Here is a 56598-nt window from a genome sequence, read left to right on the forward strand (position 1 = left end):
TCTGGGCCTGCGCAAGCTGAACAGCACCAGCGTGTTGGAAGACACGCCGGCCGTGCGCGGCATGATCAACAAGATCGCCTATCTCGTGCAGGTGCTGTAAGCACCGTCACGAACCGAGGACTACACATGCAACTCAATACCATTCAGCCCGCAGCTGGCGCCAAGCACGCCAAGCGTCGCGTGGGCCGTGGCATCGGCTCCGGTCTGGGCAAGACCGCTGGCCGTGGTCACAAGGGTCAGAAGTCGCGCGCAGGCGGCTACCACAAGGTGGGTTTCGAAGGCGGTCAAATGCCTCTGCAACGTCGCCTGCCCAAGCGTGGTTTCAAGTCGGCTTCGTTGAAGTTCAACGCCGAAGTGAACCTGGACGATCTGCAAGCCCTGGTGGCCGACGAGATCGATCTGATGACGCTGAAGGCTGTGGGCCTGGTGCCTGAGCTGACCAAGAACGCCAAGGTCATCCTGTCGGGTTCGATCAGCCGCAAGATCACGCTGAAGGGCGTGGGCGCGACGGCTGGCGCCAAGGCTGCCATCGAGGCTGCCGGCGGCTCGGTCGCTTAAAGCTTTAGGAACAAGGCACAGTGGCTACCAACGCAAACCAACTGGCCAAGAGCGGCAAGTTCGGCGACCTGCGTCGTCGACTTGTGTTTCTGTTGCTGGCCCTGGTCGTGTATCGCATCGGGGGTCATATCCCCGTGCCTGGTATCGATCCGGCTCAGCTGCAGCAGTTCTTCAAGGGTCAGGAGGGTGGCATCCTGAGCCTGTTCAATATGTTCTCGGGCGGTGCGCTGTCGCGCTTCACCGTCTTCGCGCTGGGCATCACGCCCTACATCTCGGCCTCGATCGTGATTCAGTTGATGGGTTATGTCGTGCCGTCGTTGGAAGCGCTGAAGAAGGAAGGAGAGGCTGGCCGCCGCAAGATCACGCAGTACACGCGCTATGGCACTCTGGGCCTGGCCTTGTTCCAGTCGCTGAGCATCGCTCTGGCGCTGGAAAGCTCGGCTGGCTTGGTGGTCAATCCGGGCTTCGGCTTCCGCTTGACGGCGGTCTCCAGCCTGGTGGCCGGCACGATGTTCCTGATGTGGTTGGGTGAGCAGATCACGGAGCGTGGTCTGGGCAACGGGATTTCGATCCTGATCTTCGGCGGTATCGCTGCAGGCTTGCCTGGTGCCATCGGTGGTTTGTTGGAGCTGGTTCGCACAGGTGCCATGGGCCCGGTGTCCTTCCTGTTCCTGGCTGCAGTCGTCGTGGCTGTGACCTATCTGGTGGTGTTCGTCGAGCGCGGTCAGCGCAAGATCTTGGTGAACTACGCCAAGCGCCAGGTTGGTAACAAAGTCTACGGTGGCCAGTCTTCTCATCTGCCGCTGAAGCTGAACATGTCGGGCGTGATCCCGCCGATCTTCGCGTCGTCCATCATCCTGCTGCCGACCACGATCGTGAGTTGGTTTGCGACCGGTGACGGCCTGCGCTGGTTGAAAGATCTCGCTGGCATGGTGGCGCCTGGACAGCCGATTTACGTGCTGCTCTACGCCGCTGCCATCGTGTTCTTCTGCTTCTTCTACACGGCTCTGGTGTTCAACAGCCGCGAGACTGCAGACAACCTGAAGAAGAGTGGTGCGTTCATTCCGGGTATCCGCCCGGGTGATCAGACTGCCAAGCATATTGACAAGATCTTGTCGCGTTTGACCCTGGCTGGCGCCATCTACATCACCGGTGTGTGCTTGCTGCCAGAGTTCTTGACCTTGAAGTACAACGTGCCTTTCTATTTTGGCGGCACATCCTTGTTGATCATCGTTGTGGTCACCATGGACTTCTGGGCTCAGGTGCAGTCTTACGTGATGAGCCAGCAGTATGAATCGCTGCTGAAGAAGGCAAATTTCAAGGCCAGCTGAAAAGCTGAGTCCACGTTTAATCAATTTCCATCAGAACAGAAACGAAGGCATGGCGAAAGACGACGTCATTCAGATGCAAGGCGAGATTCTTGAGAATCTTCCTAATGCCACGTTTCGTGTGAAGCTGGAGAACGGGCATGTCGTTCTCGGCCACATCTCCGGCAAGATGCGGATGCATTACATCCGCATCCTGCCCGGCGACAAAGTCACCGTAGAACTGACCCCGTACGATTTGAGTCGTGCTCGCATCGTATTCCGGGCGAAGTGAGCTTTTCTTTTCCCCGGTTACGCGCTGTGAGCGCATTTGAGTAGGTCAAGGAGCAGACCATGAAAGTTTCGGCATCCGTCAAGCAGATGTGCCGCAATTGCAAGATCATCCGTCGCAAGGGCGTGGTGCGTGTGATCTGTACCGATCCGCGCCACAAACAGCGTCAAGGCTGATTGCTGCACGACACGAGCGAATTAGAGGACGCACATGGCACGTATTGCTGGTATCAACATTCCGCCGCATAAGCACACTGAGATTGGTCTGACTTCGATCTACGGCGTTGGCCGTACGACGGCTCAGAAGATCTGCACGTCTTGCGGTATTCCTTTCGACAAGAAGGTCAAGGACCTCACCGACGCTGATCTGGAAAAGATCCGTGATGAAGTGGGCCGCATGACCATCGAAGGCGACCTGCGTCGCGAGATGTCGATCAACATCAAGCGCCTGATGGACCTCGGTTGCTACCGTGGTTTCCGTCACCGCCGTGGTCTGCCGATGCGCGGTCAGCGTACTCGCACGAACGCTCGCACTCGTAAAGGCCCGCGCAAGTCGGCCGCTACGGGCAAGAAGTGATCTGCGCAAAGCATTGAAAGAAGGTCAAGATGGCAAAAGCACCCAATAACTCGGCTGCGCAACGCGTTCGCAAGAAGGTTCGCAAGAACGTTGCCGATGGCATTGCACACGTTCACGCGTCGTTCAATAACACGATCATCACGATCACCGACCGTCAAGGCGGCGCTCTGTCCTGGGCTTCCAGCGGCGGCCAAGGCTTCAAGGGTTCGCGCAAGTCGACCCCCTTCGCAGCCCAGGTGGCAGCTGAAGTGGCCGGCCGTGCTGCTCAAGACCAAGGCATCAAGAACCTGGACGTCAAGATCAAGGGCCCCGGCCCGGGTCGTGAGTCGTCGGTTCGTGCCCTGGGTGCTCTGGGCATCCGGATCAACTCGATCTCCGATGTGACCCCGGTGCCACACAACGGCTGCCGTCCGCAGAAGCGTCGTCGCATCTAAGTTTCCACGGATGCTCGCTTTTCTGCGATAATCTGCGGTTACTCATCGCCGGCGGGCACGCAAGTGCCGCGCCGGCGGTTCTGTTGAAGCCTTCGGGCTTGTTTGTGGCTTGTTGACAGCGCATCGTCGCTGCCCAGGCTGAATGTTGAAGACCACCGTCTGAGCCGATAAAAACACTGGCCGGACTCGCGCAGGGTGCCACCGTTCGAGGGTGGGCTGGCGTCAGATTGATCAAGGACACGCAAAGTGGCACGTTACCTCGGCCCCAAGGCCAAACTTTCCCGCCGTGAAGGCACCGACCTGTTCCTGAAGAGCGCCCGCCGCCCGATCAGTGACAAGGCCAAGTTCGACTCCAAGCCGGGTCAACACGGTCGCACTTCCGGCCAACGCACCTCTGACTTCGGTCTGCAGCTGCGCGAGAAGCAAAAGGTCAAGCGCATGTACGGTGTGCTGGAGCGTCAGTTCCGCCGCTACTTCGCCGAAGCCGAGCGCCGCAAGGGCTCGACCGGCGTCAACCTGCTGACCCTGCTGGAATCGCGCCTGGACAACGTCGTCTACCGCATGGGCTTCGGCTCCACCCGCGCAGAAGCCCGTCAGCTGGTTTCGCACAAGGGCATCACCGTGAACGGTGAAGTCGTGAACATCGCTTCCTACCTGGTAAAGGCCGGTGACGTGGTCGCCGTGCGTGAAAAGGCCAAGAAGCAGCTGCGCATCATCGACGCGCTGAAGCTGGCCGAGTCCATCGGTCTGCCGGCCTGGGTGACTGTGGATGCCACCAAGCTGGAAGGCGTCTTCAAGAAGGCCCCCGATCGCGACGAGTTCGGTGCTGAGATCAATGAATCGCTGATCGTTGAGTTGTACTCGCGTTAATCGATCTTCTTTTGCCGACGATGCCCGCAAGGGCATGGTCGGCGTTTCCTCGTCTGGGCTACGCGCAGACGCGCAAGGCCCGGCTGGTCCCTCAGCCTTATCGGTGTAACGAACCGAGGGTATTGAAAGAAAGACCTCATGCAAACAAACCTGCTCAAACCCAAATCCATCAATGTGGAGCCCCTGGGCGGTCATCGCGCCAAGGTGACTCTGGAGCCGTTCGAACGCGGCTATGGCCACACCCTGGGCAATGCCCTGCGCCGTGTGCTGTTGTCTTCGATGGTGGGGTATGCGCCGACTGAAGTCACGATCGCTGGGGTGCTCCACGAGTACTCGGCCATCGACGGTGTGCAGGAAGACGTCGTTCATATCATGCTCAACCTGAAGGGCGTGGTGTTCCGTCTGCACAACCGCGAGGAAGTGACGCTGGTTCTGCGCAAGGAAGGTGAAGGCCCGGTCACGGCCGCCGACATCCAGACTCCGCACGACGTGGAAATCGTCAACCCCGAGCATGTCATCGCCCACCTGTCGCAAGGCGGCAAGCTGGACATGCAGATCAAGGTCGAGAAGGGCCGTGGCTATGTGCCGGGTTCCATGCGTCGCTACGGCGATGAGCCGACCAAGACCATCGGTCGCATCGTGCTGGATGCGTCGTTCGCACCCGTCCGCCGCGTCAGCTACGCCGTTGAGAGCGCCCGTGTGGAGCAGCGCACCGACCTCGACAAGCTGGTCATGGAGATCGAAACCAACGGCGCCATTTCGCCCGAGGAAGCGATCCGCGCATCGGCCAAGATCCTGGTGGAACAACTGGCCGTCTTCGCTCAGCTGCAAGGCAGCGAAGTGCCTGATTTCGACCAGCCTGCACAGCGCAGCTCGTCGTTCGACCCAATCCTGCTCCGCCCTGTGGACGAGCTGGAATTGACGGTGCGTTCGGCCAACTGCCTGAAGGCCGAAAACATCTACTACATCGGCGACCTGATCCAGCGTACCGAGACCGAGCTGCTGAAGACCCCGAATCTGGGTCGCAAGTCGCTCAACGAAATCAAGGAAGTGCTGGCTTCGCGCGGTCTGACTCTGGGCGCCCGCCTGGAAAACTGGCCGCCGCAAGGTCTGGACAAGCGCTGATCGGCGTATCCCGCAGCGTTGGCTTTGGCCGAATCGGCGGCAGCCTCAGGCTCTGAAGTTTTTTTGAAAGTGGGTGGCCGTGTCGGCCACCCGGTGCACCCGGGCAGTACCTGATACGGCTGCTGGGATTAATCGAGAAAGGAATAGCACCATGCGTCACCGTAACGGCCTCCGTAAGCTGAACCGTACCTCCGAACACCGCAAGGCGATGCTGCGCAATATGTGCAACTCGCTGCTGCAACACGAAGCCATCAAGACCACGGTCCCCAAGGCCAAGGAACTGCGCCGCGTTGTCGAGCCCCTGATCACCCTGGCCAAGGTCCCGACCGTGGCCAACCGCCGTCTGGCTTTCGACCGTCTGCGTGACCGCGACATGGTCGTCAAGCTGTTCGACGTGCTGGGCCCGCGTTTCGCGGCTCGTCCGGGCGGCTACACCCGCATCCTGAAGATGGGTTTCCGCGTCGGCGACAACGCGCCCATGGCGTATGTGGAACTGGTGGATCGCGCTGAAGGCGAAACCGCTGGCGAAGCGGCTGAGTAATTCAAGCCCTTGCGCACAGCCAGGGCAGGCGGACTGAAGTTTCGGTTTGCTCTGTTCGGTAATGAAGGCCAGCCATCGTGCTGGCCTTTTTTTTTGCGCGCAGCGCGAACAAGCCCGGTGGCAGCGACTGCTTGTGAACCACCGGGCGAGCGCCACCTTGAGCTTTCGGCGTACAGTTCGGCGCCTTGCATGGCACTTCGGGCGGCGCAGTTCGGCCCCGTGCTTTTGAAACCCTTTTTGACCTTTGGAGCACCCATGGCCACGGCGCCGGGTGTCGCTTGCTCATGATGCGTCTGTCTTCCTTCACGTCCTTGTGGCGTCCCCTCGCTGGGCTGCTGCTGATGCTGGGCCTTTGGGTGTTGCCGGGCCTGGTGCGCGCGGACGATTTCCTGGATCCCGAGCAGGCCTTCAAGCTGTCGGTGAAGCCGCTGGATGAACGCAGCGTCGAAGTGCGCTTCGACATCGCGCCGGGGTACTACATGTACCGCGAGCAGTTCAAGGCCGAGTCCGCAGAAGCGAAGCTGGCAGCGCTGGACATCCCGAAAGGCAAGGTCAAGTTCGACGAGACCTTTCAAAAGGAAGTCGAGATCTACCGTGAGGCCTTGGTCGTCAAGGTGCCGGTGGAACAGGCGACAGGTGCTTTCAAGTTGCTGGTGGGCGGGCAAGGTTGCGCCGACAAGGGGCTGTGCTATCCGCCCATGAGCTCGGAGTTCCAGGTGCGCCTGGCCGCTTTTGGCGGTGGCAGCAATGAAGTCAAGCCTGCCGCAGGTGAGGGCGCACTGGCGACGGGCGCGCAAAGCAGCCCGGTGGCAGACGTGGTTCCGGCCGCGCCGGCCAGCGCTGTCAATGCGGCACCGGTGTCCGAGTCCAACCGGCTGGATGCAGCCCTGCAGTCGGGCAAGTTCTGGACGGTGGTGGGGGTGTTCTTTGTGGCCGGCTTGCTGCTGTCGCTCACGCCTTGCGTGCTGCCCATGCTGCCGATTCTGTCCTCCATCATTGTCGGTGAAGCGCAGGGCGGCAAAGCCACGCGCGGCCGCGGCCTCTTGCTGGCGGCCAGCTATTCCCTGGGCATGGCCTTGATTTACACGGCGCTCGGCGTTGCGGCCGGTCTGGCCGGCGAGGGGCTGGCTGCCACCTTGCAAAAGCCCTGGGTGCTGGCTGCCTTCGCCGGCGCGCTGGTGCTGTTCTCGCTGTCCATGTTCGGCGCCTACGAGATCAGCCTGCCCAGCAGCCTCAGCGGCGGTCTTTCGCAGGCCTCGCAGCGCCTGCCTGCCGGCCACATCTTTGGCGTTTTCGTGATGGGCGGCGTCTCGGCCCTGATCGTCAGCCCCTGCGTGGCTGCACCTCTGGCCGGCGCTTTGCTTTACCTGAGCCAGACGCGCGATGTGGTGCTGGGCGGCAGCGCCCTGTTCGCCCTGGCCAGCGGCATGAGCGTGCCCTTGCTGCTGCTCGGCGCTTCGGCCGGCAGTTTGCTGCCGCGCGCCGGCGCCTGGATGGACGGCGTCAAGCATTTCTTCGGCATGCTCTTGCTGGCCGTGGCCTTGTGGACCGTGCAGCCGGTGCTGCCGGCGGCGCTGGCACAGGCGCTGTGGGGCGCGTTGCTGATTGGCAGCGCCTCGATGCTGGGCTTGTTCGAACCGGCGCACGCCGTGCACCGCCCGCGCACCTGGCTGCGCAAAACGGCTGCCGTGCTGGCGTTTGCCTACGGCCTGCTGCAGGTGGTGGGCGCGGCCAATGGCGGCACCGACCCGCTCAAGCCCTTGGCGGGCGTGGGTCTGGCTGAGGCCAAGGCCGGCGGTGCCACACCGGCGGTCGGCGGCTTGAACTTCCAGAAGGTTCACAGCGTGGCCGAGCTCGATGCCGCCTTGGCCACGGCCGGCCGTCCGGTCATGCTGGACTTCTATGCCGACTGGTGCGTGTCCTGCAAGGAGATGGAGCGCTTCACCTTCTCCGACCCGGCCGTGCGCCAGCGTCTGGCGGGTGCCTTGCTGCTGAAGGCCGATGTCACGGCCAACACAGCGGCCGATCGCGAACTGCTCAAGCGCTTCAAGCTCTTCGGCCCGCCGGGTTCGATCTTCTTCGACGCGCAAGGCCAGGAGCTGACCGGGGTGCGCGTGATCGGCTTCCAGAACGCCGAGCGCTTTCTTTCTTCGCTTTCTGCCGCTGGACTTTGACGCCAGGGCAGAAACTGCGCTATACTGCTAGCTTCAGTCGCGGGGTGGAGCAGTCTGGTAGCTCGTTGGGCTCATAACCCAAAGGTCGTAGGTTCAAATCCTGCCCCCGCAACCAAATACCAGTGCAGTGCGGCCCGCTTTGAGTGGCGCCCGTGTTGACAGCAAGATCCATGAAACACGCAAGGCTGCCGAATTCGGTGGCCTTTGTTTTCATCACCCATCAGTCGCGGGGTGGAGCAGTCTGGTAGCTCGTTGGGCTCATAACCCAAAGGTCGTAGGTTCAAATCCTGCCCCCGCAACCACCATCAAGTCGCAGCGCCAACCGTGAGGTTGGCGTTTTGCTTTGTGCCTTCGTTTTGCTGGCTGATGCACTGGGATTCGGACGCACTTCCGCGGGTGCCGCGGCGCCCGCTGCTCGCCCAACAGCCGTGCTTTTCTTTGCGCTGTCACACAAGCCCAAGGATGCCCAGGGGCTACGATGCGAGCTTCGCCGTCAGCAGGCGCAGCCGGGTTGTTTAGAGGCTTGCACCTAGAATGCCGGCCCGCGCTGATTTCGCAGCTCCGATCCCTCCACCGACCCTGATTGATGACCCGGCCCTCGAATCTTCTCCTCCGTCTGCTGCCGGCGCCTGTGCGCGGCCTGCTTGCCAGCGTCTTGCTGGCTCTGAACACCGTGATCGGCGTGGCCTTGATGATGCCGCCGGCCCTGTTCAAGCTCATCCTGCCTCTGCTGCCGGTGCGCCGCCTGTGTGACCGCACCCTGAACGCCATCGCGGCCGGCTGGGTGGCTTTCAACAATGGCTGGATTGCCGCCTTGAATCCGCAGGTCTGGGATGTCCAGGGCATGGACGGCCTGCACGAGCGCGGCTGGTACCTGGTCTCGCCCAACCACCAGACCTGGGTGGACATCCTGGTGTTGCAGCGCGTGTTCCATGGCCGCATTCCCTTTTTGAAGTTCTTCCTCAAGCGCGAGCTGATGTGGGTGCCGGTGATCGGCCTGGCCTGGTGGGCGCTCGACTTCCCCTTCATGAAGCGCGGCCGCAACGCCAGCTCCCAGGCGGACGATTTGGAGACCACGCGCAAGGCTTGCGAGCGCTTCAAGACCATCCCGACCACGGTGATCAATTTCGTCGAAGGCACACGTTTCAGCGCTGCCAAGCAGCAGGAGCAGAACAGCCCGTACGAGCATTTGCTCAAACCCAAGGTCGGTGCGCTCAGCATGGCCCTGGCCACCATGGGCGATCAGTTCGAAGCCATGCTCGATGTGACCTTGGCCTACCCCGAGGGAACGCCCAGCTTCTGGGATCTGCTCTGCGGCCGCTGCGGCTCCGTGGTCGTGCGGGTGCAGCAACGCCCGATTCCGGCCGAGCTGGTGGGAGGCAACCCCATGGCCGACAAGCGCCTGCGTGCCGGCATCTCGATGTGGATCAAGCGTCAATGGACCGACAAGGACGAGGTCTTGAAGGGCTTGCTGCCGCCGCGCTGATGCGGCATGTCACTGAACGTCCGAGGGGACGCTGACCCACCGTCCCACCGGCAAGCGGTGGCTCAGAGTTCTTTGATGTGGTTGTTGGAGCCCACACCGTCCACCTGGGTCTTGAAGCCCTTGGGTACAAAGACGGTGTTCTTGCTGCCCGTGAACTCGATCCGTTCGACCTTGGCGCTGGCCGGGATGCGAACGGTGTTGCCCACGCCGGTGATCAGCAGGCGCTGGATGGTGTTGCCTTCACCGATGGTGACATCGCAGTCGATGCCGTTGATGTCCACGTCATACAGGCCCGGCCGGTCGATGGTGGACTTGACGCGCACCCCGTCCACCTCGGTCAGAGAGCCGCTGCTGCTGGTGCCGCCACAGCCGCCAAGCGCCAGGGCGACGGCGCTCCCCAAGGCCATGAGCAAGGTCAATGCAGTGCGCCGGGACTGCGGGGTTTGCGTGGTAGGCAAGGCGTGATTCAGGTGAAGAGGATTCATGCTGGATGGCTCCGAAATCAATGGGCGGGTGGCGCCGGGACAGCGGCCACAACGAGCGTCCGCCCGGCAGGGCTTAGGACGGGCCGCAGTCTGGCCCCTGACGCATGAACACGGGATGAAGGCGCGAGACCTTCGCGCGTCCAGGAAGGCGCTGCGGTCTCGGTCGAAGGGGGGGGGCTCAGGCTGGCCATGGGCGTTGGATCGTCTTTGGCAGATGCATTGAAGGCTGGGAATGGCCTAGGAAACCCGGCTACTCCGGGCTGGCGCGGGTGCGCTGAATCTCTACACTAGGCACAGCTCGTGCCCCGCGCCGCTTGCGCGTCCATCACCCGAACTTGCCCTCATGCCCGGCCTGCGTCCGCTCTCAGGTGCAGCCCTTGCCGCCGCCTTGCGACGGCAGCTGCGTCATGGCGGGCCGCGTGCCAGTTTGGCGGCGCTGGGCTTGCTGCTGGCTGGCTTGGCCTTGACGGCCGTGCTCAGCATGGGCAGTGCGGAGCAGGCCGAGCGCGATGCGCTGGCGCAATTCGACCGCCTCGCCGGCCGCATCGAGCGAGAGATTGAGCGCCGCCTGCTTCAGCCCATCTATGGGCTCAAGGGCGCGCGCGGTGTTTACGCCGCCAGCGACGAGGTGTCGCGCATCGACTTCCGCAACTATGTGGATTCGCGCCAGCTGGCGCAGGAGTTTCCGGGCATTCGTGGCTTCGGTTTCATCGAGCGTGTGCCGCGCCCGCATCTGGATCGCTTTCTGGTCCAGGCGCGTGCCGACGGCATGCCGGATTTCCAGGTGAGAACCTCGGGTCAATGGGCCGATCTCTACGTCATCAAGTACCTCGAACCTTTGAGTGACAACCTGGCGGCCCTGGGCTATGACCTGGGCCAGGAGCCGCTGCGGCGCGAAGCCATCGAGCGTGCCGTGCTGACGGGCGAGGACACCATGAGCGGCCGCATCAGCCTGTTGCAGGACGAGGCCAAGCGCCCCGGCTTCATGCTCATGGTGCCGGTCTACCGGCGTGGGGCCGACCCACAGACCGAGGGGCAGCGCCTGCGTGCACTGGTGGGCGTGGTCTATGCCCCGGTGGTGGCGGATGAGCTGTTGGGCCGGGTTGCCGAGGTCGGAGAGCAATTGCTGGATTTCCGCCTGCTGGCCGACGATGGCCCGCAAGCCCAGGATCTGTTGTTTGCATCGGCCACCGGCGCTGCGAATGAGGCCCGCGCAGCGAGACCGTCTCTTGAGCAAGAGCGCCGCATCGATTTCGCCGGCAAGCGTCTGCGCTTGCAACTGGTCAGCACGCCGGCTTTTGAACAGCGCGTGCATCGCGGCGCGCCCTTGTGGATCGCTGTCAGTGGCGCCGGGCTCAGCCTGAGCCTCGCGTTTGCCACCTGGCTGCTGATCTCCGGGCGTCTGCGTGCTGAAGCCCTGGCGGCGGCGCGAACCGCCGATCTGGCCCGGGCGCTGGGCGAGAACCGCTCGTTGCTGGAGACGGTGCACCAGCATTCCATCGTCTCCGTGACCGATGTGGCGGGCACCATCATCGATGTCAACGAAGCCTTCTGCCGCATCAGCGGCTACAGCCGGGAGGAGCTGCTGGGCGCCAACCACCGCCTGATCAACTCGGGCCAACATGGCCCGGAGTTCTGGCGCGGCGTCTGGGCCGAGCTGCTGGCCGGGCGCAGCTGGCGCGGCGAGCTCTGCAATATGGCCAAGAGCGGCCAGCTCTACTGGGTGGACAGCATCATCGCGCCCATTTTTGACGCCCAGGGCCGCATCGAAAAATACATCTCCATCCGCAGCGACATCAGCGCAGCCAAGCGTGCGGCGCTGCGCCTGCTCAACAATCAGGTGGTGCTGGACCGGGCCGAACGCCTGGCCGGATTGGGGGCCTGGGAGCTGGCGGTGGACACGCAAAAGCTCAGTTGGTCCGACCAGACCTACCGCCTGCACGATGTACCTCTGGGCACGGAAGTGACACTGGATTTGGCCTTGTCCCATTTGTCGGACAGTGGCCGTCGCGCCTTGCAAGACGCGGTCCACCAGGCCGCGTCGGGCCGAGCCTGGGATCTGGAGTTGAGCCTGCGAACAGGAACGGGGCGCGAACTGTGGGTGCGCTCGGTCGGCGAGGCGTCTTTTGATGACCAGGGCGCGCTGCGCATCTTCGGCACCTACCAGGACATCACCCAGCGCCGCGCCCTCGAGGCGCAGACGCGGCAAGCCAACCAGGTGCTGCGCAGCGTGCTGGAGAACCTGCCTTGTGCGCTCAGCGTCTTCGACGCCGACCTCAATCTCCTGGCTCACAACGGTCAATTCAGGCGTCTTCTGGAATTCCCGGATGAGCTGTTCGCAGGTCCGAACACCACCTTCGAGCAGATCATTCGCTTCAATGCCGCGCGTGGCGAGTACGGTGAGGCCGAGGATGTCGAGGCAACCGTGCAGCAGATCATCGAGCGCGCGCGCCATCCCAGCCTGCATCAGTTCGAACGCACGCGACCCAATGGCCGCACCCTGGAGGTGCGCGGCGCGCCCATGCCCGATGGCGGCTTTGTCACCACCTATGTGGACATCAGCGAGCGCAAGCGTGCCGAGGCCGAGGTGCGCCGCGCCGAGGCTTTGTTGCGCGGCTCCATCGACGCGGTCAACGAGGGCTTTGTGCTCTACGACCCCGAGGATCGCCTGGTCTTTTGCAACGAAAAATACCGCCAGATGTACCCCCGCTCGGCCGATCTGATCGTGCCCGGCGCCAGCTTCGAATCCATCGTGCGGGGCGGAGCCGAGCGCGGCCAGTATGTCGAGGCCATCGGCCGCGTCGAAGAATGGGTGGCCGAGCGTATGGCGGCACATCGAGTCGCCCAGGCCACCTTGGTGCAGAAGCTCGATGACGAGCGCTGGGTGCGCGTGATCGAGCGGCGCATGGACGATGGCCATCTGGTCGGCTTCCGCATCGACATCACCGATCTGATGCGCGCCACCGAAGAAGCGCAAAGCGCCTCACGCGCAAAGAGCCAGTTCCTGGCCAATATGAGCCATGAGATCCGCACGCCCATGAACGCCATCCTGGGCATGCTCAAGCTGCTGCAGAAGACGCCTCTGAGCGAGCGCCAGCAGGACTACGCCAGCAAGACCGAAGGGGCTGCCCGCTCCTTGCTGGGTCTGCTCAACGACATCCTGGACTTCTCCAAGGTCGAGGCGGGCAAGATGACGCTGGACCCGCAGCCTTTCCGCCTGGAGCCCCTGTTCCGCGAGCTCTCGGTCATCCTTTCGGCCAATCTGGGCGCCAAGCCGGTGGAGTTGCTGTTCGATCTGGACCCCGGGCTGCCCGCCCAACTGCTCGGCGATGCCCTGCGCCTGCAGCAGGTGCTGATCAATCTGGGCGGCAATGCGCTCAAGTTCACCCCCCAGGGCGAGGTGGTGCTGGGCTTGCGCCTGCAGGCTTTGACGCAGGACCGTGCGAAGCTGGAGTTCTCGGTGCGCGACAGCGGCATCGGCATCGCGCCCGAGCACCAGGCACAGATCTTTTCCGGCTTCACCCAGGCCGAGGCTTCGACGACGCGGCGATTCGGTGGCACGGGCCTGGGCCTGGCCATCAGCCAGCGCCTGGTGCAGCTGATGGGCGGCGAATTGCGCCTGGACAGCGCCCCGGGACGCGGCAGTCACTTCAGCTTCAACTTGCAGCTGCCCGTTCTGCCGCCGGATGCCGAAGCTGCCGGTGGGCCAGCGGCAGCCCGCGTCTTGCGGGCCTTGATCGTGGACGACCACGAAGAGGCCCGGGCGGTCCTGGCCCGCATGGCCACCGCACTCGGCTGGACCGTGCTTCAGGCCGACCGCGGTGAGGCGGCCCTGCTGCAGCTGCAGCAAGCGGCGGCGCAAGGCCAGGCGCTGGACCTGGTCTTGCTGGATGGGCAGATGCCTGGCCAGGATGCGCTGGCCTGCGCGCGCCGGATGCGCGAGTTGCAGCAGGGCTTGCGCGTGCTGCTCATGGTCAGCGCCCATGGCCGCGAGCAACTGGGCCAGCGCAGCGCCGCCGACGCGGAGCTGCTGGAGGACTGCCTGGTCAAGCCCCTGACCCCCGGCATGCTGGCGGATGCCGGGCATGGCGCCGACGCGGCGCCGCGAGCCGGGGCTGCGCCGCAGGCAACGGCTGCGCTGCCCCTGCTGCCACGGTCCGACCCGCCATCGCAGGCCTTGCAGGGCTTGCGCTTGCTGGTGGTCGAAGACAACCTCAACAACCAGCAAGTGGCACAGGAGCTGCTCGAGGACGCCGGTGCGCGGGTGAGCCTGGCCGAGCATGGCCAGCGCGCCGTCGAGCTTTTGCGCGAGCGGCCGCGGGATTTCGATCTGGTGCTGATGGATGTGCAGATGCCGGTGATGGATGGCTACACCGCCACCCGCTGGATTCGCGAGCAGTTGGGCCTGCGCGAGCTGCCCATCGTGGCCATGACGGCCAATGCCATGGCCTCGGACCGGGCCGAATGCCTGGCCGCCGGCATGAACGAACATGTGGGCAAACCTTTCGATCTCGAGCCGCTGACGCGCTTGATCCTGCAGCTGTGCGCGCCGGCCCGTGCGCCCGGGGCTCAGGCCGACGCGCCCGTGTCGGCGGCAGACCCGGTTGCTGCGGCCGAGCCCGTTGCGGCCTCCAGGAAGCCCCGCAGCTTTCCGACCCTGGCCGTGCCTGCCGAGCTGCGCCAGCGCGCCTTGGCTCAAGGCATCGAGCTGCAGTCGGCCATGGACCGATTCATGGGCAAGATCTCCCTGTTCCAGCGCATGGCCCAGACCTTCGGGCCCTCGGCCGAGGACTTGCAAGCGCAGCTGCGGCAGGCCTTGAGCGACGGTGACGCCGCCGCCGCGGGCATGGCCTTGCACAGCCTCAAAGGCCTGGCGGCCACCCTGGGGGCGCAAGCTCTGGCTGCGCTGGGTGCCGAAGGTGAGGAGCGACTCAAGCGCGGCGAATCGCTGGACCCCGACTGGCTGCAGGGTCTGGCGCAGCAGCTGGAGCGGGGCAGTGCCGATCTGCGCCAGCTGGCCGATGAACTGGCGCGTCACGCTCAGGCCGCGGCCGCGCCGGGCGCGGCGGCTGTTGCCCCCGAGGCGGTGGCTGTTGATGGCGCAACCGTCCCCCCGGCCGCGGCCGAGGCAGCGTTTGCGGCGGAGCTGGCGCAGCTGCGCCAGATGCTGCGAGACTTCGACATGGCCGCCACCGACACCTTGAACCAGATGCTGCAAACCCATGCCTCCCGATTCGCTGCGGTTCGTGATCCGCTTGAAGCGGCCGTCATGGCCCTGGACTTTGAGCGTGCGCTGGCGCTGACCGACGGGCTGCTGCCCGCACCGGGTCTGGCGGAAGGGGCCGCCCGGTGAGTTGGCCCAGTCCTGCCTCGGGCAGCCCTGGCGCCTCGCCCGAGCCCTTCAATCTGCAGCAGCAGCTGGGCCGGCGACCGCGCCTGCTCGTCGTCGACGACCAGCCGGCCAATATCCAGGCGCTCTACCAGGTGTTCGCGCAGGACCATCAGGTCTTCATGGCCACCTCGGGTGCCCAGGCCCTGCAGCTCTGCCGTGACAAGCAGCCCGATCTGCTGCTGCTGGACATCCAGATGCCGGGCATGGATGGCTACGAGGTCTGTCGCCAAATCAAGGCCGACCCGGAGCTGGCGGCGCTGCCGGTGGTTTTTGTCACCGCCCACAGCGATGCCGAGACCGAAACCCGCGGCCTGGACATGGGCGCCGTCGATTTCATCAGCAAGCCTTTCAGCCCGGCCGTGGTGCGTGCGCGCGTGCGCGCCCATCTGACGCTCAAGGTGCAGAGCGATCTGCTGCGCGAGCTGGTCTTTGTCGACGGCCTCACCGGTGTCTACAACCGCCGGCATTTTGATGAACGCCTGGCACGCGAGTTCCAGCGCGCGCGGCGCCAGGGCAGCAGCTTGGCGTTGATGATGATCGACGTCGATTACTTCAAGCGCTTCAACGACCGCTACGGCCACCTGGCCGGCGACGATGGTTTGCGCCGCGTGGCCGCGACGCTCAAGGCCCAGCTCAAGCGCCCGGCCGATTTGCTCAGCCGTTTTGGTGGCGAAGAGTTCGCCTGTGTGCTGCCCGATACCGAGCTGCCCGGCGCGCTGGCGCTGGCTGACGAGATGGGCGCCGCGGTGCAGGCCCTGGGCATCGCCCATGCCGATTCCGATGTCGCGCCTTGCCTCACCATCAGCATCGGGGTGGCCGCGCTGCGGCCGCATGGCACGCTCGGGCCCTCCGAGCTGGTGGTGGCGGCCGATGAGCAGCTCTACCTGGCCAAATCGGGCGGGCGCCGCCGCGCCAGCGGCATCACGCTGTAGCCAGGCCGGCCTCGCGGCTGGCTTCCGTCCCGCTGCTCAGGCGCTTGTAGTAGAGCGCCGAGCCATGCAGCCGGCCTTCGGCACAGGCCTCGTGGTCGGGGATCTCGCCGGCGCGCTGCCAACCCAGGTGCACGAACACCGCCTCGGCCTGCGACGCCGCCGGCGCTTCCAGCACCAGCAAGCTTCGGCCTTGGGCTTGGGCCGTGCACTCGAGTCGGCACATCAGGCGGCTGGCAATGCCTCGGCCGCGCGCCTGGCTGTGCACCATCAGGCGCTGCACCTCACCGCGGTGGTGCGCGTTGCCGTGGGGCGCCAGCGAGAGCTGCACCGCGCCTTGCAGCGGGCCGCAGGGCTCGTGGCCGTCCTGGTCGCCATGCTCGCTGTCGCAGGCGATCCAGAGGCTGTGCTGGGGGCCGAGGCGGGCGAACACGCCGTGCCAGTAGGTCAGGGCGGCATAGCGCGACAGCGGGGCCAGGAAGCCCAGGCTGGCGCCGCGGTGCACGCCGTCGATCAGCAGGTCGCACAGAGCGGGCAGCCACTGCAGGTCTTGCGGGCCGATCTTGCGCACGGTCAGTGCCTGCTGGCCGGCCAGGCTTTGGCGGGCGTGGGCGGTCAGGGATTTGCGCGCCGGCTCGGCGGCCGTGAAGGCGCTGCGCGAGGTGTAGGCGCTGGCGGCGGGTTTGGCAGAGAGCGTGGTGGAAAACATGGCCTGGCCTCCTTGACTTGCATGCGATCGGGTCGGGAACTCGGAGAACGACGCTCCGGGTTTGCCCGAGTTGCATGCAAGCGGCGTGCCAGGCTCAGTCGGCCACCCCGGGTTCGGCCTCCAGGCGGGCGCGGCCACCGCGTTTGGCCTCGTAGAGCGCGGTTTCGGCACGGCGTTTAAGGTCTTCGATGTCGCGGTCGCCATGCCTCAGCTTGGCCCAGCCGCCGCTGTAATCGAGCTCAAAGCCGAGCTCTGCTGGTGCACGCTGCGCCAGGGCGGTGCGCAGGCGGCCGTCCAGGGCCTCGGGGCCTTGGGCGTCGCAACGCGCCATCAGCACCGCAAACTCCTCGGGGCCGATGCGGCCGGCCAGGTCGCCCAGGCGCATCTGCGATTGGATGCAGCTGCCGAACAGGGCCAGGGCGCGGTCGCCGGCCTCCTGGCCGTGGCAGAGGTTGATGCTCTTGAGGTGGTCCAGATCCAGCAGCACCAGGGCCAGCGGCTCCTGGTGGCGGCGCGCCATCGAGATCAGGTCCACCGAGCGGCTGGCAAAGGCCCGCGCATCGACCAGCCCGGTCAGCGGGTCGCTCTGGGCCAGGCGTGCGAGTTCGGCTTCCACCTCGCCGCGCCAGGCCAGCACCAGGCCGAGCAGGGCGGCCGTCAGGCTCCAGTGCACCGCCAGGCCGAGCAGGCTGTTGGCGGCGCTGGCGCCGTGCAGGCCGGCCAGGCTGCCGGCATCAATCAGGCCGGCGCTGGCCAGGCCGGCGCGGCCCAGGCAGATCAGGCCGATGGGCAACACCGCTGCCAGCAGCAGGGCGCGCCAGCGCAGGTTCTGGCTGGCCGGCTGCGCCTCCAGCGGGGCGCGGGCCAGGGCCGGGTGCAGCTCGGCCGCTGGCCTCGGCAGGGCCAGGCTCAGCGTCAGCATCAGGCACTGCAGGCCCAGCCAGCCCTGGCTCCAGGCCAGGCGGAAGGGCACGCTGTCGTGAAAATGGATGGCATAACCCAGGCTCAGTAGCACGGGCGCCGCCAGCATCAACCAACGCCCGGGCCGCGGCGTGAGCCACAGGCGCAGCACCCACCAGAGCAGGCTCAGGCTGGCGCTGAAGGCCAGCATGGCCAGGCTGTGCAGGCCGCGCGCCAGCTCGGGCAGGCTGGCGCTGGCCTCGATCAGCAGCCAACCCAGGGCCTGGGCCACGGCAAAGCCCTGGGCCCAGCGGGTGGCCGGGCTGGGCCGCCAGCCGGTCAGCAGCAGCAGGATCAGCGCGGCAGCCAGGGCTTGCACCAGAAGCAGATTGAACAGCGTGGGGTTGTCAAACAGCATGGTGCTTTCGAGGCTGGTGGTGTTCTTGTGGAGGGGGTGTTGCCTGCAGGCAGCTGGCCTGATTCTCTACTGGAAGGCCACCTCGGCAAAGCTGCGCAGCTTGCGGCTGTGCAGCTGCGCCGCCGAGCCCTGACGCAGCAGTTCGACGGCACGCAGGCCGATCTGCAGATGCTGGTCGACGCGGGCGCGGTAGAACTGGTCGGCCATGCCGGGCAGCTTGATTTCGCCGTGCAGGGGCTTGTCGCTGACGCAGAGCAGGGTGCCGTAGGGCACGCGCAGGCGCAGGCCGTTGGCGGCGATGGTGGCGCTCTCCATGTCCAGAGCCACGGCCCGGCTCTGGCTGAAGCGGCGCTCGGGGCCGCCGTGGCGGGTCTTGGGCAGCAGCTCCCAGTTGCGGTTGTCGGTGGAGGCCACCGTGCCGGTGCGCAGCAGGCGCTTGAGCTCCAGGCCGCTGAGCTGGGTGATGTCGGCCACGGCGGTTTCCAGCGCCACCTGCACCTCGGCCAGGGGCGGGATGGGCACCCACAGCGGCAGGTCTTCATCCAGCACATGGTCCTCGCGCACGTAGGCATGGGCCAGCACATAGTCGCCCAGTTGCTGGCTGTTGCGCAGGCCGGCGCAGTGGCCCAGCATCAGCCAGGCATGGGGGCGCAGCACGGCCACATGGTCGGTGATGGTCTTGGCATTGGCCGGGCCGACGCCAATATTGATCAGGCTGATGCCGCTGCGGTCGCGCCGGATCAGGTGGTAGGCCGGCATCTGCGGCAGACGCGGTGGCAGCTGGCCCAGGGCGTCGGCGTCCTCGGCGCTGAGGCCCACGCGGCGAGTGACGCGGTTGCCTGGCTCGACCAGGGCGATGCAGTCGTCCAGCTCATGCGGGCGGGCCGGGTCAGGCCGCTCGCGCATCAGCGCCTGGCCCAGTTTGACGAACTCGTCGATGTAGAACTGGTAGTTGGTGAAGAGCACGAAGTTCTGGAAGTGCTCGGGGCTGGTGCCGGTGTAGTGGCGCAGGCGGTGCAGGGAGTAATCCACCCGCGGCGCGGTGAACAGGGCCAGGGGCTGGGGTGCGCCCGGTGGCAGCTCTTGCGTGCCGTTGGCGATGCCGTCGTCCATATCGGCCAGCTCGGGGAAGTCGAACAGGCTGCGCAGCAGGCGGCGGCGCTCGGGCGCCAGATGGCTGTCCAGGCTGGCCTGCTCGTCGAGCGCGAAGTGCAAGGGGATGGGCTGTTTGCTGCTGCAGACCTCCAGCTCCACGCCGTGGTTCTGCAGCAGCAGCTCGAACTGCTCCAGGTAGTAACGCGCAAACAGCTCGGGGCGGGTCAGCGTCGTTTCAAACACGCCGGGGCCGGCCACAAAGCCGTAGGCCAGGCGCGAGACCTGGCGCTGCTCGCGGGCACTGCTGCCCACGCGCAGGCGCAGCAAGGGGTAGCAGGCGCGCACCGGGGCGATGTCTTTCCCGGCGAGAAAGTCCTGCAGCGCGCGGCGCAGCTGCTGCAGGCCGGCCTGGTAGATCTGCTGCACATAGGCCAGGGCCGGGGCGGCCTGATCAAAGGTCTGGGGCGCGAAGAACAGTGAGTCCATGGGCTTGGGTCGGGCGGGCTGGGCGCGGCCGAGGCGCTGCGCCATCGGCCTTGATTGTGGCCCCGGCCAGCACGGCCTCAACCTCTCCGCGACCCAGGGCCAGATCGTTCAGCGCCCGGCCATCCATCTCGCGCAGCTCGGCCCTTGCGCGGCAGGCTTGGCGGCGGGCTTGCCGGCCTTGCGCCAGTAGGCGCAGCAGAGCATGTAGGAGCTGGGCGTGTAGGCGCTGGGATATGGGCTTGGGGTTCATGGCGTTCACCGTGTGGCTTGGGAGTGGTCGCCATCTTGGGTTTTGAGGTATGGTTTGAAAAGTTGAATGAACTGATTGAAAAGATCAGGAAACCTGATGCGATGCCTGAGCCTGGACCAGATCCGTACCCTGGTGGCGATTGCCGACCTGGGTAGCTTTGCCGCCGCCGCCCAGGCCCTGCATCTGGCGCCGCCGACGGTGAGCCTGCACATCAGCGAGCTGGAGTCGCGCCTTGACGCCACCCTGCTGCTGCGACGCAAAGGCGCTCCACGCGCCGATGCGCGGGCCGCCGGCCTGAGCCTGACCCCGGCCGGCCAGGAACTGGTGCAGCGCGGCCGCCAGCTTTTGCGCGATGCCGAGGACGCCGAGGCCCAGGTGCGCCGCCATGCGCGCGGCCTGGTCGGCCGGGTGCGCCTGGGCACGGCCACCGGCGTGGTCGTGCATCTCTTGCCGCAGGTGCTGGAGGCGCTGGCGCAGCAGCATCCGGGTATCGATGTGGAGCTCAGCGTGCTGGGTTCGGCCGACACCTTGGCGCGGCTCGATGCCGGGCGCCTGGACATCGGCCTCGTGACCTTGCCCCTGCCCGGCGGCACCGGCCTGCGTTGCACGCCCTGGCGGCGCGATCCCATGGTGGCATTCCTGCCGGCCGACTGGCAGGCGCCGGCGCAGCTGGACCCGGCCTGGCTGGCCGACAAGCCTCTGATCTTCAACGACAGCAGCACCCAGATGTACCGCATGACCATGGCCTGGTTCGGCCAGGCTGGCTTCAACCCCAGCGCCCGCATCGAGCTCAATTTCACCGAGGCGATGAAGAGCCTGGTGGCGGCCGGCTACGGCGCGGCCCTGCTGCCGCTGGAGAGCGAGCAGGAGGCGCAGCGGCTGATCGGCCACGAGCGAATGCAGCTGCGCCCTCTGAACCCGCCGCTGAGCCGCGAGCTGGCCCTGGTCCATGCCGACGAGGCCCTGCTGCCGCCTGGCGCGGCACCGGTGCTGGAGGTGCTGCGGGCTTTTGCTCAGGCTTGAGGGGCGAGGCCTTCGTCAGGTCTTTACACAGTCTTTAGGCGCATGGCTTGTGGCCCGAGCTCCGGGCCGCGATAGTGCGGGCGCATCTGTTCGCCATGAACAGGCCCACCTCCCTTGTTTGCCCATGAGCTCATCCTCGACCTCCTCGCGACCCCATGCCCAGTCCATGACGTCTCAGCCTGCGGCCTGGCCGGCCTTGCGCAGCGGCCGCATCCTGGCCATCGACATCTTCCGGGCGCTGACCGTGCTGGTGATGATCACGGTCAACACCTGGGGCGGGGTGGCCGGACTGCCGGCCTGGATGCGCCACATGCCGGCGAATGCCGACGCCATGAGCTTTGTCGATGCAGTGTTCCCGGCCTTTCTCTTCATCGTCGGCATGTCCATTCCTTTCGCCCTGCAGCAGCGCCAGCGCCTGGGCGACAGCACCTTGCAGCTGCAACTGCATGTGCTGCAAAGAGCGCTGGGCCTGGTTCTGATCGGCGTCTTCATGGTCAATGCGGAGGGCGGCTTTCATGCGGCGTCCATGCCGCTGCCTGTCGCGGCCTGGACGCTTCTGATCTACCTGGCGGCCTTTCTGGTGTGGGGCTCGCTGCGTGGAGGGGCGCCATTCGGGCGCGCCTGGCGCTGGGCCGGCCTGGGCCTGTTCGCGGGGCTGGCCTGGCTGTACCGTGGTGGTTCCGAAGGGCAGAGCGGCATGAGCCCGCAGTGGTGGGGCATTCTGGGTCTGATCGGCTGGGCCTACCTGATCGGCTGTGCGGTCTACCTGCTCGCGCGCGGGCGCCTGGCTGGCGTCTTGCTCGGTCTGCTGCTCAGCGTGGCTTACGCCACCCTGCACTGGCTGCCTGCGGTTCAGGCCTCACCGGGCCTGGCCCTCGTGTTCAGCCAGAACGGCCACTTCGCGCATGCAGTGCTGGTGCTCAGCGGCTGTGCCACGGCCTTGCTGTTCTACGGTGCGCAGCGTGATTCACAACGCGCCCGCCTCTGGCGCTGGGCCTTGATCTTTGCGGCCGTGCTGGCGCTGGCGGCGGCCTTGCTGCGGCCGGAGTTCAAGGTGTCCAAGATCCTGGCCACGCCGAGCTGGGCCTTGTACTGTGCGGCGGCCTGCGTGCTGATCTTTGCCGCGCTGGCGCAGTGGGTCGATGGCTGGGGGCGTTCGCTCTGGCCGGCGCTGCTGGAGCCGGTGGCGGCCCATCCCTTGCTGGCCTATCTGATTCCTTTTGTCATCGGCGCGGCCATGAGCTGGGGCCAGCTGGGCTGGCCCAGCCTGCTGCGCAGCGGGGCGCCGGGGGTGCTGGCGGGCGTGGCCTATGCCTTGCTGGTGGCCGGCCTGGTCAAGTGGCTGGCGGCGCGCGGCGTGCGCCTGCGCATCTGAGCGGGCGCTTGGCGCGACCGATTCAGCGCAGCGCCTGGGGCGCAGGCCGGTGCACCGGCGCGTGAACCAAGGCAATGCTCATCCAGACCGCGACGCTGAAGTAGGCCGACATCCAGAGCATCTCGCCCTGCCAGTCTTCCTGGCGGTGTGACACCACCCAGCGGCCGGCCACATCGATCCAGCCCTGGCTGAGGCTCAGATAAGTGCGACCGGCCAGCTCGTCGGCCAGCCAGCGGGTCCAGTACATGGGCACATCGACCATGAACATGAAGGCCACGTAGACCACACCGGCCGCACACCAGGCCGCCAGCAGGGGGCGCTGGCGCGGGCTGCAGCGCGGCCAGATGGCCACCAAGCTGAGCACCAGCAGGCCCGCGCACAGGCCCCAGATCGACTCTTCCAGCACATGGCCGATATTGGCCGTGGTCAGCACCGAGTACCAGGAGCAGGTCTCCGCCACCGCGATCAGGGGCACGATCCAGAAGGAGGTGATGTGCCCGACCCGGCTGCCAGTGGCCCGGGACACCTCGCGCAGCATCAGCGCCCACTGCGCCACAAAGCAGAGCTCGGCGAGGGTGGCCACCGAGCGGCCCATCAGCACGCTGGACATCCAGCTGTCCACCAGCACCAGGCGCGGCACATCGAAGACCGGCAGAAAGGAGCGGTAGGCACAGCCGAAGACATAGCCGGCCGAGAGCAGCAACTGCCAGCGCCGCATCAGGAAGAGCTCGTCGCCAAGTGCCGCTCGGCGCCGCTGCAGCAGCGCCGTGGCCAGCAGCCAGGCCAGGATGTTGAAGACGGCGACCGTGCTCAGCAGGGTGCGCCATTCGGCGACGGTCAATGTCATCATTTCGTCATGGTGTCACTCCAGGCCCGCGTGGGCAAGCCCGAAACAGGCCGGGAGAGCGCTGGCTCATGAGCCCTTGACGGCAGCCGCGGCCGGCCGATGATGGCGCTTCCCTTCCTGCTCACGCCCCGCCATGCCCGCTTCGGACCCCCATGCCGTCAGCCCGCGCGTGCAGCGCCTGCATCAGATCCTGCTCTGGCCGCTGCGCCTGATGCCGCTGGGCGATGCGCCCGGTGCACCGCGCCGCCCCTGGGAGCGTCTGGCCGCCGTGGCCGACAGCCCCTGGCGCGAAGTCGCCGACGAGTACACCGGCGGGCCGCAGAACTTCCACGAGCGCCACTACCAGGAGTTCGTCACCTTTCTGCCCTATGTGCAGCGCTTTCTCTACGGCGAGGGCGCCGAGGGCGGCGCCGGCTCGGGCATGAAGGTGTTCCGCCGCCACGACGTCAAACAGCTGCGCGTGCAGACGCGGCCGCAGGACGCGCCGCTGCTGCTGGAGGTGGTCCATGTCGACCTCTACTTCTTCTTCGATGTCGATGTGGTGCTGCTGAATGTCGAGGTCAGCAGCGCCGACCTGAGCTTGTCCCAGGCGCAGGAGCTGATGTACCGCCTGGGCCGCGCCTACCCGCCGGGCTGGGACGCCCAAGGCCTGCCCCTGCATTGCCTGGCCCAGGCCGAATGGCTGGACGGCGAGGGTCAGGTCTTGTCCAGCTCGGACAGCCGCGAGCGCGAGCGCTTCATCGAACATGTGCACCGCCACCGCGCGCCGCGCCTGGCCCGGCACTGGGACTGGCTGCTGCGCCCCCTGGTCAACCATGCCGGGGAGCCGAGCCCCGGGGCGCTCAGCTACCGCCAGATCGAGTACTACCGCATGCCCATGATGGCCTACCTGGCGGTGGACGATCCACGCGCGCTGACGCGCAGCGATTTCGTGCGCCTGGGCCTGGTCACCGGCTCCGGCCCGGTGGCGCAGGAGGGCAGCCTGCCTTACGGCGAGGACCATCTGAGCGACTTTGAGCGGCGCTATTGCTACGACCGATTCTGGAGCGACGTCGGCGCGGCGCCGCAGACGCGCTATCTGTGCAGCGGCCATGCCCTGGTGGTGGTGGGGCGGGCCGATGCGGATTTCTTCGCCTGTCGCGACCGCGGCGTGCTGGCCCAGTTCCGGCACCAGCATTTCCTGATCTTCCTGATTGCGCATTTCCAGAAGGCGGCCCTGCTGATGTTCTCGGACCGCCTGGTCGAGGCGCTGCGCCGGCTCAATGTGCAAGACCCCGAAAACGTGCGCCGCTTCAAGCGCGCCATCCGCTCGGCTTTCGAGGGCTTTCTGCGCTTCACCCACCGCTACTGGTTTCACGATGTGGCCGAACAGGCGCAGTCACGCGCCTTGTTCCGCATGTGCGCCGAGCATCTGGGCCTGGATGCCCTGCATGCCGAGGTCAAGCAACGCGTCACCGACATGAGCGATTACCTGGAGACCGACAGCATCCGTCGTCAGGCCAACACCGTGGTGCGCCTGACCGTGGTCACCATCTTCGGCCTGGTGGGCACCATCACCACCGGTTTCCTGGGCATGAACTTGCTGGCCGCGGCCGATGCGCCCTGGACCGAACGCCTGGCCTATTTCGTCGGTGTGCTGGTGGTGACCTCGGCTTTGACCGTGTACACCATGGTCAAGTCCAAGCGCCTGTCCGATTTTCTCGATGCCTTGTCGGACGAGCGCCTCGGCGCCTGGGACAAGTTGCGGGCCTTTGCGGCGGTCTGGCGGAGTGGCCCGGGCTGATACACGCTGCGCTGGATTTGGCCCGGCCGGCGCGGTGAATTCGCGAGCCTTTATGCTCGCGCGATGAATCGAAATTCCGCTGCCCCGTTTCGCTTGCCGCCGGCCTTGCCCGCCTGGTGTTTGGTTTCGCCTGTGCTGGCCTTGCTGGGCCTGTGGGGCATCAGCCATCTGGGCCAAGACGTGGCCGGTTGGTGGATGTTGCCCCTGGCCTTGCTGCTGATGGCAGCGGTCTTGTCAGCCGTCCACCATGCCGAGGTGGTGGCCCACCGCGTGGGTGAACCGTTCGGTTCCCTGGTGCTGGCCGTGGCGGTGACGGTGATCGAGGTGGCGCTGATCGTGTCCCTGATGCTGGCTGGCGGCGAGAGCTCCAACGCCCTGGCCCGTGACACGGTGTTCTCGGCCCTGATGATTGTCTGCAACGGCGTGGTCGGCTTGTGCCTGCTGCTGGGCGGCCTGCGTCACAAGGTGCTGGCCTTCCGCGTCGAGGCCACCAGCCCGACCCTGGCCGTGCTGGTGGCCCTGGCCACCCTGACCTTGGTGCTGCCCAGCTTCACCACCAGCACACCGGGCCCGACTTTTTCCACCGCCCAGCTGATGTTTGCCGGCCTGGTGTCCCTGGTGCTTTACGGCGCCTTCGTCTTTGTGCAGACGGTGCGGCACCGCGAGTACTTCCTGCCGATTGAAACCGAAGAGGGTGAGCAGGCGGCCGAGCGCCCCTCGGCCGGCGTGGCGGCCTGGAGCGTGGTGCTGCTGCTGGCCTGCCTGGTCGGCGTGGTGGGCCTGGCCAAGCTGCTGGCGCCGGGCATCGAGGCCGGCGTGCGTGCGGCCGGCGCGCCGCCGTCCGTGGTCGGCGTGATCGTGGCCTTGCTGGTGCTGCTGCCCGAGACCGTGGCCGCCGTGCGCGCGGCCCTGCGCAAGCGCCTGCAGACCAGCCTCAACCTGGCCCTGGGCTCGGGTGTGGCCAGCATCGGCCTGACCATCCCGGCCGTGGCCCTGCTGTCCCTGTTCTTCCCCTATCCCCTGGTGCTTGGGCTGTCCAACACCAGCATGGTGCTGTTCCTGCTGACGGTGGTGGTGGCCACCCTGACCCTGGGCAGCGGCCGCGCCACCGTGCTGCAAGGCGCCGTGCATCTGGTGCTGTTTGCCGTCTTCTGTTTCCTGGCCGTGGTGCCCTGATCGATGGGCGCGTGCTCGCGCCTGCCGAGTGATTTGTGTGGTTGGTTCTTTCCCTGATTGATGCAGCAAACCCGACTTCTTCTCGAAGGCGCCGCCGGCGCGCCCCTGCCTGACTGGGCTTTGCTGGAGCCCGGCTACCGCCTGGGCCACTACGCCCGCGGCGACGATGTGTTCAGCATCGGCCAGTGGCAGCCTTTTGTGTATGTGCTGCGCCAGGGCATGGTCAAGCTCAGCTACAGCAATGAGGCGGGCGAGGAGTGGATCAAGTCCTTCATCGGCGAGGGCGACTTTTTCGCCTGCCCCAATGTGCTGGTGGCCGGAGGCAAGACCGACTATGCCGCCGTGGCCCTGGAGGATTGCCAGATCGAGCAGGTGGACTTTGCCGCCATGCATGCGCTGACCGAGCGCCACCCGGCCTGGCAGCGCGCCATCCGTCAGCTCTTGGCCTGGCACATCGTGCGCAAGGAGCAGCGCGAACGCGAGCTGCTGACCCTGCGCCCCGACGAGCGCTACCAGGCCTTTCTGCGCAGCCAGCCGGCCTTGGCCGAGCGGGTGCAGCAGCGCGACTTGGCCCACTACCTGGGCGTGACGCCCGAGGCCTTGAGCCGCATCCGCAAGCGCCTGCGAAGCTGAGGTTTCCTGCTGCGCCCTCGCCATGCGTCGTTGGCCCTCGCTTCAGGATCCTCACGTACAGGAAGTACGTTCCGGTCCTTCAGCTCCTGCCGCCTAGCCTGCCGAGCGCTCGCGACGAAAACCGGGCTCCGTGAGCACGCGGGTTGACCCAAGTCAAAGCTCCGCCACGCCACTCCGGTCGATTGATCCGGATCATTTGTCAGCCGCCTGCGCGGCGCCAAGCTACGCCCATGCCTTCACCTGTTCCCTGGCGAACGGTGAGGTTCAGCGGATTCCTGAAGGATCGGCTGCCACCCCTGACATGAAAGCGAGCTTTGACATGACCACGCCCCAATCGACCCGCCCCATCGATCCCTCGTTCCGCGCCTACCTGCTGGGCGGCGGCATCGGCTCCATGGCCGCCGCGGCCTTCATGATCCGCGATGCCGGCGTGGCCGGCGCGCAGATCCACATCCTGGAAGCCTTGCCTTTGATGGGCGGCAGCCTGGATGGCGCCGGTGATGCCGAGCGCGGCTACTCGCTGCGTGGCGGCCGCATGCTGACCACCGACAACTACGAGTGCACCTGGGACCTGTTCAAGTCCATCCCCTCGCTGGAACACCCGGGCCAGAGCGTGCTCGGCGAAACCCTGGATTTCAACGAAAAGTACAAGGCCCATTCGCAAGCCCGCCTGGTCAACCGCCAGCGCGCCAAGGTGCCGGTCGAGTCCATGGGTTTTTCCATGCACGACCGCCTGGAACTGCTCAAGCTCTCCAATGCCAGCGAAGAGGAGCTGGGCACCAGCACCATCACCGACTGGCTGTCGCCGGCCTTCTTCGAGACCGAGTTCTGGTTCATGTGGGCCACCACCTTTGCCTTCCAACCCTGGCACAGTGCCGTCGAGTTCAAGCGCTATCTGCATCGCTTCATGATGGAGTTCTCGCGCATCGAAACCCTGGGCGGTGTCAAGCGCACGGTCTACAACCAGTACGACTCTTTCGTTCGGCCGCTGCAGGCCTGGCTGCGCGAGCAGGGCGTGAACTTCGTGATGGACTGCCAGGTCACCGACCTGGAGCATGTCGAGACCGAAGGCCAGTTCCAGGTCACCGCCATCTGCTGCCAGCGCGCCGGCCAGGCCGAGCGCATAGCGCTCGGCCCGCAGGACCTGGTGTTTCTCCAGAACGGCTCCATGACCGATGCCTCCAGCCTGGGCTCCATGCACAGCGCGCCGCCGAAGCTGAACAAGCAGGACAGCCAGGGCTGGGCCTTGTGGGAAAAGCTGGCCCAGGGCCGGCCTGAGTTCGGCAATCCGGCGGCCTTCAACAGCAGCATTGCCGAGTCCATGTGGGAGTCCTTCACCGTCACGCTCAAGGACACGGCCTTCTTCGACAAGATGCGCGCCTTCAGCGGCAATGAGCCGGGCACCGGCGGCCTGGTGACCTTCAAGGACTCGAACTGGCTGATGTCCATCGTCCTGGCCCACCAGCCACACTTTGCCAATCAGCCGGCCGATGTCCAGGTGTTCTGGGGTTATGCCTTGTTCCCCGATCGCGTCGGTGACTTCGTGGCCAAGCCCATGTCCGAATGCACGGGCGAAGAGATCCTGCGCGAGCTCTGCGGCCATCTGCGCTTCGATCTCGGGGCCGTTGCCCAGGCCAACTGCATCCCTTGCCGCATGCCTTACATCACCAGCATGTTCATGCCGCGCGCGCTCAGCGACCGGCCGCTGCCGGTGCCCAGGAACTCGCGCAATCTGGCCTTTGTCAGCCAGTTTGTCGAGATCCCGGACGATGTGGTCTTCACCGTCGAATACTCGGTGCGCGCCGCGCAGATGGCCGTCTACCAGCTGCTGAATGTGCCGCGCCCGGTGCCGCCCATCCTGCGCCACGACCATTCGCTCAAGGTCCAGCTGGATGCCTTGGTCAAAGCGTTGAAATGAGTCGTTAGCATTTGCTTGGTCGTTCAGACCTCCATCCCTCGCAACTGTCGGGCCGAGTTCGCCATTTCCTCATGCAGCCAGTTGCAAAGGGTGCGCAGGGCGGGCTCGTCCTTCAGGGCGGGCGGGTAGACGATGTGATAACGGCGCTGTACCGCGCCTTCCAGCACCGGCCCGGGCAGGCGCACCAGGCGGCCATCCAGCAAGGCATCGGCCGCCAGCAGCTCGCGGGCCAGGGCGATGCCCATGCCGGCCTCGGCCGCCTGCACCAGCAGGCCGCCGTCGTTGAAGCTGGCGCTGGGCGAGATGCGGCGCGCCAGGCCGGCCAGGGCGAACCACTGCGTCCATTGCTCGGCATCTCCGAGCAGGGGCTCGTCGGCCAGGGTCGCGGCCAGGCCATCGGGCGAGGCCCCCATCAGGCGCTGGGCCAGGGCCGGCGCGGCCACCACGATCTGGCGTGATTCCATCATCACCTCGTTGATCAGGCCGGGCCAAGGGCCCACGCCCTGGCGCAGGGCGAGGTGAAAGCCCTCCTGCTCCAGATCGATCACGCGCTGCAGGGTGAAGAGTTTGAGCGCAATGTGCGGATGCTCGGCCTGCCAGCGGCCCAGGCGCGGGATCAACCAGCGCTGCGCGAAGGAGGGCGTGCAGGTGAGCTTGAGGCTTTGCATGGCGCTGCCGCTGGCGGCGCTGGCCGCACGCAGGCCCAGCTCCAGCTCGGTCCAGGCGCGCTCGAGCGCGTTGTGCAGGGCGCGGCCGGCGGCGTTCAGGCGGATGCCACGCCCCTGGCGCTCGAACAGCGGATAACCCAGCTGCGCCTCCAGCGACTTGATCTGCTGGCTGACGGCGCTGTGCGTGAGGTGCAGTTGCTCGGCGGCGGCGCGCACGTTCTCGCTGCGGGCGGTGGCACGAAATGCGGCCAGGTATTGCAAGGGAAGGCGGGCGGCAGAAATCATCTGGAAAGTTTAACTATCCAATCCGGCCAGAAATTCCTGCTTTTCCCATGCTTATTGAAAACTTAGCATGTCCAGCCATGACTTTTACGAGATTCAGGAGCTGAACATGACGCCACAACCTCAGACCCGTCGGAAGCCGAGAGCGCGCCATGCATGGACCTTGGTGCTGGGGGCCGCCATGCTGTCGGCTCTGGCGCTGGTACTGGCGGTTCCAAGCGGGGCCGCTGACGGTGTGCTGGGCGCCCTCCAGGCCATGCCACCGGCTGCGGCTGGCTCTGGCCCAGCGCTCCTGCGAGATCGGCGCCTTGCCTTCCGCGAGCCTGTGGCATCGGCCCCGGCGCTGAACTCGACGGCAAGCTCCGCCCCTTCTGCGTCCAACGGCCCCGCTGCAAACGCCCTGCTGCCGGGCGCTGTGCAGCCAGCCGCTTGGTCCGAGCATCGCATTGCCACGCCGGATGGCTCGCTGGCCTATGCCAGCATGGGTCAAGGCCCCGTGCTGGTGGTGCTCCCTGGCGGCCCGGGCGGTAGCGGCTACGGCTTGCGGCGCTGGTTCCGCGTGCTGGCGCAAGAACACACTGTGGTGGTGCTGGACAACATCGGCCGGGGCCGGTCGGCCCGCCTGGCCGATCCCTCGCGCTACACGGTGGAACGCGATGCCGAGGATGTGGAACGACTGCGCCGCCACCTCGGTGTGGCCACGCTGGCGGTTTATGGGCATTCCTACGGCGGCCTGGTGGCACAGGCCTACGCCAGCCGCTACCCGCAAGCGGTGGACCATCTGGTTCTGGGCAATACCTTGCACGGGGCACGCAGCTGGCAGGCGCAGATTGACCATTTCGAAGCGCAATTGCAGCGCCACCATCCTGAGCGTTGGCAGGCCTTGCAAACCTTGCGAGAGCAAGGCCTGCTCGGTGAAGCCTTCGCGCCGCTGTACTGGGCCGATCGGGCTGCCAGTCACCCGAAAGCGGCGCCCAGTGGCGACCCGCGCGATGCTCTGAATCTGGATGTCTATCGCGCCATGCTGGGCCCTGATCCGGAGCGCCGCGTCGGCGGCACGCTGGCCGGTGTGGAACTGCTGCCCCGGCTGAAGGCCGTGTCAGCGCCCACCCTGCTGCTGACCGGCCGCTACGACCCGGTGGCGCCGCCCCAGGTGCTGAACGAGATGCGCGAGGCCCTGGGCCCGCAGGCCCGGGCGGAGACTGAGGTGTTTGAGCAATCGGGTCACCGCCCCTTCATCGAGCAAGGCGCGGCCTGGGCAGCGCGGGTGCAGGCTTTCCTGCGCTCGCCGGCCGCTCAGCGCTGAAGCCTGGCCAGGGCCTGCACCGCGACCACGATCTCGGCCGGCGTCAGGGCGGCAAAGCCCAGCAGCCAGCCGTCCAATCGAGCCGGGCCTCGGTAGAGTGCGCTGAGGCTGGGCGTCAGCAAGCCAGCGCCGGCCGCGCGTCGGCTCCAGCTCGCTTCTTCACCCGGCGGCAGCAGGGCGGCGATCTGCAAGCCGCCCGGGCTGGGCTGTGGGCGCAGCCAATCGCCGACCCGGGCCTGCAGCTCGTTCATCAGCACCTCGCGTCGCTGGCGGTAGAGCTGGCGCATCAGGCGCAGATGGGCGGCGAAATGACCCTGGCTGATGAAGTCGGCCGTGACGGCCTGGGGCAGCAGGGCGCTGTGCCCGTCCTGGATGCTGCGTGCGGTGCACAGCGGCGCCACCAGCTCCGGCGGCAGCACCAGATAAGCCAGGCGCAGCGAAGGGAACAAGGCCTTGGAGAAGGTGCCCAGGTAAAGCACCCGGCCCGGCTCCTGCTCGGGCTGCAGGCCTTGCAGCGCGGGCATGGGTCGGCCCTCGTAGTGGAACTCGCTGTCGTAGTCGTCTTCGATCAACCAGCAGCCTTCGCGCCGCGCCAGCTCCAGCAAGGCCTGGCGTCGGGCCAGGCTCAGGGCCACGCCGCTGGGGTATTGGTGCGAGGGCGTCAGGTAGATCAGGCGCGGGGGCGGCTCTGAGCCCCGCTCGGGCGGACACAGACCGTGCGCATCCACTGGCACCGGCCGCAGCCGCGCGCCCGCTGCGGCAAAGGCGGTGGCGGCGCCGCGGTAGCCGGGCTCTTCCATCCAGACGCGGTCGCCCTCGTCGAGCAGCATGCCGGCCAGCAATTGCAAAGCCTGCTGCGAGCTGGTCAGCACCAGCACCTGTTCGGCACTGCAGCGCAGGCCACGCGCCTGGCGCAAGTAGCCGGCAATCGCCTCGCGCAGGCAGGCCAGGCCTTGGGGTTCGCCATAGCCCAGCAGTTCGCGCCCGCCCGCGTCGCTGAGCCGGCGCTTGATCAGCTGGCGCCAGAGCGGCAGGGGAAAGGCGCGCAGATCGGGGCTGCCGGCGGCAAAGGGCAGGGGGCGCCGCGGGTCCTCGCAGGCGCCGCCATCGGCGATGCGTTGGCCACGCTGCGAGAGCGGGGGCGGGCGCATGTTCAGGTGCGCGACGCGCGCGCCGGCAGGGGTCCGCGGCGCCGCCTCGGGCGCCCGGGCGAAGGCCACAAAGCTGCCTTGGCCGATGCGGCGGCTCAAGTAGCCCTCGGCCTCCAGCTGGCCGTAGGCCGCCTCCACCGTCACCCGCGACAGGCCCAGGTCGGCGGCCAGCATCCGGCTCGAGGGCAGGCGCTCGCCCAACTGCAGGTCGCCCTCGCGCATGGCCTGGCGCAAGCTGGCGCAGAGCTGCTCGCGCCGGCCCAGGCCCGGGGCGGCGCCGCGCTCGAACCATTGCAGCCAGAGGCGGGATGGAGGCATGGGTCTTATCGATTTGAAAAAATTGGACTCAATGCTAAGGCCAATGCGGCGCACAGTGGCCGTGTCGTGTGGCGCAGCGCCGGCTGGCCACCACCGGCTTCACTTCGCAAAGGATGTTTTCTGTGAGCACTGTTTCTGAAGAATCGGGCATGTCCCTGGTCTTGTCTCACCCCGCCCCCAGCCCCGCCGAGAGTGCCGCCTTCATGGCCGCCAAGCTGCGCTTTCATGCCGACGCCTGGGATGTGGCCGAGGACTTGAGTGCGGGCATCGCCGCGCTGGTCGTCATCGACACCCGCTCCGAGGCGCAGTACGCCGCCGGCCATGTGCCGGGCGCGCTGAGCCTGCCGCACCGATTGATGAACGCAGCCAGCACCGCCAGCCTGGACCGCAGCAAGACCTATGTGACCTACTGCGATGGCATCGGCTGCAATGGCTCCACCAAGGGGGCGCTCAAGCTGGCCTTGCTGGGCTTCCAGGTCAAGGAAATGCTGGGCGGCCTGGACTTCTGGAAGCGCGACGGCCACCCCGTGGCGCTGGGCGAGGCGCCCGGCAGCATGCGTGGCCACGCGCTGATCGCCTGTGCCTGCTGAGGCGGCGCTCGGGGTGGAGGGGCGAGCGCGCCTTCGGCCTGCGCCCCTGATCGTGCGACGCGCCGTGCCCGGCGACGCCGAGGCCCTGATGCGCTTGGGCGCGGCCCATGCGGCCTTCGAAGGGATCGTGCTGCCCATGGGCCGCCAAGCAGGCGCTGCGCGCCAGCAGCGCCTGGAGCGGGCTTTGCAGCAAGAGCGCCTGCAGGCCTGGCTGCTCTGGGGGCCGCCGCCGTCTCTGCAGCCAGGCCATGCTGCTCAGGCGCAGGGCTATGCCAGCCTGACGCTGGACTTCTCCACCTTGGCCGCCGAGCGATTCGCGCATCTCGACTGCCTCTACCTGGAGCCGGCCGTGCGTGGCCAAGGTTGGGGTCAGGTCTTGCTGCAGCGGGCCAGCCGCCATGCCCACGCCCAGGGCTGCCGCGAGCTGCAGTGGCAGACGCCGGACTGGAACGAGGCCGCCGCCCGCTTCTACCGCCGCCAGGGCGCGCAGGAGCTGGCCAAGCGGCGCTTCATCCTGGCGCTGCCGGCCTGAAGGCCGCGGCGGCTGGCGACTTCAGGGCGTGGCCTTGCCGAGGTGAAGGCCTTGTGCATCGATGCGGATCTGCTCGGCCGGCACCTTCAGCGCAGCCTCCAGGCTGGCGCGCGCGGCGGCGCGGTAGTTCTGCTCGGCCGCCGGCTGGGGCTGTTTCAAAAAGGCCAGCCGGGCCACGGCCATGAAGGTGCCTTGCATGGCGCTTTGCTCGTAGAGCTTGCGCTTGGCGGCGCCGCTCATGGTGCTGAAGCCGGGGTTGCGCGGCAGCGCTTCGCGCAGCTGGGCGGCCAGGCGCACAAAGCTGGCGTCGGGCACCTCGACCTGGTTCAGCGCCATGTAGTTGCCGGCGATGAAGGCGGCCAGGCCATTGGCCACATCGTTCTCCGGCAGGCCCAGCTTGCGCTCGAGCTGGAGGTAGCCTTCGAAGGCCTGGCTGTAGGCCTGTGCCAACGCCTCGCGCTGCGCCGGCGGCACCAGGGCGGCCAGCTCGCGCGCATGGGCTTGCACCCGAGCCGGCTCGGCTGCCAGCGTGGCCGCGTTAACCGGGCTGGCGCTGCTGCTTTTGCCTGCGCTGGTCTTGCTGGAGCTGCTGCTGCCGGATTGGCCCGAGAAAGGCACGGCCGAGGAGCCCGGGAAGAGCGGGAAGATCAGTCCTTGGTACATCGGCGGCGGGGGCGGCGGAATGTCAAAGGCCAAGGCCGATTGGCCCGCGCTGGCTAGCAGCAAGCCACCGAGCGCCAGGCGCATGTGTCGCCATGCCGTCGATCCTGTCTGGATGGCTTCAGTTCCTGGATGTGAGTGCATCTTCAACTCCCGATTGGGCCGCACCCTGCGGCCTGCCAAGCTGGCCCGCAGTCTAGTGGCAGGCTGCGTCGAAGCGGCCACTCGACCTAACGGTTTTGTTACCGGACACTTCAGAAACTCGGGATGGACAAGTCGGGCCTGTCTGCGCTTGTGGGTTGGCGCGGACGCCGCCCTAGCCCGGGGTGACAGCCGCGATGGCTCGCTCCACAATGTGCTGGAAGCTCCTGGTCTTGGCCTTGAGCGCTTGCCACCCGCCTCCCTCATGCCTGCCACCTCCGCTGCCCCATGGATCGCCGTCGTGTTTTGCTGAGCTTGGCTGCCACCGGTCTGGGCGCGAGTCCGCTCAGGGCCAGCCCGTGCCAGATCAGCTACCCGGTGTTTGGCGGCCCGGACGATCCGTTTCGGCAGTACTGCATTGAGGTGTTGAGGCTGGCGATTGCGCATTGCGGTGTCAGCTACAGCCTGCAAGCGGTTCCCCAACCCGTGGGTCAGGAGCGCGCAATCCGCGCCCTGGCTACAGGCCAGGGGGCCTTGAATCTGCTGTGGAGCATGACCAGCGATGCGCGCGAGCGCGACTTGCTGCCCTTGCGCATCCCGCTGGATCGCGGCTTGATGGGCTGGCGTTTGCTGCTGGTGCGCAAGCAGGATCAGGCGCGCTTCGCTGGGGTGCGCCACCTCGATGGCTTGCGCGGCGTGGTGGCTGGGCAGATGCATGACTGGCCTGACACGCAAATCCTCCGGGCCAATGGCTTGCAAGTGGGCACCGGCAGCAGCTACGAAAACCTGTTCGCCATGTTGCAGCGCGGCCGTACCGATTTCTTCCCGCGCTCGGTGCTGGAAATCGAGGACGATCTGCAACGCTTTGGTGTCCCTTACCAGCTTGCGATTGCGCCGGGGCTGATGCTGCGCTACCCGACTGCGTTCTATTTCTTTGTCAGCCCGCGTGACCCGGGACTGGCCGAGGATCTCAGCCGCGGCCTGGAGCGCATCGTCAGCGAAGGTCTCTGGCAAGCGCTGTTCGCTCAGCACATGCGTCCCCAGTTCAAGCGCCTGGCGCTGCACGAACGCCAGGTGCTGAACCTGCACAATCCCTTGTTGCCGGCCGCGACGCCCTTGCGCCGGGCTGAGCTGTGGGAAGAACCCGGCCGCGCGAGCGGGTGAGCGTTCGACGGTCCATGGTGATCCCAGGTGTTTGCACCGCGAGCCGGTGCTCGGCTGCTTTCTTTGGGATCCGCCCCTGCTCTCCCTCGGGCGGCGCCCCTGCCGGCCTGGGCCGCCCCCTACACTGCGCGCCGTGAAGCCTGTCAACTTGTTCGCGCTGTTTCCCGTACTCTCGGCCTGCCTGGCCCTGCTGCTGAGCTCAGCCGCCTCGGCCCAGGTCCCCGCATCGTCAAGCCCCGCGCCCTTGCTGACCCTGGAGCAGCTGCCGCGCCCCAGCGGCCCGCCGCCCGATCGGGCTCTGGTCGTGCCCTCCCAGGTGCTGCGCTGGCGCGAGGAGGCCAAAGCGCTGGAGCATGGCGCCAACGGCATGCCGCGCGACCCGGCGGCGGCGGCGGCGCTGTACTGCCGCGCCTCGCGCTACGGCGATGCGGAATCACAGTACAGCCTGGCCTGGATGCTCAGCCACGACCGCGGCATCGCCCGCAACGACGCAGAAGCAGCCCATTTGTTTGCCGCCGCGGCCGAGCAGGGCATCGCCCAGGCCGAGCGCATGCTGGCTGCCATGGGCGGCACGCCGATGGGCGAGCCGCCGCCTTGCCTGCGCCCGCCCGAGGCCGATGTGCTCCCGCCCAAGCCGGTGATTGCGGCTCAGAAACCTGGCGCAAAAGGGTCAGCCCCGGCTCGCTCGCAAGACTGGCCCGCGATGCCGCCGCCGGCGCAGGCACCGGCGGCCATCGTCGATTTCGTCCAGCAGGTGGCGCCCGAGTACCGGCTGGCTCCGGCCTTGGTGCTGGCCGTCATGGCCACTGAATCGAACTTCGACCCGGCAGCCTTGTCGCCCAAGAACGCTCAAGGCTTGATGCAGCTGATGCCCGACACCGCCCGCCGCTTCAAGGTCAGCCGTCTGACCGACCCGACGCAGAACATCCGTGGTGGCATGGCCTATCTGCGCTGGCTGCTGGCTTACTTCGAGGGCGATGTCGCCCTGGCCCTGGCCGGCTACAACGCCGGTGAACGGGCGGTGGAGCGTTACCGCGGCGTGCCGCCCTACGCAGAGACTCGCGCTTATGTGCGACGCATTCTGACCGCCGTGCATGGGCAGCGAAGCCACCCTTTCGATGCCGCGGTGACACCACCCTCGCCGATGCTGGATTTCTGGCGCCCTGTCGCGCCAAAGAGGCCCTGAAACGATGGCGACCCTCGATAAGTTTGACCGGCAGATTCTGGATCTGATGCAACAGGACTGCCGGCAGAGCGCGGAGCAGATCGCTCACAGCGTCGGCCTGTCGGCGACGGCCGTGCAGCGCCGCATCAAGCGCCTGCGCGAGACCGGCGTGATCCGCGCGGAGGTGGCGCTGGTCGACGCGCAGGCGGTGGGCCTGGGCGTCAGCGTGCTGGTCGAGGTGGAACTGGCCGAAGCCAGCCGTGAGGCGGTGATCGATGGCTTCAAGCGCCGCATGGTTGCGCGGCCCGAGGTGCAGCAGTGCTGGTATGTGGCCGGCGCCAGCGACTTCGTGCTCCTGATCGCCGCGGCCGACCTGGCGTCCTTCGAACGCTTGAGCCGTGAGCTGTTCTTTGACGACCCCAACATCAAGAAGTTTCGCAGCACCTTTGTGCTTGAAAGTGCCAAGCGGGGCCTGGCGCTGCCCTTGGCCGATTGAGTTTGCGGTTTGGCGGCGCGAAGGCCATCGAAAACGCCGCCGGGCGACGCCGGGGCTTGCCGACACTGAGGGCTTTGGCAGATCGAGCCCCTCATGAACAGCCCCGCCCGCTACGAAATCCTGGATCCCCGTTTTGAAGACTGCATTCGCCTGAGTGCGCAACTGGAGCAGCTCCACACGGGCAACCGTTGGTGCGAAGGCCCGGCCTGGTTTCCTGCCCATCGCTCGCTCGTCTGGAGTGATATTCCCAACGAACGCATGCTGCGCCTGGACGAGGCCTCGAACGCGGTCAGTGTGTTTCGCCAGCCCTCGGGCTACAGCAATGGCAATACGGTGGACCGGGAAGGGCGCCTCATCAGCTGTGAGCATGGCGGGCGTCGCGTGCTGCGCACCGAGCACGACGGCAGCTTGACCGTGCTGGCCGAGCGCTACCAAGGCCGCCGGCTCAACAGCCCCAACGATGTGGTGGTCAAGTCCGACGGCACGGTCTGGTTCACCGACCCCAACTACGGCATCAGCTCGAACTATGAGGGGGTCAAGGCCGAGCAGGAACTGCCGGGCTGCTATGTCTACCGGCTGGACCCCCGCAGTGGCGCGCTCACGGTGGTGGCCGATGATTTCGTCAGCCCCAACGGCCTGGCCTTCTCGCCCGATGAGCGCCATCTCTACATCGCTGACACCGGGCTCGACTGCGGCACCATGCGGCGCTTCTCCGTGGGGGAGGGCGGGGTGCTGTCCGGCGGCGAGGTGTTCATCCGCTGCCAAACCGGCTTTTATGACGGCTTCCGTTTTGATGAAGAGGGCCGGCTCTGGACCAGTGCCGGCAGCGCCATTCACTGCCACCTGCCTGACGGAACGCTGATCGGGCGCATCCTCATGCCCGAGCGTGTGGCCAATCTGGTGTTCGGGGGCCCCAAGCGCAACCGACTCTTCATCTGCGCCAGCAGCTCGCTCTATGCGCTTTTGCTCGCGGTCAGTGGCGCCAAAACCTTTTGAGGGCGAGGCCCGTCGGGCGCTCGCCTGCAATTCCAGCCCGAGCGTTGCTGCGGGCGGATCTCAGGCCTTCAGGGTTTCAGTTTCGCCTTGAGGCGGGCCAGGCCGAGTTTCAGCTGCTCACCCGTTTGCTGGGCCTGGTTCAGCACTTGCTCTTGGCTGGGCAGGCGCTCGCTGGCCCAGGCTGCGGCCTGAGCCGCGGCCTCAGCGGCCGCCAGGCCCAGCTGCTCGGCCGTCTGACCGGCCTTGTTGGCGCCGACCTTCAGTCGCTGGGTGGATTGCTCGGCCACCTCACGCAGTTGCTCGGCGGTGGGCAGTCGTTCGGCGGTCCAGCCGGCAGCGTCCGCGGTGGCGCGCTTGACCTGCTCGGCCGCTTCGCCGGCCTTGGCCTTGGCGCTGAGCCAGGCCCCGGACCGCTCGCTGGCGGGCGCGGCACGCAGGGTCTGCGAGACCCGGGCCAGAGCCAGGCTTTCTTGGTTCGAGAGCGGGCCGGCGGCTTCCAGCATCTGCGCCAGAAAGGCAATCAGCTCCTCGACCATCACCTTTTGATTGCAGTCGGGGTTGGTGTGCAGCAGCTCGAAGAGATCCTGGGCCAGCGCCTCCAGATCCGCCCCCGCGAGCTCGGATTCCACGGCGCCGGTGGCCGCGTCGACAAAGCGTGGGTCCAGCCCCCATTCATCGACCAGGTGCTGACGCAGGAATGCGCGCTCGGCGGCGTCGATCGCACCGTCCACCATGGCCAGGCGCAGGCTCAGCGGCGCGATCAGGTCGAACACGGCCAGGCCCAGGGTGTCCAGCGGCGTGTTGAGAAACTTGGGGATCTCGATCACGCGGCTGCCCTTGCTGTGGCCCAGCCAGCGGTAGATGCCGTAGCAGGCGCCGCCCGAGGCCAGGGCGGCAAACGCGACCCAGCCGACCGGGGTGGCGGCGGCGCCAATGCCCATCGCACCCATCAAACCGCTGGGCGCAAAAAAGGTCGAAGCCACCAGGCTGGATTTCGCAATCGCCGCGCCCGCGCCCGCCGCGCCCAGCACATCCCAGACCTCGCGCGCTCGGTTGACCATGCGCAGCGAGGTGTAGGCGTCTTCGCCAATGGCCAGCTTGGCCTTGAAGCGTAGCGGCTCGGCCACCACCCGCGTCACGCCGGAGAAGCGTGTCAGGTCATGGGCGGCGGGTTCGGCTGGATCGGTTGAAGCGGTCGGATCGGCGGTCACGGTGCGGCGCTCCTTTCGTGCGGCAGGAGCGCCAGCGTAATCGAGCGGCATGTCAGCGGACCTTTTTGTTGACCAGTCTCTTGCGAAGCCTTGCCGCCTTGGTCGGTCGCGGACCCTGAACCGGGCCGCCGCGGCGAGGAACAAGAAAGAATGAATGAAGGGCGGGCCGGATGTGCGAAGCGGACACCGAAAGTCGCCCGACAGGTGGCTTGCGGAAAACCGCGCAGGGGCCGACACCGCGCCAACCAGCGCTGAGCGCCGGTGGGAGGCTTGTGCGGCACAGAACAGCCGCTGGTTTTTCTCGTGAGGCCCTGCAGCCCGCGCCGCCACCGGGCTCATGGTTCCGGGGTCGGCCCTGGCGGGCCGACTTCCCTGCGCTGCTCGCACCTCGGGGCTGGCGCATAACTCACTCCGCTCCCTGCGTTCGCTTCGTTCAGACAGAAGCGCCAAGTCAGAGCTTGAAGCGCGCGTGACCGCGCGCGCCCCGAGGCGCTGTGCTGCTCGGCCCTGCAAAAATCGCCCGGCAGCGGCACGGGCTGCAGGGCGCTTGCATCGAGATCGAGGTGCCCCTTCGACGGTGGAGCTCGCCACACTCGGAGGTGGCTCGGCCCGCCGACGGGCGATTTGTGCGCGGCCGAGGGCGCAACGGAGCGGCTCAGGCGCGTGGTCCCACGCGCTTCAAGCTCTGACTCGGCGCCACTGTTTGACCACAGTGAGCGCAGCGAACGGAGGGAGTTTGGCGCCGCTGAGCCGCGGAGTGAGCACCGAGGGGAGTCGGCTCACAGAGCCGACCCGCGAACCATGAGCCCGGTGGCGGGCCGAGCCACCGCAGCGAGAGCGACGAGCACAACGAAGGTCCGCAACGTGTCGATTCCAGCCTCGCTCATTGCCGAGTCGCCATGAAAAAGGCCCCCGCAGGGGCCTGGCATTGAGTGCAACGAGGTGGCTTACATGCTGCGCCGGTACTGCCCGCCCACCTCGAACAGCGCCGAGGTGATCTGGCCCAGGGAGCAGACGCGCACCGCGTCCATCAGCACTTCGAAGACGTTCTTGTTGTCGATCACAGCCTGCTGCAGGCGTTGCAACATGGCCGGGCTCTCAGCAGCGTGGCGCTCGTGGAAGGCGGCCAGACGCGAGAGCTGGCTTTGCTTTTCTTCCTCGGTCGAGCGGGCCAGCTCGATGCTTTCGGGCACGGTGTCGCCCTGCGGATTGCGGAAGGTGTTGACGCCGATGATGGGGTACTCGCCGGTGTGCTTGAGCATCTCGTAGTGCATGCTCTCTTCCTGGATCTTGCTGCGCTGGTAGCCGGTCTCCATCGCGCCCAGCACGCCACCGCGTTCGGCGATCTTTTCGAACTCAGCGAGCACCGCTTCTTCCAGCAGCTCGGTCAGTTCTTCGATGATGAAGGCGCCTTGGCTGGGGTTCTCGTTCTTGGCCAGGCCCCACTCGCGGTTGATGATCAGCTGGATGGCCATGGCGCGGCGCACGGACTCTTCGGTCGGCGTGGTGATGGCCTCGTCGAATGCGTTGGTGTGCAGGCTGTTGCAGTTGTCGTAGATGGCGATCAGGGCCTGCAGCGTGGTGCGGATGTCGTTGAACTGGATCTCCTGCGCGTGCAGGGATCGGCCGGAAGTCTGGATGTGGTACTTCAGCTTCTGGCTGCGTTCGTTGGCGCCGTATTTGTCGCGCATGGCCACCGCCCAGATGCGGCGGGCGACGCGGCCGAGCACGGTGTACTCGGGGTCCATGCCGTTAGAGAAGAAGAAGCTGAGGTTGGGCGCGAAGTCATCGATGTGCATGCCGCGCGCCAGGTACGCTTCCACAAAGGTGAAGCCGTTGGAGAGCGTCAGCGCGAGCTGGCTGATCGGGTTGGCGCCAGCCTCGGCGATGTGATAACCGCTGATCGAGACGGAGTAGAAATTGCGCACATTGTGGTGCACGAAATACTCGGCGATGTCGCCCATCACCTTGAGCGAGAACTCGGTCGAGAAGATGCAGGTGTTCTGGCCCTGGTCTTCCTTCAGGATGTCGGCCTGCACCGTGCCGCGCACATTGGCCAGCACCCAGTCCTTGATCTTGGCGGCCTCGTCGGCGGTCGGGTCGCGGCCGTTGTCGGCCTTGAACTTGGCGATGTTCTGATCGACGGCCGTGTTCATGAACATGGCCAGAATCGTCGGCGCCGGGCCGTTGATGGTCATGGAGACGGAGGTCGTCGGGCTGCACAGGTCGAAGCCGTCGTACAGCACCTTCATATCGTCCAGCGTGGCAATCGACACACCGGAGTTGCCGACCTTGCCGTAGATGTCCGGCCGCGGCGCCGGGTCGGCGCCGTAGAGCGTGACCGAGTCAAACGCGGTGGACAGGCGCTTGGCCGGCATGCCCTCGGACACCAGCTTGAAGCGGCGGTTGGTGCGGAAGGCATCACCTTCACCCGCGAACATGCGGGTCGGGTCCTCGCCCTCGCGCTTGAAGGCGAACACGCCGGCGGTGTAGGGGAAGCTGCCCGGCACGTTTTCCAGCAGCAGCCACTTGAGCAGCTCCCCATGGCACTCGTAGTGCGGCAGCACGACCTTGCGGATCTTGGTGCCCGAGAGGCTGGTGTGGACCAGGTTGGTGCGGATCTCCTTGTCGCGGATCTTCACCACGTACTCGTCGCCGGCGTAGGCTTTTTGCATGTCCGGCCATTGCTTGAGCAGCTGGCGGGCGCCGCCTTCCATCTGCGCCTTGCGGGCCTCGGCCAGCTCGGCCAGGGCGGTGCGGGCGCCGTTCTTCTCGGGGTTGGCTTCCAGCAGCATGCGCGAGCTGCCCCAAAGCTGCTGGATCTCGCGGGCCAGCGTGGCCTGTTGGCGGGCGCGCTTTTTGTAGCCGCGCACGGTGTCGGCGATCTCGGCCAGATAACGCACACGCGCAGCAGGCACCACCGGGGTCTGGTGGGTGCTGTGGCGGGTGGTGACCAGGGGCAGGCGGCCATCTTGCAGCTGCAGGCCCAGCTCGGCCAGGCGGGGCTTCATGGCCTGGTAGAGGGCGGTGACGCCGTCGTCGTTGAAGCGGCTGGCCATGGTGCCGAACACCGGCATTTGATCCGGAGCAGTGGTCCAGGCTTCCTTGTTGCGCTGCACCTGCTTGGCGACATCGCGGATGGCATCGAGCGCGCCCTTGCGGTCGAACTTGTTGATGGCCACGAACTCGGCGAAGTCCAGCATGTCGATCTTCTCGAGCTGGCTGGCGGCGCCGAACTCGGGCGTCATCACATACATGGGCACGTCCACATGCGGCACGATGGCCGCATCGCCCTGGCCGATGCCCGAGGTCTCGACCACGATCAGGTCGAAGCCGGCCACTTTGGCGGCGGCAATCGCATCGGGCAGGGCAGGGGAGATTTCGCTGCCGAAGTCGCGGGTGGCGAGGCTGCGCATGAAGACGCGTTGACCCGAGTCGCCGCTGGGCCGCCCCAAGGCGTCTCGCGCCCCCTCGGGGGGATTGGGGGCCTTCTGTTGCCAGGGGCCAATCGCATTCATGCGAATGCGGTCGCCCAGCAAGGCGCCACCGCTCTTGCGGCGCGAGGGGTCGATGGAGATGACGGCCACGCGCAGGCGGTCGTTCTGGTCCAAGCGCAGGCGGCGGATCAGCTCGTCGGTCAGGCTGCTCTTGCCGGCGCCGCCAGTTCCGGTGATGCCGAGTACAGGCACCTGGATGTTCTGGGCAGCAGCCTGCAACTCGGCCACCAGGCCGGCATCGGCCTTGTCGTTCTCCAGCGCGGTGATCAGCTGGGCCAAGGCGCGCCAGGCGGTTTCGCTGTGGCCTTGCAGGCTGCTCAGGGCCTTGGGCGCGTAGACGCTGAAGTCCTGGTCGGCTTTCATCACCATCTCGCCGATCATGCCTTGAAGGCCCATGCGCTGGCCGTCTTCGGGGCTGAAGATGCGCACGCCGTGGGCGGCCAGATCGCGGATCTCGGCCGGCACGATCACGCCGCCTCCGCCGCCGAAGACCTGGATGTGTTCGCCGCCGCGTTGCTTCAGCAGCTCGACCATGTATTTGAAGTACTCGACATGGCCGCCCTGGTAGGAGCTGATGGCGATGCCTTGTGCGTCTTCTTGCAGGGCAGCGGTGACCACCTCATCGACCGAGCGGTTGTGGCCCAGGTGGATCACCTCGGCGCCCATACCTTGCAGGATGCGACGCATGATGTTGATGGCCGCATCGTGGCCGTCGAAGAGGCTGGCGGCCGTCACGAAGCGCACCTTGTTCGTCGGGCGGTAATTGGCCAGGGCTTTGTTTTCGGCGGACAAATCGGTCATGGCGAGTCTCCTGCGGGCCTTGCGGTGGCGAAGCCCGGTTCTATCAGCAAAGGTGGGCGGATTCTAGGTGTTGATTGACGTTTACGTAAACGTCATCGGCGGCGAAGGCTGGGTTCGTGCCTGCGCCTGCAGCAGGGCGCGGCGCCCATGCGGATGGCGCACGGGCGCGGTGGCACAAACTGCGATGATGCGGCACCTCTTCGTTTCAACCCTTCTTTTGCAAGTGAGAGCGCGCTGACCATGAGTTCCAAGTTCCAACGTATGTCTCTTTCGACCACTCTGGCCCTGAGCCTCGGCCTGGTCTGGCTGCCGGCTCAAGCGACTGAAGAAGCGGCCAAGCCGGCCGTCAAAAAGGTCGTCAAGAAGGCGGCTGACAGCAAAAAGGCTGCGGCTGCGGCAGCGACCGCCACCACCGCTGTCGCTGCGGCGGCGGCAAGTGCCGCCGCCTCGGCCGCCGCGCCGGCCCCGGTGACCACCGCTTCGGGACTGCGTTATGAAGAGCTTCGCACCGGCATTGGCGCCCACCCGACGGCGGCCGACAAGGTGCGCGTGCACTATGTCGGCACCTTCCTCGACGGCCGCGAGTTCGACAGCTCGGTCAAGCGCGGCACCCCGGCCGAGTTCCCGCTGGGCCGCGTCATCAAATGCTGGACCGAAGGCGTGCAGCTGATGAAGGTCGGCGGCAAGGCCCGCCTGCACTGCCCCTCGGCCCTGGCCTACGGTGAGCGCGGTGCTGGCGGCGGCGTGATCCCGCCGAACAGCGATCTGCAGTTCGAGGTTGAACTGCTGGACATCGTCGCACCCTGATCTTGTCGGGCTTACGGGCCGGGACGCCGTCACACCGGCGCCTCAGCCCCCGGTTTCTCCGGGCGGGCGCCGGGCTCAAGTGCTGTTAGGCTGCGCCTTGCAACACCTGACCCCTTCCCATCCCGCGGCCCCTCACTCTGTTTCCTCATGAGTTTTCTCGCCATCGACATCGGCAACACGCGCCTGAAATGGGCGCTCTACGCCTCGCCCCAACCCGGGGCGGTGCTGCTGGCGCATGGAGCCGTGTTCCTGGAAAACATCGACCAGCTGGCCGAGAGCGATTGGCGCGGCCTGCCCGCCCCGCACAGCGTGCTGGGCTGCAATGTGGCCGGCGATGCGGTGCGGCGCCGGGTGGAGGAACAGCTGGAACTCTGGGACATCGAGCCGCGCTGGGTGGTCAGCAGCGCGCAGGCGGGTGGCGTCACGAACGGCTATGACCACCCGGGGCGCTTGGGCACGGACCGCTTTGTCGCGCTGATCGGCGCACGCGCCCATGTGCTGGCCCGCGCCTCGGCCGAGCGGCCGGCGCAGGCCGCGCTGGTGGTGATGATCGGCACGGCGGTCACGGTCGATGCACTCGACGCCACGGGCCGTTTTCTCGGCGGACTGATCATGCCGGGTCACGGCATCATGCTGCGTGCGCTGGAAGGCGGCACTGCCGGCCTGCGCGTGCCCACCGGTGAGGTGCGCGATTTCCCGACCAACACCTCGGATGCGCTGACCAGCGGCGGCACCTACGCCATCACCGGCGCCATCGAGCGCATGCACCGCCATCTGCGCCAGCGCGAGGGCGCCATGCCTCTGACCTTGATGACCGGCGGCGCCGGCTGGAAAGTCTCACCGACCCTGGACATCGAGCATGAGCTGGTCGATTCGCTGATCTTCGACGGCATGCTGGCGCTGCAGTCGCACCGCCTGGCGCTCTGAGCTAGGGCCTGTTTCGGTCGCTGCGCTCTGGGCGCTGCTGACGCAGCTCGTCCTTGAGCTGGGCCAGTTCTTCGTGCACGCTGCGCAGCTGGCTGTGCAGATCGCGCAGGATGTCCTGCTCCATGCGTCGTTCCGAGGTTTCCACCCACATGGCGGCGATCGCCGCCGTCACCAGGGACAGCACGGCATAACCGAGCAGAACGACGAACACCGAGAAGATCTTGGACGCCGCCGTGGTCGGCACGATGTCGCCAAAGCCCACGGTGGCGGCCGTGGTGAAGGCCAGCCAGAGCCCATCGCCCAGCGTGTTGGCGCGCGGCTCCAGGGCCCAGAAGCCCAAGCCGCACAGGCCCAGCACCAGCAGGGAGAGCAGCAGCAGATAGCCGAGGCCGCCGCGCGTGACCCAGCTCTTGACTGTCCAGACCATGCGCAGCAGGGTCAGCATGGCAATCGCCAGGCGAATCGCCAGCGAAACCTGTGATTCGATGCTGGGCGGCATCAGCGCCGCCACCGGCAGCAAGGCCACCAGCATCAGGTCCAGCAGATTGCTGCGCAGGTACTGGTGCGGGTGGCTGCATTGCCGCGCCACCCGCCACAGCGAGATCGCCACCAGGGCCGCGGCCGCCAGATAGATGGCCACGGCCAGGGGCGTGGGCAGGGATTCCAGCAACTCGATGTAGAAGGCCGGAATCGTGCACAGCAAGGCCACCAGCACCGGCCAGCGCCAGAATTTCTCGGCGCGCACGGCCGCGGCATTGAGGGCGCTGGGGCGGCTCAGGCCCCAGCTGCGGGTGGGCAGGCGGTGTGGCATGGCGCCAGCTTAAGCGTCCACCGGCCGCCCGGGCTTGATCTAAGACAAGAGGCCGGGCTTGGAACCTCCCGGCATCCGCTCACAGGATGAAGCGTGACAGGTCTTCGTTGCGCGACAGCTCGCCCAGCTTGGCATCGACCTCGGCCGCACCCAGCTGCACGGTCTGGCCGCTGAGCTTGGGCGCATCGAAGCTGATTTCGTCGAGCAGGCGCTCCATCACCGTGGATAGGCGGCGGGCGCCGATGTTCTCGGTGCGTTCGTTCACCTCGAACGCGATCTCGGCCAGGCGGCGGATGCCCTCGGGCGTGATCTCCAGCGTCACGCCCTCTGTGGCCAGCAAGGCCTGGTACTGCTTGATCAGGCTGGCGTGGGTGCTGCTGAGGATGGCCTCGAAATCATCGACCGAGAGCGAGCCCAGCTCGACCCGGATCGGGAAACGGCCTTGCAGCTCAGGGATCAGATCGCTGGGCTTGGCCAGGTGGAAGGCGCCCGAGGCGATGAAGAGCATGTGGTCGGTCTTGACCATGCCGTACTTGGTGTTGACCGTCGTGCCCTCGACCAGGGGCAGCAGATCGCGCTGCACGCCCTGACGCGACACTTCAGCGGTTCCTGAGCCTTCGCTGCGCGAGCAGACCTTGTCGATCTCGTCGATGAAGACAATGCCCATCTCCTGCGCGGCCTGCAGAGCGGCGGTCTTGATCTCGTCTTCGTTCAGCAGCTTGGCGGCTTCTTCCTCGGCCAGCAGCTTGAGGGCCTCGCCGATCTTGAGCTTGCGGGTCTTCTTCTTGCCCGCGCCCATCTGCGAGAACATGCTCTTGATCTGCTCGGCCATCTCCTCCATGCCCTGGCCACCCAGGATCTCCATGGTCGGTTTGGCTTCCAGCAGATCGAGCTCGATCTCCTTGTCATGCATGCTGCCTTCACGCAGGCGCTTGCGCATGATCTGGCGGGCGGTGCTGTCTGGGGCCGGGCTGGCGGCGGCATCGCCTTCCAGCCGGGGAGGCGGCACAAGGATGTCCAGCACGCGGTCTTCGGCGGCGTCCTCGGCGCGCAGGCGCTGGCGGCGCAGTTGCACCTCCCGCTCCTGTTTGACGGCCATGTCGATCAGGTCGCGGATGATGGTGTCCACATCCTTGCCGACGTAGCCCACCTCGGTGAACTTGGTCGCCTCGACCTTGATGAAGGGCGCGCCGGCCAGGCGGGCCAGGCGGCGCGCGATCTCGGTCTTGCCGACGCCGGTGGGGCCGATCATCAGGATGTTCTTGGGCGTGATCTCGCCACGCAGCTTGTCATCCACCTGCTGGCGGCGCCAGCGGTTGCGCATGGCAATGGCCACGGCCCGCTTGGCCGCGTTCTGGCCGACGATGTGCTGGTCGAGTTCGGAGACGATTTCTTGCGGGGTCATGGAGCTCATTCGAGCACCTCGATGGTGTGGTTGCCGTTGGTGTAGATGCAGATCTCGCCGGCGATTTCCAGCGATTGCTTGACGATCTCGGGGGCGCTGAGCGTGCTGTGCTGCAGCAGGGCGCGTGCGGCAGCCTGAGCGTAGGCGCCGCCCGAGCCGATGGCGACGATGCCCAGCTCGGGCTCCAGCACATCGCCATTGCCGGTGATGATCAGCGATGCTGTGCGGTCGGCCACGGCCAGCATAGCCTCCAGGCGGCGCAGCACGCGGTCGGTGCGCCAGTCGCGTGTCAGCTCGACGGCGGCGCGCACCAGATGGCCCTGGTGTTTTTCGAGCTTGGCCTCGAAGCGTTCGAACAGGGTGAAGGCATCGGCCGTGGCGCCGGCGAAACCGGCCAGCACCTGATCACGGTGCAGCTTGCGCACCTTGCGCGCGCTGGCCTTGACGACGATGTGGCCCAGGGTCACCTGGCCGTCACCGCCGATGGCGACCTGCATGCGGCCATCGGGCAGGGCACGGCGCACGCTGACGATGGTGGTGCCGTGGAAAGACGGCGGGGCGTTGTTGGAATGTGAGGATGAGTCCATAGCGGCTCCAGATGGGGCTGCGGGTCGCAGCTTTCAAGCATGCGACCCGCAGATGGTGATCTCGAAGATGATGTGGGCGGCCGAGGCGCTAGACCGTCCGGACCTTGATCTTGGCGTGCTCGTTGATGCCCATGGCGGCAAAGAACATGGCCACCAGGCGGTGCGGCTCGCTGAAGCTGACGCTGCGGTTCTCGCTGCGGCGGCTCAGCACCCAGTTCAGCAGATCACCCGCGGCCATGAAATCCAGCCGGATCAGGTGCGGGCAGTTGACGTTGATGACGGTGGCGGTGCCCAGATCACCGGCCAGCTTGCGCAGCAGTTCGGAGATGTCGCCACTGAGCTGGCCGCTGAGCTCCAGGTCCAAGCTGGGCTCCAGCCGCGCCTGCTCGCTGATCTGCGACTCCAGGAAGGAGGTCGAGGCGCCCTCGGGCGCGGCGGTGCTGGTGGCCGGGCCGGTGGTCGAGAGCGTGGCACCGCTGACGCCGACGCGGCAGCGCGTGCGTTCCCAGGACGGCGGTGACACCTCGTAGGTGACGCAGTAGTCGATCGCCGCTTCGTCGAACTGATCGGGGCGGTTGACCAGGCGCAGGGCCTCCAGGCGCAGCATCCAGAGCTGGGGGTCGATGTCGCGCACGCCGATCGGGGTCAGCTCGCGCAGGGCTTGCAAAAAAGCCTCGCCCGAAAGCCAGCGCATGTCCACCTGCTGCTTGGCCCATTCGCGGAACACGCCGTGCAGTTGCACGCTGGCGCTGGGGGTGATCTGGCGCGCGGCCGACCAGTCCAGCACCCAGGGCATGGGCAGGTTCTGGCAGCGCTTTTGCAGCAGGGCCACGGCCTCGTCGTCGATGGTTTCGGGCGCCGCCCAACCGACTCCGCCGCTGGCCTTGGCCATGGGGGCACGCTGCTGCTTGGCCGCGGCCTCGGCCACCAGCTTGGGCAGGGAGAACCACTGCGGCGCCGAGCGGCCGAATTGCTGGGCGTAGTTGAGCGCCAGTGCCTCGAACTTGGCCTGCTGGCCGGTGGCGCGGTAGTGGTCGAACAGGACCAGCCAGGTTTCGCCGTCACCGTGGCGGCGGCCGCCGCTTTGGGTCAGCTCGACCAGGGCGCGCTCGCAGCTCTCGTAATCGGCATTGGCGAAGGCGATCACGGCTTCGTCCAGCTCGGGGTCATGGATCAGCTCATGCACCTCGATGGGCTTGCTCTCGACTTTCTTGCCGGCCTTCTCTTCCGCCACATGGAAACTCAGGGGCTGGTCCAGCACGGGCAGGGTGCTGAGGCCGGCCGGCGGCGTGGTGGCGGGTGTGGCCGCTTTGGCTGCGGCCGGCTTGGCGGCCTTGGCCGGTTTGGCCAGGCCGGTGGCCGGCGCCGGTTTGGCCGGCGGGAAGGGCACCGCGGGCAGGGCGCCGAGATTGGGCAGGCGGCTGGGCTTGGCGTCCGAGAGCGGGGCCATGCCCACGCCCATGGTCAGGGCCGAGGCGCCGCCGCCGCCCTTGCTGTCCAGCTTGCTGTCGCGCTGCGTGCTGCTGTGGGCGAACTGGCTGCCGCGGCCGTTGCGGCTGGGCACGCCATCGGCGGGAATGGTGGAGGGCGAGAAATGCACCGGCCGCGTGCTGGTTTCAAAGAAACCGGGCGGATGGGTGGTTTGCAGCTGGGTGGGGGCGAAGCTCTCGCCGGCCATTTGCTGCTCGATCTCATCGATCTTGGCCTTCACGCCCAGATCGATCTTGGAATTGACCTCGCTGTGGCCGCTGGCGCGCTCGACTTCTTCCAGCTTGGAGCTGGAGGAGCCCAGGGCGGCGAGTTGCTCGGGCGTCAGGCCTTCGCGGCGGATGCGGCGCAGCATGTCCAGCTCGCGCTTGCGCACGAAGTCATTGCGGCGTTTGCGCTCGACCATGGCGCGCAGCTCGGCCTTGGCCTGGTCACCTTCCGGGTCGTCCTGGCGCGAGTTGATCTCGGCCCAGTCCGTGGTCGGGTTGGCCACAAAGCGCGCGACCTTGCGGAAGAAGCTCTCGCCGTCTTTCGGTTCTGTCATGCGCGCTGGGCCTTGGGTGGAGGATGTGGGGTGGTGATGAAGGGCGGTTGGTGGCACCGGAGCGCCCCTGAGTGCGGTATCGGCAGGCCGATGCGCGCTCAGCAGCTCGGCCCTCGATCAGTCACCGAACATCTTTTGCTTCATCTCGCGGCGTTGCTGGGCTTCCAGCGACAGCGAGGCGGTCGGGCGGGCGATCAAACGGCCCAGGCCGATGGGTTCGCCGGTTTCGTCGCAGTAGCCGTACTCGCCGTTGTCCAGGCGAGCCAGGGACTGGATGATCTTCTTCAGCAGCTTGCGCTCGCGGTCGCGGGTGCGCAGCTCCAGGGCGTGCTCTTCCTCGATGGTGGCGCGGTCGGCCGGGTCGGGGACGATGGAGGTGTCTTCGCGCAGGTGCTCGGTGGTTTCGCCGGCATTGGACAGCACGCCGTTCTTCAGCTCATTGAGCTTGGCACGGAAGAACTCGACTTGCTTGGGGCCCATGTACTCGGAGTCGGGCATGGCCAGCACTTCGGCATCGGTCAGTTCGGCGCCAGACTTGGTCTTCCAGGCATTGGCCAGCTTGGGGTCGGCCTTGGCGGCTTTGTTGGAATTCTGAGGGCTTTCGATCACGGGCGTAGTCATTTGTCGGGTGGGCGGCTTCGGGGGAGCGAATCGGTCAGCGAAGCGGCTGTTTCCGGTCGGTGGAGGGCTGGCATCGAGCAAAGCGACAGCTGGCGAGGTCCCTGCGGCATCCACTTTGGACGACTTGGCCGTGGCCTTGCTGGTTTTGCTCGGCTTGGCATCGGCGTCAGGCTTGTTGGCTGACGTCGGGGTCGGGTTCGGGGCCTGGATCTTGCTCACGTTTCTCTCCTCGCTCCGGCAGACGATCTGAATGTCTCTGTCGGGCTAGATTGCAATCGGGACCAGCTGATTCGCTTTTTCGGGCGCCGCGGATTGTAGCCAGCTTGAGTGTGCGCTCTGAATGCCTGAGTTAGGGGAGTTTTCCCCCGGTCTCAAGCCCCTATTTCGCCACTTCGGCCGGCTCTTTTCCGTGCGGTGCTCAGGCCAAGCAGCCTTCCAAACCTTGCAAGAGGATTTCCTTGGGCAGGTCGATGCCGATGAAAACCATTTTGCTCGTCTTTTTCTCGCCGGGCATCCAGCGCGGGCCCAGGTCCGAGCCCATCAGCTGGTGCACGCCCTGGAAGATCACGCGCTTGTCAGTGCCCTTCATATTCAGCACGCCTTTGTAGCGCAGCAGCTTGGGGCCGTAGACCTGGACGATGGCGCCCAGGAAGTCTTCCAGCTTGGCCGGGTTGAAGGCGCGGTCGGATTTGAAGACGAAGGATTTCACGTCATCGTCATGGACATGGTGGTGCGGGTGGTCGCAGTGCTCGCCATGCTCATGGTCGTGATCGTGGTGATGGTGGTGGTCGTCCACCTTCAGGAAATCGGGGTCGATCTCCAGCTTGGCGTTCAGATTGAAGCCTCGCAGGTCCAGCACGCGCGACAGCTCCACCTCACCGAAGTGCACGCGCTGCTGCGGCGCGCGCGGGTTCATGTGCTTGAGGCGGTGGCTCAGGGCGTCGACGGCGGCGCTGTCGACCAGATCGGCCTTGCTGATGAAGATCTGGTCGGCGAAACCCACCTGGCGGCGTGCTTCCTGGCGGCTGTCCAGCTGTTGGGTCGCATGCACAGCGTCCACCAGGGTCAGCACACCGTCCAGCAGATAGGCTTCGGCGATCTCGTCGTCCATGAAGAAGGTCTGGGCCACCGGGCCGGGATCGGCCACGCCGGTGGTTTCGATGATGACGCGCTCGAAATCGAGCTCGCCGCGGCGCTTCTTGGCGGCCAGGTCGGACAGGGTGGTGCGCAGGTCTTCACGGATGGTGCAGCAGACGCAGCCGTTGTTCATCTGGATGATCTGTTCCTGGGTGTCGGCCACCAGGATCTCGGTGTCGATGTCCTCTTCACCAAACTCGTTCTCGATCACGGCGATCTTTTGGCCGTGGGCTTCCGAGAGCACGCGCTTGAGCAGGGTGGTCTTGCCGGATCCGAGGAAGCCGGTGAGGATGGTGACGGGGATGAGACCTTTGGACATGATGGGTTCGCGCGCGGCGCTCTGCTAGAAAAACCAGCCCTGGATATGGGGGCGGGTGAATGTCCTGCAAGAGCCTTGTCATGTCAATCGGTTATTCTGCAAGCTTGTGTAACTACGACACGCAGTCCCAGTGTCTGAACCTCAGCCTAGTCGGCCCTCTGCAAATCATGCAAAAGGGGGCGAAAGAAAACCATCCGCAGTGCCGCGCGGCCTCCTGGTGCGCATGTTGGAGTTTCTCCACCCCGGCCCGGATTCCAAGAGTGAGCTGCTGGAGGCCCTGGCCGATGCCGAGCAGCGCGAGCTGATCGAGCCCGAATCCCGTCAGATGCTGGAAGGCGTGCTTCGCATGGCCGAGCTCAGCGCCGGCGATGTGATGGTGGCGGCGCCGCGCATGGATTTGCTCGACATCGATGCGCCCTACGACGAGTTGCTGGCCTCGGTGATCGACACCGGCCATTCGCGCTTCCCGGTCTTCGAGGGCCAGCGCGACAACATCATCGGCATCCTGCTGGCCAAGGATTTGCTCAAGATCCAGCGTGCGCCGGAGCTGAACCTGCGCGCCCTGCTGCGGCCGACCGTGTTCGTGCCCGAGAGCAAGGGCCTCAATGATCTGCTGCGCGATTTCCGCTCCAACCGCAACCACCTGGCCATCGTCATCGATGAGTTCGGCAACACCGCCGGCCTGATCACCATCGAGGATGTGCTGGAGGAAATCGTCGGCGAGATCGAAGACGAGTTCGACGACAAGGACGGCGAATCCGGCATCTACACCCTGGCCGATGGCAGCCAGCGTGTGGCCGGCGACACGCCCATCGCCCAGGTCAACCAGGCTTTCAGCGTGCAGCTGGCGCTGGACGAATTCGACACCATTGGCGGCCTGGTGGCCCAGGAGCATGGCCGGGTGCCCCGCCGCGGTGAGGTGGTCGAGCTGGCCGGCCTGCGCTTTGCCGTCATGCTGACGCGCGGCGGCTCGGTGCGCTGGTTCAAAGTCACCCGCATTCCCAAGACCGAGGCCTGATGCGCAAGCTGCTTCCTACTTTCCTGACCTCGACCAAGGCCGCCCCCCGGGTGGCCTTTTTTGCGGCCTTGCTGGCCGGGTGTCTGCACACCGCGTCGTTTGCGCCGCTCGACGCCTGGTGGCTGCAGATCCTGGCCCTGGCCGGTCTGGCCAGCCTGGCTTGGGCTGCGAGCCCGCGCCGGGCGGCGCTCTTGGGCTTTGGCTTCGGCCTGGGCTGGCTGAGCAGCGGCTTGTGGTGGCTGCACATCAGCATGCATCAGTTCGGCGGCATTCCCTGGCTGCTGGCCGCGCTGGCTGTGCTCTTGCTGGCCGCGTTTCTGTCCTGTTACTACGCGGCCCTGCTGGCCCTGTGGGCGGCACTGCGGACGCGCGCACAGCCCGGCCCCGCGCAGCAGGTGTTGATGTTTGCGGCCACCTGGCTGCTGGCCGAGCTGCTGCGCGCCACCGTGTTCGGCGGCTTCCCGTGGATTGCCAGTGGCTATGCCCACACCGTCGGGCCGCTGGCGGCTTGGGCGCCCTGGGTGGGCATCTACGGCATCTCGGCCTTGGCGGCCCTGGCTGCCGCAGCACTGGCGGCGCTGGCCTTGCCGGCGGTGCGCGCCTGGCGGCCGGCTGCGGCAGTGCTGGGTCTGCTGGCACTGGCGGCGGCGCTGTTGCCGCAGGACTTCACCCGCTCGACGGGCTTCATGAAAGTGTCCCTGCTGCAACCCAATGTGCCGCAGGATCAGAAGTTCGACCGTGATCGGATCGAGGGCAATCTGGAGCAGCTGGCCCAGCTGATCGAATCGGCACGCGGCCAGCTGGTGCTGACGCCGGAATCGGTGGTGCCGGTACCCATGGCCTTTCTCGACCCTGCCTACCTGACGCGCCTGCAGGCGGCTTCGGTCGACCGGCCGCTGCTGCTGGGCAGTTTTCTGGGCAATGAGCAAGACGGATTCGTCAATTCCCTGCAGAGCTTTGGCAGCCTGCCCAGCTACAGCTATGGCAAGCGCCACCTGCTGCCGTTTGGCGAGTTTGTGCCGCATGGATTCCGCTGGTTTGTGGACTTGATGGGCATCCCCATGCAGGACCAGGCGCGTGGCCAGCACCAGCGCGCCTTTGCCGTGGCCGGCCAGCGTGTGCGGCCCCTGATCTGCTACGAGGATCTGTTCGGCGAAGACTTCGTTGAGAGCGTGCGCGGGCCCGAGGCCGCCACCGTGCTGGCCAATGTCAGCAATCTGGCCTGGTTCGGCACGGCGATGGTGCTGGACCAGCACCTGCAGTTCTCGCGCATGCGCGCGCTCGAATTCCAGCGCCCCTTCATCCGCTCGACCAACACCGGCGCCACCGTGGTGCTGGACCACCGCGCCGAGCGCGCGGCCCAGCTGCCGCCGGCTCAGGCCGGCGTGCTGGAGGCCGAGGTCGAGGGTCGCCTGGGTGACACGCCCTATGCCCGCTGGCTGCAGGCCTGCAGTCTGTGGCCGCTCTGGCTGGCCGCTGTGGCCCTGCTGCTGATCCCCGTGATCCGGGGGAGGGCCGGGGCCCCGGAAGCAGGCCGCCGCGCCTCGTAGAATCGGCGCAGCTCGAGGGCAGCTCTCGTCTGCCTGTTCATCACCTCTTCATTATTAGCCTGTGGCGCAAGCCCGAGTCCGAACTCTATGCTGAGCTTCCAGCACATCATCTTGACCCTGCAGGACTACTGGTCCAAGCAGGGCTGCGCACTCCTCCAGCCCTACGACATGGAAGTCGGCGCCGGCACCAGCCACACCGCCACCTTTCTGCGCGCCCTGGGCCCTGAGCCCTGGAAGGCCGCCTACGTCCAGCCCAGCCGCCGCCCCAAGGATGGCCGCTACGGCGAGAACCCCAACCGCCTGCAGCACTACTACCAATACCAGGTGGTACTCAAGCCCGCGCCGGCCAACATCCTGGAGCTCTACCTCGGTTCGCTCGAAGCCCTGGGCTTTGACCTGAAGAAGAACGATGTGCGCTTCGTCGAGGACGATTGGGAAAACCCCACCCTCGGTTGCTGGGGCCTGGGCTGGGAAGTCTGGCTCAACGGCATGGAAGTGACCCAGTTCACCTATTTCCAGCAGGTCGGCGGCATCGACTGCAAGCCCATCACCGGCGAGATCACCTACGGCCTGGAGCGTCTGGCCATGTATTTGCAGGGCGTGGAGTCGGTCTACGACCTGGTCTATGTCGAAGGCAAGGACGGCGCACCGGACATCAAGTACGGCGATGTCTTCCACCAGAACGAGGTCGAGCAATCGACCTACAACTTCGAGCACAGTGACGTCGAGTTCCTGCTGACCGCTTTTGCCGCGCACGAGAAGCAGTCCAAGCACCTGATGGAGCAGCAGCTGGCCCTGCCCGCCTACGAGCAGCTGCTCAAGGCCGGCCACAGCTTCAATCTGCTGGACGCCCGCGGCGCCATCAGCGTGACCGAGCGCGCGGCCTACATCGGCCGCATCCGCAATCTGGCACGCGCCGTGGCGCAGAGCTATCTGGAAAGCCGCGCACGCCTGGGCTTCCCCATGGCGCCGAAGGAATGGGCCGATCAAGTCATCGCCCAGATTGAAAAGAAGACAAAGGCGGCCTGAGCCATGACGACGACTGCTGTGAACAAAAACCTGCTGATCGAACTGTTTGTCGAAGAGCTGCCGCCCAAGGCGCTCAAGAAGCTGGGCGAGGCTTTCTCCGCCGTGCTGGTGGACAGCCTCAAGGCCCAGGGTCTGGTGGGCGAGGGTGCGCAAGCGACCGCCATCGCCACGCCGCGTCGCCTCGGCCTGCATCTGACGAACGTCGCGCCCAAGGCCGCCGACCGCGCCGTGCAGCAAAAGCTGATGCCGGTGGCCGTGGCGCTGACCGCCGAGGGCCAGGCCACGCCGGCCCTGCTGAAAAAGCTGGCCAGCATCGGCGCCGATGCTTCGGTGCTGCCTCAGCTGAAGCGCTTGCCCGATGGCAAGGCCGAGGCCCTGTTCCTGGACCAGCTGGTGCCCGGTGCAACCCTGGCCGAAGGCCTGCAAAAGGCCCTGGACGAGAGCCTGGCCAAGCTGCCCATCCCCAAGGTCATGACCTACCAGCTGAAAGACGGCTGGACCGATGTGAAGTTCGTGCGCCCGGCCCATGGCATCGTCGCCTTGCACGGCGCGGAGCTGGTGGCCGTGTCGGCCCTGGGCTTGCAATCGGGCCGCACGA

At 66.5% G+C, this 56598-nt stretch carries 48 protein-coding genes, 2 tRNA genes and 1 pseudogene (2 of these 51 cut by a window edge); 35 read left to right on the forward strand and 16 right to left on the reverse strand.

Going from position 1 to position 56598, the window contains the following annotated elements:
• From rpmD to C1O66_RS00380, 14 genes are all read left to right on the forward strand, one after another.
• Positions 1 to 100 carry the 3' portion of a 50S ribosomal protein L30 gene (gene rpmD / locus C1O66_RS00315; protein WP_102766033.1) on the forward strand. The gene continues 83 nt to the left of window position 1, outside the view, so the window shows 100 of its 183 coding nt (coding positions 84-183); the start codon falls outside the window, past its left edge; its stop codon occupies positions 98 to 100.
• Between the two features lie 26 nt (positions 101 to 126).
• Complete coding sequence (gene rplO / locus C1O66_RS00320; protein ID WP_102766034.1) at positions 127 to 558, forward strand: 50S ribosomal protein L15; 432 nt, start codon at positions 127 to 129, stop codon at positions 556 to 558.
• 20 nt (positions 559 to 578) lie between these two features.
• Positions 579 to 1889: a preprotein translocase subunit SecY gene (secY, locus tag C1O66_RS00325; protein WP_102766035.1), complete on the forward strand. Its 1311-nt coding sequence runs from the start codon at positions 579 to 581 to the stop codon at positions 1887 to 1889.
• A gap of 49 nt (positions 1890 to 1938) precedes the next feature.
• Positions 1939 to 2157: a translation initiation factor IF-1 gene (gene infA / locus C1O66_RS00330; protein WP_009855680.1), complete on the forward strand. Its 219-nt coding sequence runs from the start codon at positions 1939 to 1941 to the stop codon at positions 2155 to 2157.
• A gap of 59 nt (positions 2158 to 2216) precedes the next feature.
• Positions 2217 to 2330, forward strand: coding sequence for a 50S ribosomal protein L36 (gene rpmJ / locus C1O66_RS00335; protein WP_056194202.1), 114 nt, complete (start codon positions 2217 to 2219; stop codon positions 2328 to 2330).
• A gap of 34 nt (positions 2331 to 2364) precedes the next feature.
• Positions 2365 to 2730 (forward strand): 30S ribosomal protein S13, encoded by a 366-nt coding sequence (gene rpsM / locus C1O66_RS00340; protein WP_102766036.1) that lies wholly within the window; start codon positions 2365 to 2367, stop codon positions 2728 to 2730.
• A 29-nt stretch (positions 2731 to 2759) separates the two neighbouring features.
• Complete coding sequence (gene rpsK, locus C1O66_RS00345) at positions 2760 to 3164, forward strand: 30S ribosomal protein S11 (RefSeq protein WP_058721926.1); 405 nt, start codon at positions 2760 to 2762, stop codon at positions 3162 to 3164.
• A gap of 246 nt (positions 3165 to 3410) precedes the next feature.
• Entirely contained in the window at positions 3411 to 4034 is a 624-nt protein-coding gene (rpsD, locus tag C1O66_RS00350; RefSeq protein ID WP_102766037.1) for a 30S ribosomal protein S4, read from the forward strand.
• 138 nt (positions 4035 to 4172) lie between these two features.
• Positions 4173 to 5159 carry a DNA-directed RNA polymerase subunit alpha gene (locus tag C1O66_RS00355; RefSeq protein WP_102766038.1) on the forward strand — a complete coding sequence of 329 codons (987 nt, stop codon included), beginning with the start codon at positions 4173 to 4175 and terminating at the stop codon, positions 5157 to 5159.
• 151 nt (positions 5160 to 5310) lie between these two features.
• Positions 5311 to 5700 (forward strand): 50S ribosomal protein L17, encoded by a 390-nt coding sequence (gene rplQ, locus C1O66_RS00360; RefSeq protein WP_102766039.1) that lies wholly within the window; start codon positions 5311 to 5313, stop codon positions 5698 to 5700.
• A gap of 311 nt (positions 5701 to 6011) precedes the next feature.
• Entirely contained in the window at positions 6012 to 7874 is a 1863-nt protein-coding gene (gene dsbD / locus C1O66_RS00365; RefSeq protein ID WP_333780352.1) for a protein-disulfide reductase DsbD, read from the forward strand.
• Between the two features lie 38 nt (positions 7875 to 7912).
• Positions 7913 to 7989 (forward strand) — tRNA-Met (locus tag C1O66_RS00370).
• Between the two features lie 110 nt (positions 7990 to 8099).
• Positions 8100 to 8176: transfer RNA gene (locus C1O66_RS00375), tRNA-Met, on the forward strand.
• A 284-nt stretch (positions 8177 to 8460) separates the two neighbouring features.
• Positions 8461 to 9360: an acyltransferase gene (locus C1O66_RS00380; RefSeq protein ID WP_102766041.1), complete on the forward strand. Its 900-nt coding sequence runs from the start codon at positions 8461 to 8463 to the stop codon at positions 9358 to 9360.
• A 62-nt stretch (positions 9361 to 9422) separates the two neighbouring features.
• Here the strand turns inward: C1O66_RS00380 and C1O66_RS00385 are convergent, their stop codons facing one another.
• Positions 9423 to 9767, reverse strand: a complete 345-nt coding sequence (locus C1O66_RS00385) for a hypothetical protein (RefSeq protein ID WP_102766042.1) — start codon at positions 9765 to 9767, stop codon at positions 9423 to 9425.
• A 421-nt stretch (positions 9768 to 10188) separates the two neighbouring features.
• Between C1O66_RS00385 and C1O66_RS00390 the strand changes: the two genes are divergently transcribed.
• Both C1O66_RS00390 and C1O66_RS00395 read left to right on the forward strand, forming a co-directional pair.
• Positions 10189 to 15198 carry a CHASE domain-containing hybrid sensor histidine kinase/response regulator gene (locus C1O66_RS00390; RefSeq protein ID WP_102766043.1) on the forward strand — a complete coding sequence of 1670 codons (5010 nt, stop codon included), beginning with the start codon at positions 10189 to 10191 and terminating at the stop codon, positions 15196 to 15198.
• Entirely contained in the window at positions 15195 to 16169 is a 975-nt protein-coding gene (locus tag C1O66_RS00395) for a diguanylate cyclase (RefSeq protein WP_243392647.1), read from the forward strand. The genes C1O66_RS00390 and C1O66_RS00395 overlap by 4 nt, the downstream gene beginning before the upstream one ends.
• Here the strand turns inward: C1O66_RS00395 and C1O66_RS00400 are convergent.
• The 3 genes from C1O66_RS00400 to C1O66_RS00410 all read right to left on the reverse strand — a co-directional run bounded on the left by C1O66_RS00400 (position 16159) and on the right by C1O66_RS00410 (position 19774).
• Positions 16159 to 16875, reverse strand: a complete 717-nt coding sequence (locus C1O66_RS00400) for a GNAT family N-acetyltransferase (RefSeq protein WP_207795872.1) — start codon at positions 16873 to 16875, stop codon at positions 16159 to 16161. The two genes, C1O66_RS00395 and C1O66_RS00400, sit on opposite strands and share 11 nt — an antisense overlap.
• A 94-nt stretch (positions 16876 to 16969) precedes the next feature.
• A complete protein-coding gene (locus tag C1O66_RS00405; RefSeq protein ID WP_102766044.1) occupies positions 16970 to 18193 on the reverse strand; it encodes a GGDEF domain-containing protein in 1224 nt (407 codons plus the stop codon).
• A gap of 66 nt (positions 18194 to 18259) precedes the next feature.
• Positions 18260 to 19774: an AMP nucleosidase gene (locus tag C1O66_RS00410; protein ID WP_102766562.1), complete on the reverse strand. Its 1515-nt coding sequence runs from the start codon at positions 19772 to 19774 to the stop codon at positions 18260 to 18262.
• Between the two features lie 346 nt (positions 19775 to 20120).
• Here C1O66_RS00410 and C1O66_RS00420 point away from each other — a divergent pair, with 346 nt between their 5' ends.
• Positions 20121 to 21047: a LysR family transcriptional regulator gene (locus C1O66_RS00420; protein WP_102766046.1), complete on the forward strand. Its 927-nt coding sequence runs from the start codon at positions 20121 to 20123 to the stop codon at positions 21045 to 21047.
• A gap of 166 nt (positions 21048 to 21213) precedes the next feature.
• Entirely contained in the window at positions 21214 to 22422 is a 1209-nt protein-coding gene (locus C1O66_RS00425; protein ID WP_165794404.1) for a DUF5009 domain-containing protein, read from the forward strand.
• Between the two features lie 22 nt (positions 22423 to 22444).
• Here C1O66_RS00425 and C1O66_RS00430 read toward each other — a convergent pair whose 3' ends face one another.
• Entirely contained in the window at positions 22445 to 23272 is an 828-nt protein-coding gene (locus tag C1O66_RS00430) for a hypothetical protein (RefSeq protein ID WP_102766048.1), read from the reverse strand.
• 130 nt (positions 23273 to 23402) lie between these two features.
• On the opposite strand from C1O66_RS00430, the gene C1O66_RS00435 reads away from it, so the two are divergent.
• The 4 genes from C1O66_RS00435 to C1O66_RS00450 all read left to right on the forward strand — a co-directional run bounded on the left by C1O66_RS00435 (position 23403) and on the right by C1O66_RS00450 (position 28779).
• Positions 23403 to 25052 (forward strand): magnesium transporter CorA family protein, encoded by a 1650-nt coding sequence (locus tag C1O66_RS00435; RefSeq protein WP_102766049.1) that lies wholly within the window; start codon positions 23403 to 23405, stop codon positions 25050 to 25052.
• 63 nt (positions 25053 to 25115) lie between these two features.
• Entirely contained in the window at positions 25116 to 26228 is a 1113-nt protein-coding gene (locus C1O66_RS00440; RefSeq protein WP_102766050.1) for a calcium:cation antiporter, read from the forward strand.
• A 60-nt stretch (positions 26229 to 26288) separates the two neighbouring features.
• On the forward strand, positions 26289 to 26861 hold the full coding sequence (locus C1O66_RS00445) for a Crp/Fnr family transcriptional regulator (RefSeq protein ID WP_102766051.1): 573 nt from the start codon (positions 26289 to 26291) through the stop codon (positions 26859 to 26861).
• Positions 26862 to 27180: 319 nt separating this feature from the next.
• Positions 27181 to 28779, forward strand: coding sequence for an oleate hydratase (locus C1O66_RS00450; RefSeq protein WP_102766563.1), 1599 nt, complete (start codon positions 27181 to 27183; stop codon positions 28777 to 28779).
• Positions 28780 to 28802: 23 nt separating this feature from the next.
• Here the strand turns inward: C1O66_RS00450 and C1O66_RS00455 are convergent, their stop codons facing one another.
• Positions 28803 to 29732, reverse strand: a complete 930-nt coding sequence (locus C1O66_RS00455; protein WP_243392648.1) for a LysR substrate-binding domain-containing protein — start codon at positions 29730 to 29732, stop codon at positions 28803 to 28805.
• Between the two features lie 106 nt (positions 29733 to 29838).
• Here C1O66_RS00455 and C1O66_RS00460 point away from each other — a divergent pair, with 106 nt between their 5' ends.
• Positions 29839 to 31035 carry an alpha/beta fold hydrolase gene (locus tag C1O66_RS00460; protein WP_165794405.1) on the forward strand — a complete coding sequence of 399 codons (1197 nt, stop codon included), beginning with the start codon at positions 29839 to 29841 and terminating at the stop codon, positions 31033 to 31035.
• Here C1O66_RS00460 and pdxR read toward each other — a convergent pair.
• Complete coding sequence (gene pdxR, locus C1O66_RS00465; protein ID WP_102766053.1) at positions 31026 to 32504, reverse strand: MocR-like pyridoxine biosynthesis transcription factor PdxR; 1479 nt, start codon at positions 32502 to 32504, stop codon at positions 31026 to 31028. The genes C1O66_RS00460 and pdxR overlap by 10 nt on opposite strands.
• Positions 32505 to 32626: 122 nt before the next feature.
• Here pdxR and C1O66_RS00470 point away from each other — a divergent pair, with 122 nt between their 5' ends.
• Positions 32627 to 33094: a rhodanese-like domain-containing protein gene (locus C1O66_RS00470; protein ID WP_243392649.1), complete on the forward strand. Its 468-nt coding sequence runs from the start codon at positions 32627 to 32629 to the stop codon at positions 33092 to 33094.
• 52 nt (positions 33095 to 33146) lie between these two features.
• Positions 33147 to 33626: a GNAT family N-acetyltransferase gene (locus tag C1O66_RS00475; protein ID WP_133155052.1), complete on the forward strand. Its 480-nt coding sequence runs from the start codon at positions 33147 to 33149 to the stop codon at positions 33624 to 33626.
• Between the two features lie 21 nt (positions 33627 to 33647).
• On the opposite strand, the gene C1O66_RS00480 is transcribed toward C1O66_RS00475, so the two are convergent.
• A complete protein-coding gene (locus C1O66_RS00480; protein ID WP_102766056.1) occupies positions 33648 to 34373 on the reverse strand; it encodes a DUF6683 family protein in 726 nt (241 codons plus the stop codon).
• Positions 34374 to 34715: 342 nt separating this feature from the next.
• On the opposite strand from C1O66_RS00480, the gene C1O66_RS00485 reads away from it, so the two are divergent.
• The 4 genes from C1O66_RS00485 (at position 34716) to C1O66_RS00500 (ending at position 38248) form a co-directional block, all read left to right on the forward strand.
• Positions 34716 to 35591 carry a substrate-binding periplasmic protein gene (locus C1O66_RS00485; protein WP_102766057.1) on the forward strand — a complete coding sequence of 292 codons (876 nt, stop codon included), beginning with the start codon at positions 34716 to 34718 and terminating at the stop codon, positions 35589 to 35591.
• Between the two features lie 133 nt (positions 35592 to 35724).
• The gene (locus tag C1O66_RS00490; protein ID WP_243392650.1) at positions 35725 to 36777 is read left to right on the forward strand and encodes a transglycosylase SLT domain-containing protein; all 1053 of its coding nucleotides are present in this window, start codon (positions 35725 to 35727) and stop codon (positions 36775 to 36777) included.
• A 4-nt stretch (positions 36778 to 36781) separates the two neighbouring features.
• Positions 36782 to 37252 carry an Lrp/AsnC family transcriptional regulator gene (locus C1O66_RS00495; RefSeq protein ID WP_102766058.1) on the forward strand — a complete coding sequence of 157 codons (471 nt, stop codon included), beginning with the start codon at positions 36782 to 36784 and terminating at the stop codon, positions 37250 to 37252.
• A 93-nt stretch (positions 37253 to 37345) separates the two neighbouring features.
• Positions 37346 to 38248 (forward strand): SMP-30/gluconolactonase/LRE family protein, encoded by a 903-nt coding sequence (locus C1O66_RS00500; protein WP_102766059.1) that lies wholly within the window; start codon positions 37346 to 37348, stop codon positions 38246 to 38248.
• A gap of 68 nt (positions 38249 to 38316) precedes the next feature.
• On the opposite strand, the gene C1O66_RS00505 is transcribed toward C1O66_RS00500, so the two are convergent.
• Complete coding sequence (locus tag C1O66_RS00505; protein ID WP_243392651.1) at positions 38317 to 39459, reverse strand: TerB family tellurite resistance protein; 1143 nt, start codon at positions 39457 to 39459, stop codon at positions 38317 to 38319.
• A gap of 947 nt (positions 39460 to 40406) precedes the next feature.
• Positions 40407 to 43757, reverse strand: a complete 3351-nt coding sequence (gene icmF / locus C1O66_RS00510; protein ID WP_102766060.1) for a fused isobutyryl-CoA mutase/GTPase IcmF — start codon at positions 43755 to 43757, stop codon at positions 40407 to 40409.
• A gap of 417 nt (positions 43758 to 44174) precedes the next feature.
• Between icmF and C1O66_RS00515 the strand changes: the two are divergent.
• Together C1O66_RS00515 and C1O66_RS00520 are read left to right on the forward strand one after the other, a co-directional pair.
• Positions 44175 to 44564, forward strand: a pseudogene (locus C1O66_RS00515) (FKBP-type peptidyl-prolyl cis-trans isomerase); the annotation flags it as partial.
• A gap of 147 nt (positions 44565 to 44711) precedes the next feature.
• A complete protein-coding gene (locus tag C1O66_RS00520; protein WP_102766061.1) occupies positions 44712 to 45491 on the forward strand; it encodes a type III pantothenate kinase in 780 nt (259 codons plus the stop codon).
• 1 nt (position 45492) lies between these two features.
• Here C1O66_RS00520 and C1O66_RS00525 read toward each other — a convergent pair whose 3' ends face one another.
• The 6 genes from C1O66_RS00525 to C1O66_RS00550 all read right to left on the reverse strand — a co-directional run bounded on the left by C1O66_RS00525 (position 45493) and on the right by C1O66_RS00550 (position 52403).
• Positions 45493 to 46302: a potassium channel family protein gene (locus tag C1O66_RS00525; protein ID WP_102766062.1), complete on the reverse strand. Its 810-nt coding sequence runs from the start codon at positions 46300 to 46302 to the stop codon at positions 45493 to 45495.
• A 79-nt stretch (positions 46303 to 46381) separates the two neighbouring features.
• On the reverse strand, positions 46382 to 47716 hold the full coding sequence (hslU, locus tag C1O66_RS00530) for an ATP-dependent protease ATPase subunit HslU (RefSeq protein ID WP_102766063.1): 1335 nt from the start codon (positions 47714 to 47716) through the stop codon (positions 46382 to 46384).
• A complete protein-coding gene (gene hslV, locus C1O66_RS00535) occupies positions 47713 to 48294 on the reverse strand; it encodes an ATP-dependent protease subunit HslV (protein WP_102766064.1) in 582 nt (193 codons plus the stop codon). The genes hslU and hslV overlap by 4 nt, the downstream gene beginning before the upstream one ends.
• An 88-nt stretch (positions 48295 to 48382) precedes the next feature.
• Positions 48383 to 50326, reverse strand: coding sequence for an STAS domain-containing protein (locus tag C1O66_RS00540; protein WP_102766065.1), 1944 nt, complete (start codon positions 50324 to 50326; stop codon positions 48383 to 48385).
• Positions 50327 to 50443: 117 nt separating this feature from the next.
• Entirely contained in the window at positions 50444 to 51166 is a 723-nt protein-coding gene (gene dksA, locus C1O66_RS00545) for an RNA polymerase-binding protein DksA (RefSeq protein WP_394341011.1), read from the reverse strand.
• Positions 51167 to 51365: 199 nt separating this feature from the next.
• The gene (locus tag C1O66_RS00550) at positions 51366 to 52403 is read right to left on the reverse strand and encodes a CobW family GTP-binding protein (protein WP_102766067.1); all 1038 of its coding nucleotides are present in this window, start codon (positions 52401 to 52403) and stop codon (positions 51366 to 51368) included.
• A 223-nt stretch (positions 52404 to 52626) separates the two neighbouring features.
• Here C1O66_RS00550 and C1O66_RS00555 point away from each other — a divergent pair, with 223 nt between their 5' ends.
• The 4 genes from C1O66_RS00555 to glyS form a co-directional block, all read left to right on the forward strand.
• A complete protein-coding gene (locus C1O66_RS00555) occupies positions 52627 to 53421 on the forward strand; it encodes an HlyC/CorC family transporter (protein ID WP_102766568.1) in 795 nt (264 codons plus the stop codon).
• Positions 53421 to 54971: an apolipoprotein N-acyltransferase gene (lnt, locus tag C1O66_RS00560; RefSeq protein ID WP_102766068.1), complete on the forward strand. Its 1551-nt coding sequence runs from the start codon at positions 53421 to 53423 to the stop codon at positions 54969 to 54971. Before C1O66_RS00555 ends, lnt begins: the two co-directional genes overlap by 1 nt.
• A gap of 87 nt (positions 54972 to 55058) precedes the next feature.
• A complete protein-coding gene (gene glyQ, locus C1O66_RS00565) occupies positions 55059 to 56000 on the forward strand; it encodes a glycine--tRNA ligase subunit alpha (RefSeq protein WP_102766069.1) in 942 nt (313 codons plus the stop codon).
• 3 nt (positions 56001 to 56003) lie between these two features.
• Positions 56004 to 56598 carry the start of a glycine--tRNA ligase subunit beta gene (glyS, locus tag C1O66_RS00570; protein WP_207795873.1) on the forward strand. 1520 nt of this gene lie beyond the right edge of the window, so only the first 595 of its 2115 coding nucleotides appear in the window; the start codon lies at positions 56004 to 56006; its stop codon lies off the right edge, out of view.

Origin of the sequence: Paucibacter aquatile (assembly GCF_002885975.1) — a bacterium.
Classification (GTDB): domain Bacteria; phylum Pseudomonadota; class Gammaproteobacteria; order Burkholderiales; family Burkholderiaceae_C; genus Paucibacter_A; species Paucibacter_A aquatilis.

Excerpts from the sequence above, each read along its gene's own strand:
- C1O66_RS00430 (WP_102766048.1), bottom strand. The coding sequence starts at position 23,272 with ATGATGACATTGACCGTCGCCGAATGGCGCACCCTGCTGAGCACGGTC.
- hslV (WP_102766064.1), bottom strand. The coding sequence starts at position 48,294 with ATGGACTCATCCTCACATTCCAACAACGCCCCGCCGTCTTTCCACGGC.
- C1O66_RS00405 (WP_102766044.1), bottom strand. The coding sequence starts at position 18,193 with ATGCTGTTTGACAACCCCACGCTGTTCAATCTGCTTCTGGTGCAAGCC.
- C1O66_RS00420 (WP_102766046.1), top strand. The coding sequence starts at position 20,121 with ATGCGATGCCTGAGCCTGGACCAGATCCGTACCCTGGTGGCGATTGCC.
- C1O66_RS00400 (WP_207795872.1), bottom strand. The coding sequence starts at position 16,875 with ATGTTTTCCACCACGCTCTCTGCCAAACCCGCCGCCAGCGCCTACACC.
- C1O66_RS00555 (WP_102766568.1), top strand. The coding sequence starts at position 52,627 with ATGTTGGAGTTTCTCCACCCCGGCCCGGATTCCAAGAGTGAGCTGCTG.
- C1O66_RS00500 (WP_102766059.1), top strand. The coding sequence starts at position 37,346 with ATGAACAGCCCCGCCCGCTACGAAATCCTGGATCCCCGTTTTGAAGAC.
- C1O66_RS00385 (WP_102766042.1), bottom strand. The coding sequence starts at position 9,767 with ATGGCCTTGGGGAGCGCCGTCGCCCTGGCGCTTGGCGGCTGTGGCGGC.
- lnt (WP_102766068.1), top strand. The coding sequence starts at position 53,421 with ATGCGCAAGCTGCTTCCTACTTTCCTGACCTCGACCAAGGCCGCCCCC.
- C1O66_RS00460 (WP_165794405.1), top strand. The coding sequence starts at position 29,839 with ATGACGCCACAACCTCAGACCCGTCGGAAGCCGAGAGCGCGCCATGCA.
- C1O66_RS00480 (WP_102766056.1), bottom strand. The coding sequence starts at position 34,373 with ATGCGCCTGGCGCTCGGTGGCTTGCTGCTAGCCAGCGCGGGCCAATCG.
- rplO (WP_102766034.1), top strand. The coding sequence starts at position 127 with ATGCAACTCAATACCATTCAGCCCGCAGCTGGCGCCAAGCACGCCAAG.
- glyQ (WP_102766069.1), top strand. The coding sequence starts at position 55,059 with ATGCTGAGCTTCCAGCACATCATCTTGACCCTGCAGGACTACTGGTCC.
- C1O66_RS00435 (WP_102766049.1), top strand. The coding sequence starts at position 23,403 with ATGCCCGCTTCGGACCCCCATGCCGTCAGCCCGCGCGTGCAGCGCCTG.
- C1O66_RS00540 (WP_102766065.1), bottom strand. The coding sequence starts at position 50,326 with ATGACAGAACCGAAAGACGGCGAGAGCTTCTTCCGCAAGGTCGCGCGC.
- rpsM (WP_102766036.1), top strand. The coding sequence starts at position 2,365 with ATGGCACGTATTGCTGGTATCAACATTCCGCCGCATAAGCACACTGAG.
- C1O66_RS00410 (WP_102766562.1), bottom strand. The coding sequence starts at position 19,774 with ATGGACTCACTGTTCTTCGCGCCCCAGACCTTTGATCAGGCCGCCCCG.
- hslU (WP_102766063.1), bottom strand. The coding sequence starts at position 47,716 with ATGAGCTCCATGACCCCGCAAGAAATCGTCTCCGAACTCGACCAGCAC.
- C1O66_RS00355 (WP_102766038.1), top strand. The coding sequence starts at position 4,173 with ATGCAAACAAACCTGCTCAAACCCAAATCCATCAATGTGGAGCCCCTG.
- C1O66_RS00450 (WP_102766563.1), top strand. The coding sequence starts at position 27,181 with ATGACCACGCCCCAATCGACCCGCCCCATCGATCCCTCGTTCCGCGCC.
- C1O66_RS00550 (WP_102766067.1), bottom strand. The coding sequence starts at position 52,403 with ATGTCCAAAGGTCTCATCCCCGTCACCATCCTCACCGGCTTCCTCGGA.
- icmF (WP_102766060.1), bottom strand. The coding sequence starts at position 43,757 with ATGACCGATTTGTCCGCCGAAAACAAAGCCCTGGCCAATTACCGCCCG.
- infA (WP_009855680.1), top strand. The coding sequence starts at position 1,939 with ATGGCGAAAGACGACGTCATTCAGATGCAAGGCGAGATTCTTGAGAAT.
- pdxR (WP_102766053.1), bottom strand. The coding sequence starts at position 32,504 with ATGCCTCCATCCCGCCTCTGGCTGCAATGGTTCGAGCGCGGCGCCGCC.
- rplQ (WP_102766039.1), top strand. The coding sequence starts at position 5,311 with ATGCGTCACCGTAACGGCCTCCGTAAGCTGAACCGTACCTCCGAACAC.
- C1O66_RS00390 (WP_102766043.1), top strand. The coding sequence starts at position 10,189 with ATGCCCGGCCTGCGTCCGCTCTCAGGTGCAGCCCTTGCCGCCGCCTTG.
- rpsK (WP_058721926.1), top strand. The coding sequence starts at position 2,760 with ATGGCAAAAGCACCCAATAACTCGGCTGCGCAACGCGTTCGCAAGAAG.
- C1O66_RS00495 (WP_102766058.1), top strand. The coding sequence starts at position 36,782 with ATGGCGACCCTCGATAAGTTTGACCGGCAGATTCTGGATCTGATGCAA.
- C1O66_RS00440 (WP_102766050.1), top strand. The coding sequence starts at position 25,116 with ATGAATCGAAATTCCGCTGCCCCGTTTCGCTTGCCGCCGGCCTTGCCC.
- C1O66_RS00520 (WP_102766061.1), top strand. The coding sequence starts at position 44,712 with ATGAGTTTTCTCGCCATCGACATCGGCAACACGCGCCTGAAATGGGCG.
- C1O66_RS00425 (WP_165794404.1), top strand. The coding sequence starts at position 21,214 with ATGACGTCTCAGCCTGCGGCCTGGCCGGCCTTGCGCAGCGGCCGCATC.
- C1O66_RS00525 (WP_102766062.1), bottom strand. The coding sequence starts at position 46,302 with ATGCCACACCGCCTGCCCACCCGCAGCTGGGGCCTGAGCCGCCCCAGC.
- C1O66_RS00380 (WP_102766041.1), top strand. The coding sequence starts at position 8,461 with ATGACCCGGCCCTCGAATCTTCTCCTCCGTCTGCTGCCGGCGCCTGTG.
- C1O66_RS00485 (WP_102766057.1), top strand. The coding sequence starts at position 34,716 with ATGGATCGCCGTCGTGTTTTGCTGAGCTTGGCTGCCACCGGTCTGGGC.
- C1O66_RS00455 (WP_243392648.1), bottom strand. The coding sequence starts at position 29,732 with ATGATTTCTGCCGCCCGCCTTCCCTTGCAATACCTGGCCGCATTTCGT.
- C1O66_RS00445 (WP_102766051.1), top strand. The coding sequence starts at position 26,289 with ATGCAGCAAACCCGACTTCTTCTCGAAGGCGCCGCCGGCGCGCCCCTG.
- rpmJ (WP_056194202.1), top strand. The coding sequence starts at position 2,217 with ATGAAAGTTTCGGCATCCGTCAAGCAGATGTGCCGCAATTGCAAGATC.